General features: G+C 73.2%; 53 protein-coding genes (2 of these 53 only partly in view). 30 read left to right on the plus strand and 23 right to left on the minus strand.

What is annotated here, in order from left to right; genetic code table 11:
• On the minus strand, positions 1-395 hold the 5' portion of the coding sequence (locus tag ACIP64_RS29405) for an HAD-IC family P-type ATPase (RefSeq protein WP_401592483.1). 2,002 nt of this gene lie to the left of the window's left edge; only the first 395 of its 2,397 coding nucleotides appear in the window; it begins with the start codon at positions 393-395; its stop codon lies beyond the left edge, outside the window.
• A 94-nt stretch (positions 396-489) separates the two neighbouring features.
• Complete coding sequence (locus ACIP64_RS29410) at positions 490-756, minus strand: DUF2530 domain-containing protein (protein ID WP_401592589.1); 267 nt, start codon at positions 754-756, stop codon at positions 490-492.
• Positions 757-1,013: 257 nt separating this feature from the next.
• Here ACIP64_RS29410 and ACIP64_RS29415 point away from each other — a divergent pair, with 257 nt between their 5' ends.
• Positions 1,014-2,474, plus strand: a complete 1,461-nt coding sequence (locus ACIP64_RS29415; protein ID WP_401592485.1) for an NCS2 family permease — start codon at positions 1,014-1,016, stop codon at positions 2,472-2,474.
• On the opposite strand, the gene ACIP64_RS29420 is transcribed toward ACIP64_RS29415, so the two are convergent.
• Entirely contained in the window at positions 2,444-2,653 is a 210-nt protein-coding gene (locus ACIP64_RS29420; protein ID WP_360901066.1) for a ribbon-helix-helix protein, CopG family, read from the minus strand. The genes ACIP64_RS29415 and ACIP64_RS29420 overlap by 31 nt on opposite strands.
• 199 nt (positions 2,654-2,852) lie before the next feature.
• Between ACIP64_RS29420 and ACIP64_RS29425 the strand changes: the two genes are divergently transcribed.
• Together ACIP64_RS29425 and ACIP64_RS29430 are read left to right on the plus strand one after the other, a co-directional pair.
• Positions 2,853-3,245 carry a MarR family transcriptional regulator gene (locus ACIP64_RS29425; protein ID WP_360901651.1) on the plus strand — a complete coding sequence of 131 codons (393 nt, stop codon included), beginning with the start codon at positions 2,853-2,855 and terminating at the stop codon, positions 3,243-3,245.
• A 159-nt stretch (positions 3,246-3,404) separates the two neighbouring features.
• The gene (locus ACIP64_RS29430) at positions 3,405-4,757 is read left to right on the plus strand and encodes an MFS transporter (RefSeq protein ID WP_401592592.1); all 1,353 of its coding nucleotides are present in this window, start codon (positions 3,405-3,407) and stop codon (positions 4,755-4,757) included.
• A gap of 353 nt (positions 4,758-5,110) precedes the next feature.
• Here the strand turns inward: ACIP64_RS29430 and ACIP64_RS29435 are convergent, their stop codons facing one another.
• Positions 5,111-5,518: a helix-turn-helix domain-containing protein gene (locus ACIP64_RS29435; protein WP_360901072.1), complete on the minus strand. Its 408-nt coding sequence runs from the start codon at positions 5,516-5,518 to the stop codon at positions 5,111-5,113.
• Between the two features lie 132 nt (positions 5,519-5,650).
• Here ACIP64_RS29435 and ACIP64_RS29440 point away from each other — a divergent pair, with 132 nt between their 5' ends.
• Together ACIP64_RS29440 and ACIP64_RS29445 are read left to right on the plus strand one after the other, a co-directional pair.
• Positions 5,651-6,550: an NADP-dependent oxidoreductase gene (locus ACIP64_RS29440; RefSeq protein ID WP_401592488.1), complete on the plus strand. Its 900-nt coding sequence runs from the start codon at positions 5,651-5,653 to the stop codon at positions 6,548-6,550.
• 130 nt (positions 6,551-6,680) lie between these two features.
• On the plus strand, positions 6,681-7,253 hold the full coding sequence (locus tag ACIP64_RS29445; protein ID WP_401592490.1) for a Uma2 family endonuclease: 573 nt from the start codon (positions 6,681-6,683) through the stop codon (positions 7,251-7,253).
• Positions 7,254-7,268: 15 nt separating this feature from the next.
• Here the strand turns inward: ACIP64_RS29445 and ACIP64_RS29450 are convergent, their stop codons facing one another.
• A complete protein-coding gene (locus ACIP64_RS29450; RefSeq protein WP_401592492.1) occupies positions 7,269-10,058 on the minus strand; it encodes an FAD-binding and (Fe-S)-binding domain-containing protein in 2,790 nt (929 codons plus the stop codon).
• Between the two features lie 84 nt (positions 10,059-10,142).
• Here ACIP64_RS29450 and serC point away from each other — a divergent pair, with 84 nt between their 5' ends.
• Positions 10,143-11,261 (plus strand): phosphoserine transaminase, encoded by a 1,119-nt coding sequence (serC, locus tag ACIP64_RS29455; protein ID WP_360901084.1) that lies wholly within the window; start codon positions 10,143-10,145, stop codon positions 11,259-11,261.
• 52 nt (positions 11,262-11,313) lie between these two features.
• Here serC and ACIP64_RS29460 read toward each other — a convergent pair whose 3' ends face one another.
• A complete protein-coding gene (locus tag ACIP64_RS29460) occupies positions 11,314-12,375 on the minus strand; it encodes a hypothetical protein (RefSeq protein ID WP_401592594.1) in 1,062 nt (353 codons plus the stop codon).
• Between the two features lie 31 nt (positions 12,376-12,406).
• Entirely contained in the window at positions 12,407-13,012 is a 606-nt protein-coding gene (locus ACIP64_RS29465) for a DsbA family protein (protein ID WP_401592494.1), read from the minus strand.
• A gap of 147 nt (positions 13,013-13,159) precedes the next feature.
• On the opposite strand from ACIP64_RS29465, the gene ACIP64_RS29470 reads away from it, so the two are divergent.
• The 3 genes from ACIP64_RS29470 to ACIP64_RS29480 all read left to right on the plus strand — a co-directional run bounded on the left by ACIP64_RS29470 (position 13,160) and on the right by ACIP64_RS29480 (position 15,421).
• On the plus strand, positions 13,160-13,831 hold the full coding sequence (locus tag ACIP64_RS29470) for a GDSL-type esterase/lipase family protein (protein ID WP_401592596.1): 672 nt from the start codon (positions 13,160-13,162) through the stop codon (positions 13,829-13,831).
• 57 nt (positions 13,832-13,888) lie between these two features.
• Complete coding sequence (locus tag ACIP64_RS29475) at positions 13,889-14,884, plus strand: aldo/keto reductase (protein ID WP_401592496.1); 996 nt, start codon at positions 13,889-13,891, stop codon at positions 14,882-14,884.
• Positions 14,885-15,001: 117 nt separating this feature from the next.
• Positions 15,002-15,421, plus strand: a complete 420-nt coding sequence (locus ACIP64_RS29480; protein WP_360901092.1) for a CBS domain-containing protein — start codon at positions 15,002-15,004, stop codon at positions 15,419-15,421.
• A gap of 167 nt (positions 15,422-15,588) precedes the next feature.
• Here the strand turns inward: ACIP64_RS29480 and thpR are convergent, their stop codons facing one another.
• Positions 15,589-16,185, minus strand: a complete 597-nt coding sequence (thpR, locus tag ACIP64_RS29485; protein WP_401592499.1) for an RNA 2',3'-cyclic phosphodiesterase — start codon at positions 16,183-16,185, stop codon at positions 15,589-15,591.
• A 24-nt stretch (positions 16,186-16,209) separates the two neighbouring features.
• Entirely contained in the window at positions 16,210-17,310 is a 1,101-nt protein-coding gene (locus ACIP64_RS29490; RefSeq protein WP_401592501.1) for a citrate synthase 2, read from the minus strand.
• Between the two features lie 262 nt (positions 17,311-17,572).
• Here ACIP64_RS29490 and pdxH point away from each other — a divergent pair, with 262 nt between their 5' ends.
• Both pdxH and ACIP64_RS29500 read left to right on the plus strand, forming a co-directional pair.
• Positions 17,573-18,211, plus strand: coding sequence for a pyridoxamine 5'-phosphate oxidase (gene pdxH / locus ACIP64_RS29495; RefSeq protein ID WP_401592598.1), 639 nt, complete (start codon positions 17,573-17,575; stop codon positions 18,209-18,211).
• A 355-nt stretch (positions 18,212-18,566) separates the two neighbouring features.
• A complete protein-coding gene (locus tag ACIP64_RS29500; protein ID WP_401592503.1) occupies positions 18,567-19,889 on the plus strand; it encodes a PAS domain-containing protein in 1,323 nt (440 codons plus the stop codon).
• Between the two features lie 31 nt (positions 19,890-19,920).
• On the opposite strand, the gene ACIP64_RS29505 is transcribed toward ACIP64_RS29500, so the two are convergent.
• Positions 19,921-20,670 carry an SIS domain-containing protein gene (locus tag ACIP64_RS29505; RefSeq protein ID WP_401592505.1) on the minus strand — a complete coding sequence of 250 codons (750 nt, stop codon included), beginning with the start codon at positions 20,668-20,670 and terminating at the stop codon, positions 19,921-19,923.
• 112 nt (positions 20,671-20,782) lie between these two features.
• Here ACIP64_RS29505 and ACIP64_RS29510 point away from each other — a divergent pair, with 112 nt between their 5' ends.
• Both ACIP64_RS29510 and ACIP64_RS29515 read left to right on the plus strand, forming a co-directional pair.
• Positions 20,783-21,475, plus strand: coding sequence for a metal-dependent transcriptional regulator (locus ACIP64_RS29510; RefSeq protein WP_360901107.1), 693 nt, complete (start codon positions 20,783-20,785; stop codon positions 21,473-21,475).
• Between the two features lie 313 nt (positions 21,476-21,788).
• Positions 21,789-22,673: an alpha/beta fold hydrolase gene (locus ACIP64_RS29515; protein WP_401592507.1), complete on the plus strand. Its 885-nt coding sequence runs from the start codon at positions 21,789-21,791 to the stop codon at positions 22,671-22,673.
• Positions 22,674-22,704: 31 nt separating this feature from the next.
• Here the strand turns inward: ACIP64_RS29515 and purU are convergent, their stop codons facing one another.
• Positions 22,705-23,583, minus strand: coding sequence for a formyltetrahydrofolate deformylase (gene purU / locus ACIP64_RS29520; RefSeq protein WP_360901113.1), 879 nt, complete (start codon positions 23,581-23,583; stop codon positions 22,705-22,707).
• Positions 23,584-23,652: 69 nt separating this feature from the next.
• On the minus strand, positions 23,653-24,099 hold the full coding sequence (locus ACIP64_RS29525; protein ID WP_401592510.1) for a hypothetical protein: 447 nt from the start codon (positions 24,097-24,099) through the stop codon (positions 23,653-23,655).
• 161 nt (positions 24,100-24,260) lie between these two features.
• Between ACIP64_RS29525 and ACIP64_RS29530 the strand changes: the two genes are divergently transcribed.
• Entirely contained in the window at positions 24,261-25,538 is a 1,278-nt protein-coding gene (locus ACIP64_RS29530; RefSeq protein ID WP_401592512.1) for an ABC transporter substrate-binding protein, read from the plus strand.
• A 93-nt stretch (positions 25,539-25,631) separates the two neighbouring features.
• Here the strand turns inward: ACIP64_RS29530 and ACIP64_RS29535 are convergent, their stop codons facing one another.
• On the minus strand, positions 25,632-26,894 hold the full coding sequence (locus ACIP64_RS29535; RefSeq protein WP_401592514.1) for a hypothetical protein: 1,263 nt from the start codon (positions 26,892-26,894) through the stop codon (positions 25,632-25,634).
• A gap of 203 nt (positions 26,895-27,097) precedes the next feature.
• Positions 27,098-28,480 carry a transcriptional regulator gene (locus tag ACIP64_RS29540; RefSeq protein WP_401592516.1) on the minus strand — a complete coding sequence of 461 codons (1,383 nt, stop codon included), beginning with the start codon at positions 28,478-28,480 and terminating at the stop codon, positions 27,098-27,100.
• 256 nt (positions 28,481-28,736) lie between these two features.
• On the opposite strand from ACIP64_RS29540, the gene ACIP64_RS29545 reads away from it, so the two are divergent.
• Genes ACIP64_RS29545 through ACIP64_RS29555 form a run of 3 tightly spaced genes read left to right on the plus strand, consistent with a single transcriptional unit; the run spans position 28,737 to position 31,841 of the window.
• On the plus strand, positions 28,737-29,417 hold the full coding sequence (locus ACIP64_RS29545) for a bifunctional DNA primase/polymerase (RefSeq protein ID WP_401592600.1): 681 nt from the start codon (positions 28,737-28,739) through the stop codon (positions 29,415-29,417).
• Between the two features lie 37 nt (positions 29,418-29,454).
• Positions 29,455-30,276, plus strand: a complete 822-nt coding sequence (locus tag ACIP64_RS29550; RefSeq protein ID WP_401592518.1) for an ABC transporter ATP-binding protein — start codon at positions 29,455-29,457, stop codon at positions 30,274-30,276.
• On the plus strand, positions 30,273-31,841 hold the full coding sequence (locus ACIP64_RS29555) for a transporter (RefSeq protein WP_401592520.1): 1,569 nt from the start codon (positions 30,273-30,275) through the stop codon (positions 31,839-31,841). Before ACIP64_RS29550 ends, ACIP64_RS29555 begins: the two co-directional genes overlap by 4 nt.
• Positions 31,842-32,087: 246 nt before the next feature.
• On the opposite strand, the gene ACIP64_RS29560 is transcribed toward ACIP64_RS29555, so the two are convergent.
• Entirely contained in the window at positions 32,088-33,305 is a 1,218-nt protein-coding gene (locus ACIP64_RS29560) for a maleylpyruvate isomerase N-terminal domain-containing protein (protein WP_401592522.1), read from the minus strand.
• Positions 33,302-33,850: a sigma factor gene (locus ACIP64_RS29565; RefSeq protein WP_401592524.1), complete on the minus strand. Its 549-nt coding sequence runs from the start codon at positions 33,848-33,850 to the stop codon at positions 33,302-33,304. The genes ACIP64_RS29560 and ACIP64_RS29565 overlap by 4 nt, the downstream gene beginning before the upstream one ends.
• 228 nt (positions 33,851-34,078) lie before the next feature.
• Between ACIP64_RS29565 and ACIP64_RS29570 the strand changes: the two genes are divergently transcribed.
• On the plus strand, positions 34,079-34,456 hold the full coding sequence (locus tag ACIP64_RS29570; protein WP_401592526.1) for an STAS domain-containing protein: 378 nt from the start codon (positions 34,079-34,081) through the stop codon (positions 34,454-34,456).
• Between the two features lie 13 nt (positions 34,457-34,469).
• On the opposite strand, the gene ACIP64_RS29575 is transcribed toward ACIP64_RS29570, so the two are convergent.
• Positions 34,470-35,495: a tetratricopeptide repeat protein gene (locus tag ACIP64_RS29575; protein WP_401592602.1), complete on the minus strand. Its 1,026-nt coding sequence runs from the start codon at positions 35,493-35,495 to the stop codon at positions 34,470-34,472.
• A 696-nt stretch (positions 35,496-36,191) separates the two neighbouring features.
• On the opposite strand from ACIP64_RS29575, the gene ACIP64_RS29580 reads away from it, so the two are divergent.
• Positions 36,192-36,668: an ATP-binding protein gene (locus ACIP64_RS29580; protein WP_401592528.1), complete on the plus strand. Its 477-nt coding sequence runs from the start codon at positions 36,192-36,194 to the stop codon at positions 36,666-36,668.
• A gap of 26 nt (positions 36,669-36,694) precedes the next feature.
• Here ACIP64_RS29580 and ACIP64_RS29585 read toward each other — a convergent pair whose 3' ends face one another.
• Positions 36,695-37,726 carry a GlxA family transcriptional regulator gene (locus ACIP64_RS29585; protein WP_401592530.1) on the minus strand — a complete coding sequence of 344 codons (1,032 nt, stop codon included), beginning with the start codon at positions 37,724-37,726 and terminating at the stop codon, positions 36,695-36,697.
• A gap of 70 nt (positions 37,727-37,796) precedes the next feature.
• On the opposite strand from ACIP64_RS29585, the gene ACIP64_RS29590 reads away from it, so the two are divergent.
• A complete protein-coding gene (locus ACIP64_RS29590; RefSeq protein ID WP_401592532.1) occupies positions 37,797-39,128 on the plus strand; it encodes an MFS transporter in 1,332 nt (443 codons plus the stop codon).
• Between the two features lie 160 nt (positions 39,129-39,288).
• On the plus strand, positions 39,289-40,203 hold the full coding sequence (locus tag ACIP64_RS29595) for a hypothetical protein (protein ID WP_401592534.1): 915 nt from the start codon (positions 39,289-39,291) through the stop codon (positions 40,201-40,203).
• A 181-nt stretch (positions 40,204-40,384) separates the two neighbouring features.
• Here ACIP64_RS29595 and ACIP64_RS29600 read toward each other — a convergent pair whose 3' ends face one another.
• On the minus strand, positions 40,385-41,560 hold the full coding sequence (locus ACIP64_RS29600) for a flavin-containing monooxygenase (RefSeq protein ID WP_401592536.1): 1,176 nt from the start codon (positions 41,558-41,560) through the stop codon (positions 40,385-40,387).
• Between the two features lie 171 nt (positions 41,561-41,731).
• On the opposite strand from ACIP64_RS29600, the gene ACIP64_RS29605 reads away from it, so the two are divergent.
• Positions 41,732-42,307, plus strand: a complete 576-nt coding sequence (locus ACIP64_RS29605; protein ID WP_401592538.1) for a GNAT family N-acetyltransferase — start codon at positions 41,732-41,734, stop codon at positions 42,305-42,307.
• A 176-nt stretch (positions 42,308-42,483) separates the two neighbouring features.
• Here ACIP64_RS29605 and ACIP64_RS29610 read toward each other — a convergent pair whose 3' ends face one another.
• On the minus strand, positions 42,484-43,131 hold the full coding sequence (locus ACIP64_RS29610) for a TetR/AcrR family transcriptional regulator (protein ID WP_360901157.1): 648 nt from the start codon (positions 43,129-43,131) through the stop codon (positions 42,484-42,486).
• A gap of 175 nt (positions 43,132-43,306) precedes the next feature.
• Here ACIP64_RS29610 and ACIP64_RS29615 point away from each other — a divergent pair, with 175 nt between their 5' ends.
• The 3 genes from ACIP64_RS29615 to ACIP64_RS29625 all read left to right on the plus strand — a co-directional run bounded on the left by ACIP64_RS29615 (position 43,307) and on the right by ACIP64_RS29625 (position 47,113).
• Positions 43,307-44,173: a VOC family protein gene (locus ACIP64_RS29615; RefSeq protein WP_401592604.1), complete on the plus strand. Its 867-nt coding sequence runs from the start codon at positions 43,307-43,309 to the stop codon at positions 44,171-44,173.
• A 136-nt stretch (positions 44,174-44,309) separates the two neighbouring features.
• Positions 44,310-46,631 carry a PQQ-binding-like beta-propeller repeat protein gene (locus ACIP64_RS29620; protein ID WP_401592541.1) on the plus strand — a complete coding sequence of 774 codons (2,322 nt, stop codon included), beginning with the start codon at positions 44,310-44,312 and terminating at the stop codon, positions 46,629-46,631.
• Between the two features lie 299 nt (positions 46,632-46,930).
• A complete protein-coding gene (locus ACIP64_RS29625) occupies positions 46,931-47,113 on the plus strand; it encodes a hypothetical protein (protein WP_401592543.1) in 183 nt (60 codons plus the stop codon).
• Positions 47,114-47,218: 105 nt separating this feature from the next.
• Here ACIP64_RS29625 and ACIP64_RS29630 read toward each other — a convergent pair whose 3' ends face one another.
• The 3 genes from ACIP64_RS29630 to ACIP64_RS29640 all read right to left on the minus strand — a co-directional run bounded on the left by ACIP64_RS29630 (position 47,219) and on the right by ACIP64_RS29640 (position 51,022).
• Positions 47,219-47,422 carry a hypothetical protein gene (locus ACIP64_RS29630; RefSeq protein ID WP_401592545.1) on the minus strand — a complete coding sequence of 68 codons (204 nt, stop codon included), beginning with the start codon at positions 47,420-47,422 and terminating at the stop codon, positions 47,219-47,221.
• A 355-nt stretch (positions 47,423-47,777) separates the two neighbouring features.
• Positions 47,778-47,912, minus strand: a complete 135-nt coding sequence (locus ACIP64_RS29635) for a hypothetical protein (protein ID WP_401592547.1) — start codon at positions 47,910-47,912, stop codon at positions 47,778-47,780.
• Positions 47,913-48,085: 173 nt separating this feature from the next.
• The gene (locus ACIP64_RS29640) at positions 48,086-51,022 is read right to left on the minus strand and encodes a BTAD domain-containing putative transcriptional regulator (protein WP_401592549.1); all 2,937 of its coding nucleotides are present in this window, start codon (positions 51,020-51,022) and stop codon (positions 48,086-48,088) included.
• Between the two features lie 301 nt (positions 51,023-51,323).
• On the opposite strand from ACIP64_RS29640, the gene ACIP64_RS29645 reads away from it, so the two are divergent.
• The 5 genes from ACIP64_RS29645 to ACIP64_RS29665 all read left to right on the plus strand — a co-directional run.
• Positions 51,324-52,052: an AMP-binding protein gene (locus tag ACIP64_RS29645; RefSeq protein WP_401592551.1), complete on the plus strand. Its 729-nt coding sequence runs from the start codon at positions 51,324-51,326 to the stop codon at positions 52,050-52,052.
• Between the two features lie 95 nt (positions 52,053-52,147).
• Positions 52,148-52,624: a hypothetical protein gene (locus tag ACIP64_RS29650; protein WP_401592553.1), complete on the plus strand. Its 477-nt coding sequence runs from the start codon at positions 52,148-52,150 to the stop codon at positions 52,622-52,624.
• 139 nt (positions 52,625-52,763) lie between these two features.
• Entirely contained in the window at positions 52,764-54,860 is a 2,097-nt protein-coding gene (locus ACIP64_RS29655; RefSeq protein ID WP_401592555.1) for a nitrate- and nitrite sensing domain-containing protein, read from the plus strand.
• Positions 54,857-55,279: a roadblock/LC7 domain-containing protein gene (locus ACIP64_RS29660; RefSeq protein WP_401592557.1), complete on the plus strand. Its 423-nt coding sequence runs from the start codon at positions 54,857-54,859 to the stop codon at positions 55,277-55,279. The genes ACIP64_RS29655 and ACIP64_RS29660 overlap by 4 nt, the downstream gene beginning before the upstream one ends.
• 116 nt (positions 55,280-55,395) lie before the next feature.
• A protein-coding gene (locus ACIP64_RS29665) for a TIGR03619 family F420-dependent LLM class oxidoreductase (protein ID WP_401592559.1) crosses the window boundary here: on the plus strand, positions 55,396-55,443 show its beginning. Its footprint extends 783 nt past the window's final position; the window shows 48 of its 831 coding nt (coding positions 1-48); it begins with the start codon at positions 55,396-55,398; its stop codon lies off the right edge, out of view.

Below are 55,443 nucleotides of genomic sequence, written 5' to 3' on the forward strand. Positions count from 1 at the left end.
ACGATCCCCGAGGTGGGGACGCGTGTCGGGACGCCGTCCCGGCGGACCACCGGTTTGGCCTCGCCGATGACGGCGAGGCCGTCGAGGGTCTTCTTGGCGCGCCACTCCTGGAAGATCCCGATGCCGGTGTTGGCGATGATCACGAAGCCGAACAGCCCGTCCTGGATGGGGCCGACCACCAGGATGATCAGGAAGAGCACGCCGATGATGGCGTTGAAGCGGGTGAAGATGTTCGACCGCACGATTTCGGCCAGCGAGCGCGAGGACGTCACGGGGACGTCGTTGACCTCGCCCCGTGCCACCCGTTCCGCGACCTCGGCACCCGTCAGCCCCCGCAGTGCCCGCGGCAGGGCGTTCGCGGAGTCCCGTGCCTCTGTTCCCGTGCGGTCCGTCATGGGTTCGACGGTACGTGCGGATCGCCGGGGACGCGTCGCGGGGCGGTGCGTCCCCGGGAGGTCTCCGGGGCCGTCGTCCTCCCGGGGGAGGAGGTCAGGCGTGCTCGGCGTGCTCCGGCTCGCCGGTCTGTCCGGCGGCCCGGGCCCGGGCGATGGCGTCCCGGCGGGCGCGGACGTACCAGAGGCCGATCAGGCCGAGACCGCCGCCGGCCAGGCAGGTCCAGATGATCCAGGCGTGCCCGTGGTCGGCGTACCAGCCGTAGAAGGGCAGTTGCAGGAGGAACAGCGCGAACCAGACGACGGTGCCGACGGTGACGGTCGCCACGTCGTTGGCCTCCAGCGGCGCCGGTGCCTCGCGCAAGGGTGCCTTCGTGCCCGTGGCCGGCCGGTTGGTGCCGTCCGTGCCGTCTGTGCCCGCGGTGCGGTGGTGGGTGCCGGGCTCGCTGCTGCTCATACCGCACAGCCTACCCATGCCCGCCAGGGGGTCTACGCGCGGAGATAGCCTGGAAGCCGTTCATATGTTCATACTGAAACCATCCACGCATGACGTGAATCATTCGTAGGAACATCCAAGTAAGCCCGATCAATCCGGCCCGATCCCCCCACGCAAGGACCCGCATGTCGCCGTCGACCACCGCAAAGGTCGTGTCCAGCTCCCCGACCCCGCCCCCGGCGACCGCCCCCGGCGCGCTCGACCGGTTCTTCCGGATCTCCGAGCGGGGGTCCACGATCCCCCGCGAGATCCGCGGCGGACTGGCCACCTTCTTCGCGATGGCCTACATCATCGTCCTGAACCCGATCATCCTCAGCTCGGGCGTGGACAAGTACGGCCACCACCTCGACAACGGCCAGCTCGTCACGGCCACCGTCCTGACCGCCGCGTTCACCACCCTGCTGATGGGCGTCATCGGCAACGTGCCGATCGCGCTCGCGGCCGGCCTCGGTGTGAACACCATCGTCGCGCTCCAGCTCGCGCCCCGGATGAGCTGGCCGGACGCGATGGGCATGGTCGTCCTCGCGGGCCTGGCGATCATGGTGCTGGTCGCCACCGGCCTGCGCGAGCGGGTCATGAGCGCGGTCCCGCTGGGGCTGCGCAAGGCGATCGCCATCGGCATCGGCCTGTTCATCGTGCTGATCGGCCTGGTCGACTCCGGTTTCGTCTCCCGCATCCCGGACGCCGCGCACACCACCGTGCCCCTCCAGCTCGGCGGCAACGGGCATCTGCTCGGCTGGCCGGTGCTGATCTTCATCCTCGGCGTGCTGGTCACCCTGGCCCTGCTCGCCCGCAAGGTCCCCGGCGCGATCCTCATCAGCATCGTGGCGATGACCGTGCTCGCGCTGGTCGTGGACGCCGTCGCGCACATCACGCCGGGCGCGTGGGGCCTGACGGTGCCGCACTGGCCGGGCAACCCGGTCTCCACCCCCGACTTCGGGCTGCTGGGCAAGGTGAGCCTGTTCGGCGGCTTCGGCGAGGTCGGCGTCGTCACCGGTCTGCTCTTCGTCTTCACCGTGCTGCTGAGCTGCTTCTTCGACGCGATGGGCACCATCCTCGGCGTGAGCGACGAGGCGCACCTGCTGGACGAGAAGGGCGACCTGCCCGGGATGAGCAAGGTGCTGATGGTCGACGGCATCGCGACCGCGGCCGGCGGTCTGACGTCCTGCTCGGCCAACACCTGCTACGCGGAGTCCACCGCGGGTGCCGGCGAGGGCGCGCGCACCGGGCTCGCGTCGGTCGTCACCGGTCTGCTCTTCGTGGTGGCGCTGTTCCTCACCCCGCTGGCCACCATGGTCCCCGCCCAGGCGGCGACTCCCGCGCTGGTGGCGGTGGGCTTCCTGATCATGGCGGGCGCGGTCCGGGACATCGACTGGAGCGACTTCACGATCGCCGTCCCGGCGTTCCTGACCATGCTGCTGATGCCCTTCACCTACTCGATCACCAACGGCATCGGCATCGGGTTCATCACCTTCTGCCTGCTGCGGCTGGCGACGGGGCGCGGCCGCGAGGTGCCGGCGGCGCTGTACGTGGTGGCGGGTGTCTTCGTCTTCTACTACCTGATGCCGGCGCTGGGGCTGGCGTAGCCGTCGGCGTAGAACTGCTCGGTCTCGTCGACGGAGGCCTTGAGGCGTTCGTCGAAGTCGTCGCGAATGAGCGTCCGGACTATGTAGTCCTGGACGCTCATTCCGCGTTTCGCGGCGTGAGCCTGGAGACGGTCCAGCAAGTCCCCGTCTATGCGCATGCTGAGCACTCTCGAAGCCATGGGGCCAGGGTCCGCGCCGATCGGTCGTGCGTGCGTCGATTTCAGGGCGGAACTCACCCGGATGGGTGAGTTCGCTCACGAATGCGTTTGGCGCGGGAGGCCTGACTTTCTTTAGCATAAGTAATGAGCTAGGCTAAGTAACGTGAGTGAACTGTCCGAGGACGACCGCACAGCGGTGAACACGCTGCGCGGCGCCGTGATGCGGCTGTCCCGTCGTCTCCGCCACCAGAGAGTCGACGAGTCGCTGAGCCCCACGGAGATGGCGGTGCTGGCCACCCTGGCCCGCTGCGGCTCCGCCACACCCGGTGAGCTGGCCCGCAAGGAGCACGTCCAGCCGCCGTCGATGACCCGCATCGTCGCCATGCTCGAGTCCAAGGGCCTGGTCCACCGGGACCCCCACCCGGACGACCGCCGCCAGGTCGTCGTCCGGCAGACCGAGGCTGCCGAAGCGATGCTCGAGGAGAGCCGGGCCAAAAGGAACGCCTTCCTCGCGCAGCTCATCGAGGGGCTGGACGACGACGAGCGCGCCGCGCTCCGCGCCGCGGCGCCCGTCCTGGAGAAGCTCGCCCACTCCGACATCAGCCCTCGATGAGGAGGCGAAACCCGATTGAGTTCGGCAGCCGCATCTGACGCCGCACCCGAACCGACCACCCCCGGTCCCGCGCCCGACGAGGGCGGGTCCATCGATTCCGCCGGACCCCCCGGCCAGGCAGCTCACGATGCCGCTGCCGGCGCCGCCGACCCCGCCGACCTGGCGAACCCGGCGGGCGCCGACACCGCCGCGGGCGCCGCGGAGGCGTCCCGCGTCGCAGGGCCGCCCGCCCCCGCCCGCGGGGGCACCTTCAGCTCGCTGCGCAACCGCAACTACCGGCTCTTCGCCTCGGGCGCGCTGATCTCCAACACCGGGACATGGATGTCCCGCATCGCGCAGGACTGGCTCGTACTGAGCCTGACCGGCTCCTCCTTCGCGGTCGGCATCACCACCGCGCTGCAGTTCCTGCCGATGCTGCTCTTCGGGCTCTACGGCGGCGTGATCGCCGACCGCTACCCCAAGCGCCGGATCCTGCTGGGCACCCAGATCACCATGGGCGCGCTCGGCCTGCTGCTGGCGGCGCTCACGCTCTCCGGCACGGTGCAGGTGTGGCACGTCTACGCGATCGCGTTCGGCGTCGGCATGGTCACCGTGGTCGACAACCCGACGCGGCAGGCCTTCGTGGTGGAGATGGTCGGACCGGCCGACGTGCGCAACGCCGTCTCGCTGAACTCCGCGAACTTCCAGAGCGCCCGGCTCATCGGCCCCGCCGTCGCCGGTGTGCTGATCACGGCGGTCGGCAGCGGATGGGCCTTCCTCTTCAACGGCCTGTCCTTCCTGGCGCCGCTGGCCGGGCTGCTGCTGATGCGCGTCTCCGACCTGTACGCCGTCCCCACCGCCCCGCGCGGCAAGGGCCAGCTGCGCGAGGGCCTGCGCTACGTGGCCGGCCGGCCCGAACTGATCTGGCCCATCGTCCTGGTCGGCTTCATCGGCACCTTCGCCTACAACTTCCCGATCTGGCTGACCGCCTTCGCCGACCACGTCTTCCACGGCGACGCGGGGATGTACGGCCTGTTCAACTCCGTGCTCGCGGTCGGCTCCGTCATCGGCGCGCTGCTGGCCGCCCGGCGCGGCAGCACACGGCTGCGGCTGCTGGTGGGGGCCGCGTTCGGCTTCGGCGCGCTGGAGATGGTGGCCGCGCTGTCGCCCACGTACTGGGTGTTCCTGGTGCTCATGCTGCCGATCGGCATGTTCGGGCTGACGTTCAACACCACCGCGAACGCCAGCGTGCAGCTCGCGACGGACCCGGTCATGCGCGGTCGCGTCATGAGCCTGTTCATGATGGTCTTCGTCGGCGGCACCCCGCTCGGCGGCCCGCTCGTCGGATGGGTGACCGACGAGTTCGGCGCCAGGACCGGTTTCCTCGCGGGCGGCCTGGTCGCGGCGCTGGCGGCCGTCTCCGTGGGCGTGTTCCTCGCCCGGCTGGGCGGCCTCCGGCTCAGGATCGACCTGCACCGGGGCAAGGACCACAAGCTGATCGAGCTGGTACCGAGGGAGTCGGTGACCGCCTGAGCGCGGCGCGGGCCCGCCGCATCGGCTCGGCCCGCACCAGCGGTCGGCCCCGTGCCCGGGGCGGCGGCGCCCTCGGCGCGGCCGACCGGGTCGCGTCCGGCGCGCCGATGACGCCCTCCAGAGCGACAGGTGGTCGGCAGGCTTGCGACGCGGACCGTCGCCGGCCCTCCCGGTCCGGTGGGCGCCGCGGCGGCCGGCGCCAGGGCCGCGGTCGACGGACGCGGCTGTCCCGGCGTCGTGGCGATCGCGGGGCCAGGCTCGCGCCCAGCGGGGCGAGGGCGTGGTCGACCCGCACCGGGACCGGCGCAGGAGCCGGCCCCGTGCCCGGTCCGGTGGGTGCCGGGACGGCCCGCTCAGGACGCGGGCGTCCCGGCGTCGTAGCGGTCGCGGGCCTCGAAGACCTCCTCGATGTGCTCCTCCGCCCAGTTCTTCACGGCGGAGAACAGCAGGGCGAGGCTCGCGCCCAGCGGGGTGAGGGCGTAGTCGACCCGGACGGGGACGGACGGTGTGACGGTCCGCGAGACCAGGCCGTCGCGCTCCAGTGTGCGCAGGGTCTGCGTGAGCATCTTCTGGCTGACGCCTGGGATGCGGCGGCCGAGGTCGCTGTACCGCTGCGGGCCGGCCTCCAGCGCGGAGAGCAGCAGGCCGGCCCATTTGTCGCTGATCCGGGCGAGCAGCTCGTTCGTCGGGCAGCCCTTCATGAACGCGTTGTAGACCGCGCGGGCCTCCTCGCGCCGCTGGGCCGCGGTGGTCGTCGCCATGGGGCTCCCTCCGGACTTCCGGGTACGGTACGCACTTCCGGGTACGTACTTACCAGAAGAGAGTAGCTCTCCCTAGGTTTGCGGTGGGCGGGATCAGCCGCCGCACACCGTTGAGAACAGGGAGTTTCCGCCATGCGCGCTGTTGTGATCAGGGGATTCGGCGGGCCCGAGGTGCTGGAGGTCGTCGAGGCGCCGCTGCCCGAGCCGGGACCGGGCCAGGTCCGGATCCGGGTCGCCGCGGCCGGTCTCAATCCCGCCGATCTCGCCACCCGGGCCGGACTGTTCGGGCCCCGGGAACTGGGGCCCGGCGAGTTCCTCGGCCTGGGCTGGGACGTCGCCGGGACGGTCGACGCGCTCGGCGCCGGGGTCCCCGGCTTCGCGGAGGGCGCGGCCGTCGTGGGTCTGGTGAGCGGGTCGGGCCGGCTCAAGGCCCACGCCGAGTACGTCGTGCTCGACGCGGAGGCCGTCGCCGCGGCCCCCTCGTCCGTCGACCTCGTCCACGCCGCCACCGTCCCGGTCAACGCCCCCACCGCCGACCAGGCGCTCGGCCTGCTCGGCGCCCGGCCGGGCGACCGCCTGCTGGTCACCGGCGCCGCGGGCGCGGTCGGGGGCTTCGCCGTGCAGCTGGCCCACCACGCGGGGCTGCGCGTCGTCGCCCTGGCCCGCGGCGGCGACGCGCCGCTGCTGAGGGAGCTGGGGGCGGACGAGGCCGTGTCGTCCCTGGACGGCGTCCGGGTCGACGCGGCGCTCGACGCGGCGGCGCTCGGCGGTCCCGCCCTGGCCGCCGTCCGCGACGGCGGCGCCTACGTCACCACCCGGCCCGACGCGATCCCCGCCGCCGAACGCGGCGTCCGTGTCGCCGCCGTCCAGGTCCGCCCGGACGGCGCCCGCCTCGCGGAGCTGGCGGCGCTCGTGGACCGGGGCGTGCTCACCACCCGGGTGGCCGACACCTACCCCCTGGAGGAGGCGGCCAAGGCGCACGCGCGCCTCGCGGAGGGGGGCCTGCGGGGCAGGCTCGTGCTGGTGCCGTGACCGGGGGCCGGCGGCGACGGGCGCGGCTTCATCGTTTCGAGTGAATGTGCGATCGGGGCGCGACGGGAGGGCGGCGGCTGCGTGAGAATCGGAGCTGTCGTCAGTCGTACGTGCGGCCCCTGGAGGACCGATGAGCTCTCAGCCCCACTCGGGCCCCGCAGGGCACTCCTACGTCGCCGACGACCCGGAGACCGCACTGAAGTTCGCGATCCAGCACATGCGGGGGGACCGGGTGCAGCTGGTCGAGGGGGTGATCGATCAAGTGCCGCCGACCTGGGACCACGAAGACGTCGCGGACAGGGTCCGGGAGCAGATTCGGCCGGCCCTTCGCGTGCTCGGGTGCATCGCGGGTTCGGGCAATCTCGATCTTCCCGGGTCGAACAACTGGTACGTACCGGATCTGACCGTGGTGCCCCGTGAACTCGCCAAGGGAGCGCGGGCACTGCTGCCCGATCAGACCCTGCTGGTCGTGGAGGTCACCTCGGAGTCCAACGGCGACACCGACCGGATCGTCGAACGCCGCCGGTACGCCGAGTACGGCGCCCCGCTGTACCTCCTTGTCGACCGGCAGGAGCGCAGTTGCACCTTGTACGCGGAGCCGGGAGAGCTCGGCTACCAGGTGGTGGACGGTCCGCATCCCTTCGGCACACCGCTGCGTCTTCCCGAGCCCTTCGGTCTGGACCTGGACACCACGGAGTTCTGAGCTCGCGCCCCGCCGTCACAGCCCGTCGGCCAGCACCTCCGCGAGGTGCCGGGCGGGTACGCCCGCGAGCTGGGCGATCTGGGTGCGGCAGGAGTAGCCGTCGGCGAGGACGGCGGTGCCGGGGCGGGCGGCGCGCAGCGCGGGCAGCAGCTGCTCCTCGGCGCAGGCGACGGAGAGGTCGTAATGGCCGCGCTCGAAGCCGAAGTTGCCCGCGAGACCGCAGCAGCCGGCGGAGAGTTCCCCGGTGAGGCCGGCGCGGGCCCGCAGCCGGCGGTCGGGGCCGTCGCCGAGGACGGCGTGCTGGTGGCAGTGCGTCTGACCGGCGACGGGCGCTGCGAGCCGGGGCGGGGCCCAGCCGGGGGCGAACTCCTCCAGGGCCTCGGCGAAGGTGCGCACGGAGGAGGCCAGCGCGCGGGCGTCGTCCGTGCCGAGCAGTTCGGGCAGGTCGGTGCGGAGCGCGGCCGCGCAGCTGGGCTCCAGCACCACCACCGGCAGCCCGGCGCCGAGGACCGGCCGCAACCGGTCCACCGTGCGCCGCATGACGGCACGGGCCTGGTCGAGCTGGCCGGTGGAGACCCAGGTCAGGCCGCAGCAGACGGCCCGCGGGGGCAGGACCGGCCGGAGCCCCGCGGCTTCCAGGACGCGCACCGCGGCCCGGCCGGTCGCGGGGGACAGGCGGTCGGTGAAGGTGTCCGGCCACAGGAGAAGATCTCCCGCGGCCGGGGGGCCCGGTGGCCGGTGCGTCCGCCGCCACCAGCGGGTGAAGGACTCCTCGGCCAGCCGCGGCAGTGCCCGCTCCGGCGCGATGCCGGCCGCCCGCCGGGCCAGCGCCGCCAGCGGGCGTACCCCGGCCAGCGCGTTGAGCGTGCCCGCGAAGGGGCCGGCCGCGCGCAGCCACACCGGCAGGCGCCCCAGCGCGTAGTGGGCGGCGGGCCGCAGGCGCCGCCGGTAGTGGTGGTGCAGGAACTCGGCCTTGTACGTGGCCATGTCGACGCCCACCGGGCAGTCGCTGCGGCAGCCCTTGCAGGACCGGCACAGGTCCAGCGCGTCCAGGACCTCCGGTGAGCGCCAGCCGTCCGTGACGACCTCGCCCGCCAGCATCTCGTGCAGCAGGCGGGCCCGGCCCCGGGTGGAGTGCCGTTCCTCGCCCGTCGCGCGGAACGAGGGGCACATCACGCCCGCGCCCTGCGGCGGTTCGGCCTCTCGGCACTTGGCGACGCCGACGCAGCGGCGCACGGCCGTGGCGAAGTCCCCGCCGTCGTGCGGATATCCGAAGGCCACCTCGACGGGCTCCTTGGGCAGCACGGCGAACCGCAGGCCGGTGTCCAGCGGTTCCGGCCGCACCAGCATGCCGGGGTTGAGGCCGCCCGCCGGGTCGAGCAGGTCCTTGAACCGGCCGAACAGGCCGACCAGTTCGGGCCCGTACATGCGCGGCAGCAGCTCCGCGCGCGCCTTGCCGTCCCCGTGCTCGCCGGACAGCGAGCCGCCGTGCGCCACCACCAGGCCGGCCACGTCCTCCGAGAAACGGCGGAACCGCGCCACGCCCGCGTCGCGCACCAGGTCGAAGTCGATGCGCACGTGGATGCAGCCGTCGCCGAAGTGCCCGTACGGGGCGCCGCGCAGCCCGTGCGAGGCCAGCAGGGCGCGGAAGTCCCGCAGGTAGGCGCCCAGCCGGGCGGGTGGTACGGCGCAGTCCTCCCATCCGGGCCACGCCTCGGTGCTCTCGTCCGGCCCGGTCCTGATGCGCGTCGCCGTGCCGGCCGCGTCCTCCCGCAGCCGCCACAGGGCGCGTTGCGCGGCGGGATCGGTGATGACCGCGGAGGCCAGGGCGCCGTCGGCGCCCGCCAGCCGGCGCAGCGCGTTGGCCTCGCCGACGCCCGGCATCTCCACGAAGAGCCAGGCCGCGCCCTCGGGCAGCAGCTCGTTCCGGCCGCCCGTGGGGCCGCCGACCAGGTCGGCGGCCATTCCCTCGACGGTCAGCGGGCCGTACGGCAGCAGCGCCGGGGCCGCGTCGGCGGCGGCGCCCTCGTCCGGGTAGCCGAGGACGAGGAGCACCCGCACCGGCGGCGCCGGCACCAGCCGCACCTCCGCCTCGGTGACGACCGCGAGTGTGCCCTCGCTGCCGGTCAGGGCGCGGGCCAGGTCGCGGCCCCGCTCGGGCAGCAGCGCGTCCAGGGCGTAGCCGGAGATGCGGCGCGGCAGGTCCTGCGGGTACCCGGTGCGCAGCAGTGCCAGATGCGCGTCGGCGAAGGCCCGCACGTCCGCCCGGACCGGGTCGCGGGTGCGCAGCGGGTCGCCTCCGTAGGTGAGCGCCTCCAGTCCGCGCACGTTGTCCGCGGTGGTGCCCCAGGCGACCGAGTGCGTGCCGCAGGCGTTGTTGCCGATCATGCCGCCGAGGGTGCAGCGGGCGTGCGTGGACGGGTCGGGGCCGAAGGTCAGTCCGTGGTCGGCGGCGGCGCGCCGCAGGTCGTCCAGGACGACACCGGGCTGCACGCGGGCCGTCAACGCGTGCGGGTCCAGTGACACGATCCGGTGCATGTGCCGGGTGAAGTCGAGGACGACCCCCGTCCCCGTCGCCTGTCCCGCGATCGACGTGCCGCCGCCGCGCGGGACCACCGGCACCCCGTGCTCCCGGCACACCGCGAGCGCCGCCGCCACGTCCTCCGCGTCCCGCGGCGCCACCACGGCCAGCGGGACACGCCGGTAGTTGGACGCGTCCATCGTGACCAGCGCCCGGCTCTGCGGGTCGCAGGCGACCTCGCCCCGTACGGCCCGCTCCAGCGCCCGGCGCAGATCCTCCGTCATGCCCCCAGCCTGCCCCACCGCCGCGCATGTCTCACCGCGTGGACTACTCCCCGAAACCACGCCGTAACGCACTACGCTGCGAACGTGGCCGAGATCCAGATCCCCGCTGACATCAAGCCCGCCGACGGACGTTTCGGTTCGGGCCCCTCCAAGGTGCGGCCGGAGGCGCTCGACGCGCTGGCCGCGACCGGCACCTCGCTGCTGGGCACCTCTCACCGGCAGGCTCCGGTGAAGAACCTGGTCGGCCAGGTGCGCGACGGCATCAGGCAGCTGTTCTCCCTCCCCGAGGGCTACGAGGTGGTGCTCGGCAACGGCGGTTCCACCGCGTTCTGGGACATCGCCACGCACGGACTGATCGAGCGGAAGTCCCAGCACCTCAGCTTCGGCGAGTTCTCCTCGAAGTTCGCCAAGGCCGCCAAGCTCGCGCCCTGGCTGGACGAGCCGACCGTGATCGCCGCCGACCCGGGCTCCCACCCGGACGCGGCCGCCGAGGCCGGTGTCGACGTCTACGCCCTCACCCACAACGAGACCTCCACCGGTGTCGCGATGCCGCTGCGGCGCGTCGCGGGCGCCGACGAGGGCGCGCTGGTCCTGGTGGACGCCACCTCCGGCGCGGGCGGCCTGCCCGTGGACGTCACCGAGACCGACGTCTACTACTTCGCCCCGCAGAAGTCCTTCGCCGCCGACGGCGGCCTGTGGCTCGCGCTGTTCTCGCCGGCCGCGCTGGAGCGCGTCGAGCGGATCGCCGCCTCCGGCCGCCACATCCCGGCGTTCTTCGACCTGCCGACCGCGATCGACAACTCGAAGAAGAACCAGACGTACAACACCCCCGCGCTGGCCACCCTCTTCCTGCTGAACGAGCAGCTGGAGTGGATCAACGGCCAGGGCGGCCTGGAGTGGGCCGTCTCCCGCACGGCCGACTCCTCCTCGCGCCTGTACACCTGGGCCGAGAAGTCCGAGCACGCCACGCCGTTCGTCTCCGACCCGGCCAAGCGCTCCCAGGTCGTCGGCACCGTCGACTTCGCCGACGGCATCGACGCCGCCGCCATCGCCAAGGTGCTGCGCGCCAACGGCATCGTCGACACCGAGCCGTACCGCAAGCTCGGCCGCAACCAGCTGCGCGTCGCGATGTTCCCGGCCGTCGACCCGGCCGACGTGGAGGCGCTGACCGCCTGCGTCGACTACGTCGCCGAGCGGCTCTGACCCCAGCGGTACGCGAAGCCGGTGGGCGCCGCGCCCACCGGCTTCCGCGCGTTCAGGACGGGCGGCGGCCCCGGCGCAGCAGCCGGCGGCCCGCCACGACGACCGCGGCCAGTGCGGCGATGGTCAGGGCGCCGACCGCGAACTGCCCCATCGAGCGCGGCCCGACGCCGTCCGAGCCGTCGCCCGCCGCCTGCGCCCCGTTGCCGGAGCCGGACGACGAGCCGGACGGGGAGGCGCCGGCCTTGCTGACGTCGTCCGGGCGGTCGTCCCCCGTCAACGGGACGCGGTAGACCTCGCTGTCCTCGCCCTCGCTGCCGTACATCAGGTCGCGCCCGTCGGTGGTGAAGGTCACCGACTCGCCCTGCCGCTGCAGCGGCACGTGCATCTGGTCGATGCGGTGCGGGGTGCCGTCGGACCAGCGGTACATGAGGGCGCCGAAGTAGCCGCGCAGCACCAGGCGGCTGCCGTCGGGGGAGAAGGCGCCGTCGGTGATCCACAGCGGGATGTCGGCGGTCCGCCGGAAGACGTTCGTGCCGGAGGAGCTCAGCCGGGCCGGACCCTCGTAGAGCGCGCCGCCGTCCTCGTTCTTGCTCGCGATCCAGACCCGGCCGGTGCGCGGGTCGACCATCATCGCCTCGGCGTTGCGCGGCCCGGCGTCGTACTTCACGACGTACTGGGTGGCCTTCACCGTCTGGTCGGCCAGGCGCTTCGGCTCCGGGAAGCGGTAGATCCACACGTACGGCCAGCTGCCGCCGAGGTTGTCCCCGATGTCGCCGACGTAGATGTCGCCGTCCGGTCCGATGGAGATCGCCTCGACGTCGCGCGGACGGCCGACCCCGCGCATGGTGACGGTCGCGACGGTCTTCCCGGTCGCGGAGTCCACGGCGTAGACGTACGGGCCGTCGGAGCTGTCGTTGTGCGTCCAGTAGACCCCTTTGTGCAGCCGGCTGGCGGCCAGGCCGCTCGACTCGGTGATCCGCGGGTCCGTCATCGTGAAGGCCAGGGACTCGCCGTCGCTGTCGGCCGCCGCCGCGCTGCCGGCGAGGCCGGGAAGGCCGAGGAGCGGGACCGTGACGAGTGCGGAGGCCGCGGCGGCGGCGAACAGAGGACGCATGCGCATGCGCCCAGCCTGCCAGGTGAGCGGCTCAGCCGAAGTCCGGTGCAGCGGTACGGCTGCGCTTCAGTTCGAAGAACGCGGGGTACCCGGCCAGCAGCCGCACCCCCTCGAAGACCCGCAGGGCCTCCTCGCCGCGCGGCACGGAGGTCAGCACGGGCCCGAAGAACGCGACCCCGTCGATGTGGATCGTGGGGGTGCCCACCTCCTCGCCGACCGGGTCCATGCCCTCGTGGTGGCTCTTGCGCAGTTCCTCGTCGTACGCGGTGCTCCCCGCCGCCTCCGCGAGCGCCTCCGGCAGTCCCGCCTCGGCCAGCGCCTCGCGCAGCAGCGCGTCGGAGACGGGCCGGTCCTGGACGTGCAGCCGGGTGCCGAGCGCCGTGTACAGGTCGCGCAGCACCTCCTGTCCGTGGTGGTGCGCGGCGGCGACGCAGACCCGCACGGGGCCCCAGCCGGTGCGCAGCAGGCGCTCGTAGCGCTCCGGCAGGCCCTCGCGGCCCTCGTTGAGCACGGACAGGCTCATCACACGGAAGCGCAGGTCCAGGTCGCGCTGCCGCTCGACCTCCAGGATCCAGCGGGAGGTGATCCAGGCGAAGGGACAGACCGGGTCGAACCAGAAATCCACGGAATGCGTCACGGCCACGACACTAGGAGCGCAACGGCCCAGTGGACAGGGCCACTTCGGCTGCGGTGCGATGGGCCAATCCCGGGCCGGGCCGGAGTGCCTATCATCTCGTCTATGTCACGGCTGTCCCGAGCGTCCCGCCCGCCCCGCACCTCCTGGATGTTCGTCGGCGACTCCATGACCATCGGCAGCGCCGGCGACCTCACGTGGCGCTACCGCATGTGGCGGCATCTGAGCTCGCTCGGCGAGCCGTTCGCGGTGGTCGGCCCGCGCACCGCGCTGTACGACGCGGCGGCCGACGCCGCGGTCTCCCACGCCTACGGCGACCCGGCCTTCCCGGAGGAGGCGCGCCGCCACCTGGCGGGCTGGGGCGAGGGCTGGCTGCACATGGCGCCGCTGATCGAGGACGCGGTGCGCGAGCACGGCGCGGACGTGCTGCTGGTCTCCCTCGGGCTGATAGACCTCGGCTTCTACACCGACCCCGCGCAGACCGAGGAGAACCTGCGGCTGTTCGTCGAACGGGCGCGGGCCGCCAACCCCCGTGTCGCGGCGGTGCTGTTGCCGGTGATCCCCAACACCCGCTGCGTTCAGGACCCCGGATTCGCCGCGCAGTGCGAGGAGTTCAACACCCGGGCCGCCAAGGCCGTCGCGGACCTGGGCACCCCGGCGTCGCCCCTGCTGATGGCGTCCCGCCCGGCCGGCTGGGACCTGGACCGGCACACCTGGGACGGCACCCATCCCAGCGCCGCCGGGGAGCATTTGCTCGCCGCCGCCTTCGCCGACGCGATGCACCAGGCGTGGGGAACCGGGGCGCCGTACCGGGGCGTCTGACGGGCCCTCGGAACGGCCCTTGATTCGAGCGCACTCGAAGAGCTTGGGTGGTGCCCCATGGAGTACACACAGCTCGGACGCACCGGACTCAAGGTCAGCCGGCTCGTACTGGGAACGATGAACTTCGGCCCGCAGACGGACGAGGCCGACAGCCACGCGATCATGGACGCCGCGCTCGACGCGGGCGTCAACTTCTTCGACACCGCCAACGTCTACGGCTGGGGCGAGAACAAGGGCCGTACCGAGGAGATCATCGGTACCTGGTTCGCCCAGGGCGGCGGCCGCCGTGAGAAGACGGTCCTCGCGACCAAGGTGTACGGCAACATGGGCGCCGACGGCACCCCCTGGCCCAACGAGGACAAGCTCTCCGCGCTCAACATCCGCCGCGCGTGCGAGGCGAGCCTGAAGCGCCTGGGCACCGACCACATCGACCTCTACCAGTTCCACCACGTCGACCGCGCGACGCCGTGGGAGGAGATCTGGCAGGCCGTCGACGTCCTGGTGCAGCAGGGCAAGGTGCTCTACGCCGGGTCGTCGAACTTCGCCGGCTGGCACATCACCCGCGCCAACGAGGCCGCCGCGCGCCGCGGTTCGCTCGGCCTGGTCAGCGAGCAGTGCCTGTACAACCTGGCCGAGCGGCGCGCCGAGATGGAGGTCGTCCCGGCGGCCGAGGCCTACGGGCTGGGCGTCATCCCCTGGTCCCCGTTGCACGGCGGCCTGCTCGGCGGTGCCCTGCGCAAGGAGCGCGAGGGCGGCGGTGCCCGCTCGACCTCCGGCCGCAGCGCCGACACGCTGAAGGACCCCGCCGTGCGCGCCCAGGTGCAGAGTTACGAGGACCTGGTCGACAAGGCGGGCCTGCAGCCCGGCGACGTCGCCCTGGCCTGGCTGCTGACCCGGCCCGGCGTCACCGGCCCGATCGTCGGCCCGCGCACCCGCGAGCAGCTCGACTCCGCCCTGCGCGCGGTCGAACTGGAGCTGACGGAGGACCTGTTGGCCGACCTGGAGAACATCTTCCCGGGCACCGGACCCTCCCCGGAGGCCTTCGCCTGGTGACCTGCCCCGCGGCGCGGGCGGCCCCGGCACGGACACCGTCCGTGCCGGGGCCGCCCCGTCCGGCGCAAGCGCCCTGGTCCGGTCGCAGATTCACCCGGCCGGGCGCACGATGAGGATATGACGACAGCCAAGCAGATCATGCATCCAGGCGCCCGTGCGATCCCGGCGACCGAGAGCCTCGACCGGGCCGCGCAGCTCATGCGCGAACTCCACGTCGGAGCGCTTCCCGTCCACGGACCGGACGACCGGATGATGGGCATCATCACGGACCGCGACATCGTCGTGAAGTGCGTGGCGGCCGGCCGTGATCCGTCGAAGGTCACCTGCGGGGACCTCTGCGAGGGCACCCCGCGGTGGATCGACGCGGGAGCGGACGTCAACGACGTGCTGAGCGAGATGGAGACCCACCGCATCAAGCGGCTTCCGGTCGTCGAGAACAAGAAGCTCATCGGGATGATCACCGAGGCCGACCTGGCCCGGCACCTCACCGACGAGCAGATCGCCGAGTTCGTCGCGAACGTCTACGCCGAGACCTGAGCCGGGCTCCGGCCCGTCCCGCCGCCCCGGCCGGCTGCCGGGCCCGCCGACCCGTCGTCAGCGGATCAGCGCGCCCACGATCACCACGATCACCAGCAGGGCGAGGGCGGCGGTCATCACTCGGGTTCGGGTCTTCGGATCCACACAACGAGGTTAACCCCAGCGGTTCAGTGCCCCAGCGGGCAGGTCCGCAGTCGCTCGTAGCGGGGCTGTGCGCCCGGCACCCCAGGTGCGGGCGGACGGCTCCGCACGAGGGCGACGGAGTCGGCCTCCCACGGGGTGCCCCGGAAGGCGGCGAGCGCGTCCGTGAAGGGCCGCAGGCCCACCCGGCCGCGGTGACCGCGCTGCCGGGCCAGGGTCAGATGGGCATGGAAGCGGCTGTGCTCGTCCTCGTAGTGGACGCCGGCCCTGCGGGCCGCAGCCTGGGCGGCCTCCGCGACACGGGCCATCTCCAGGCCGTCCCCGGCTCCCGGGCCGTCCTGCCCGTCCAGTCCCGCCCACAAGGTGCGGTCGCCGAAGCGTCCGCCCCCGGCCAGGCCGGTGCGGTACGGCTGATGGCGCCTGGCCGCCCGGTCCAGGCGCTCGGCGAGCGCGGGCAGCAGGTCCTCGCCGACCTCCCCGAGGAACGCCAGCGTGATGTGCCACCCCGCAGGGTCCGTCCATCTCAGCCCGTCGGCGTCCGGCAGGGCGCGCAGCGCGGCCACCGCCTCGCCGAGTTCCGCCAGCGCCGCCCTGGGGGGCATGACCGCCACGAACAGCCTCATGCCCCCAGGGTCCCGCTGTCCGCGTCAGTCCGCGATGTCGCCGTAGCCCTCGACCTCGCGCGGGTCGCGGGGGCCGGGGCCCACGTAGCGGGCAGACGGGCGCACCAGGCGGCCGGTGCGCTTCTGCTCCAGGATGTGCGCCGACCAGCCGGCGGTGCGGGCGCAGCTGAACATCGACGTGAACATGTGCGCCGGGACCTCGGCGAAGTCCAGCATGATCGCCGCCCAGAACTCCACGTTCGTCGCCAGCACGCGGTCGGGGCGCCGCGCGTGCAGCTCCTCCAGCGCGGCCTTCTCCAGCGCCTCGGCGATCTCGTAGCGGGGCGCGCCCAGCTCACGGGCGGTGCGCCGCAGCACCCGCGCGCGGGGGTCCTCGGCGCGGTAGACGCGGTGGCCGAAGCCCATCAGGCGCTCGCCCTTGTCGAGGGCCTGCTTCACGTACGCCGTCGCGTCGCCGGTGCGCTCGATCTCCTCGATCATGCCCAGCACCCGCGAGGGCGCGCCGCCGTGCAGCGGTCCGGACATCGCGCCCACCGCGCCCGACAGGGCGGCGGCCACGTCGGCGCCGGTCGAGGCGATGACCCGGGCGGTGAAGGTGGAGGCGTTCATGCCGTGCTCGGCGGCGGACGTCCAGTAGGCGTCCACGGCCTTGACGTGCTTGGGGTCGGGCTCGCCGCGCCAGCGGATCATGAAGCGCTCGACGACGGTCTCCGCCTTGTCGATCTCGCTCTGCGGCACCATCGGCAGCCCCTGGCCGCGGGCGGACTGCGCCACGTAGGACAGCGCCATCACCGCGGCCCGCGCCAGGTCCTCGCGTGCCTGCTCGGCGTCGATGTCCAGCAGCGGCTTCAGGCCCCACACGGGGGCCAGCATCGCGAGCGCCGACTGCACGTCGACACGGATGTCGCCGGAGTGCACGGGGATCGGGAAGGGCTCGGCCGGCGGCAGGCCGGGGTTGAAGGCGCCGTCGACCAGCAGGCCCCACACGTTGCCGAAGGAGACATGGCCCACGAGGTCCTCGATGTCCACGCCGCGGTAGCGGAGGGCGCCGCCTTCCTTGTCGGGTTCGGCGATCTCCGTTTCGAAGGCGACGACTCCCTCGAGTCCGGGTACGAAGTCGGACATCAGGCGGCTCCTCTTGATGCGGTCGACGATCGGCGTGGGCGGTGCTTGTGGCACAGGGGTGTGGCACGGAGTGCCCGAACGATATCCCCGGGCGGCCGTCGGCGCTGTGTGCCGACGGATACCCGGCCTGTAAGTCTGTCCCCTCCCACGGATGGCGTGAAGCGTGAGGTGGGGCACATAATTCGCGGCACACCGTGCCGCGGGACGGCCGCCGTACTGCAAGATGTGGCGGGTGCAGCACCTCCATCACGATCCCGCCGCCATGCGCAAGCAGTACCGCACCCGCGGACTGGCCGAGGACGAGCTGGCCGCCGACCCGTACACGCAGTTCGCGCGCTGGTTCGCCGACGCCGTGAACGGCGGTATCGACGAGCCCAACGCCATGGTCGTGTCCACCGCGGACGCCGAGGGGCGGCCGGGTTCCCGGACCGTCCTGCTCAAGAGCTACGACCACCGCGGCTTCGTCTTCTTCACCAACTATCGGTCCAGGAAGGGCCGCGAGCTCGGCGAGCGGCCGTACGCCTCGCTCCTCTTCCCGTGGCACCCGATCGCCCGGCAGGTCATCGTCGGCGGCCGGGTGGAGCGCGTGACGCGGGAGGAGACCGAGGCGTACTTCCGCAGCAGGCCGCACGGCTCCCGCATCGGGGCCTGGGCGAGCGAGCAGTCCAGCACGATCGCCTCGCGGGAGGAGCTGGAGCGCCGGTACGCGGAGCTGGCCGAGCGCTGGCCGGAGGACGCGGACGTACCGGTGCCCCCGCACTGGGGCGGCTTCCGGGTGGTCGCGCGGACCGTGGAGTTCTGGCAGGGCCGGGAGAACCGGCTGCACGACCGCCTGCTGTACGAGGCGGACGGCGGGACTCCGGCGGAGGGCGGCTGGACGGTGCGGCGCCTGGCGCCGTAGCCGCCACGGGCCCGCAGACGCAGGCGACCCGCGGGCTGCTCCCTGGACGGAGGCCGTCCAGGCATCGGCCGGACGTATCCGACGAGCCCGCGGGTCGGGTGACTGCGATGGATTGGCCCGCGTCGCGCATCGCGCGCAGGCGAGGAGCGCGGTGCTAGCCCGCAGCCACCTCACGCGTCCGATGGGAACTCATTCTCCGGACCACCTCCCTTCGTGTGTGCTCGCCACTCTAGGAACGGGTCCGCCCCGCCACAACCCATTTATTGCGTCCCCCTTTAATGCACCCGCCGCCGGTGCGCACCGATTTCGGCGAACCGGCTGTGTCCTGGGTCACATCCGGGTTGAATGTTCCGACGTGCAGTCATTCGATGCGACGCCGCAGCTGCTCGCCGCGCTCCTCGACGGCATGGAGGCCGGACTCTGTGCCTTCGACCGCGACGGAGTGATCACGCACTGGAACTCCGAGGCCGTGCGCATCCTGGGCTGGACGCCCGAGGAGGCCGTCGGCCGCAAGGGCTTCGCCGGCTGGGCGGCCCGCACGGCCGACGCCGAGGAGGTCCGCACCCGGCTGCTCGCCGTGATGGACGCCGCCGGGCGGCAGGTGCACGAGTTCGCCCTGCTGACCAAGGACGGCCGCCGGGTGCTGGTACGCACCCAGTCCGCCGCCGTCCAGGGTGCCGACGGGCGGCCGGCCGGGGTCTACTGCGCGTTCTCCGAGGTGCACGCGCAGATCGACCTGGAGCGCTCGATCGCGCTCAGCGAGGCGCTGTTCGACGACGCCTCCTCCGGTGTCGTCCTGGTCGACGCGGACCTGCGCCCGGTCGTCGTCAACGCCTACGCCGCCCGCGTGCTGCACACGAGCCGGGACGCCCTGCTGGGGCGGCCGCTGGGCGACTTCCTCGACCAGGGCGTGGAGGAACTGGAGTCCGCGATGCAGCACGTGCTCGCGGAGGGCGCCCCTCCGGCGCCGTCCGAACTGTGGGTCGGCCTGCGCGAGGAGGGCGGCACCCGCTGCTGCTGGCGCAGCAGCTTCGTGCGGCTCGGCTCGCCGCTGGGGGAGGAGCCGGTGCCGCTCGGGGTGGGATGGCTCTTCCACGACATCACCGACGCCAAGCTCGCCGAGCAGGAGGCGGCGGTGCTGCGCTTCCGCGCCAACCAGCTGCAGCGGGCGGCCCGGGCGGTCGCCGAGTGCCGGGAGCCGATGGAGGCAGCCACCTGCTACGTGGACTTCGCGCTCGCGGGCTTCGCGGAGAACGCGCTGCTCGACGTGCTCACCGGGGACGGCACCCGGCTGGTGCGCGCCGCCGCCACGCCCCCCGGCGGCGCGGGCCCCTGCCTGCCCGTCGCCGGCGGCATCCCCGTGCGCTACGGGGAGGGCCATCCCGCGCTCCAGGCGGTGGCCCGCACCGGTGCCGTCCGCGCCTCCTTCGGCGCCCTCGCGGGCTCCGAGCCCGCCTCCCGGGCCCAGATCGACGCCTGGTCCGCCGCCCGCCGCTGGCCCGACGGCACCGTGCACGGGCTGTGCGCCGTGCTGCGCAGCCGCGGCCGCACCCTGGGCACGCTCACCTTCCTGCGGGGCATGGGGCGGCGCCCCTTCGACCGCGTGGACGCGGCCTTCGCGGAGGACGTGGCGCTGCGGGTGGCCGCGGCCCTGGACATGGCACCGCGGGGGCGGTAGCGCCTGCCGGGGGAGCCGCGGGGCCCTGCGGTCAGTGGCGGTAGAAGATCCGGTCCCGGTACTCGTCGAAGACCGCGGCGTTCCACTCGTGGCCGCCGTCCACGTTGCCCGAGCGCAGCATCGGAGGTGTGATCCCGCGCTCCGCGAGCCGCTGTGCCGCCGTCGCCACGACCGCCTGCATCAGGGCGCTGGTGACCACGGTGGAGGCGGGCCCGAAGGGCGCCGGGATGCCCTCGACGGTCAGCTCCGCGTCGCCGAGCGCGATCTTGCTGTCGATGACGATGTCGCAGTGGTCCTTCAGGAACGTGCCGCTGGAGTGCCGCGAGCGGGTCTCCTTCGTGTACGCGACCGAGGTCACGCCGACGACCGTGACGCCCATGGAGCGCGCGTCCCGCGCCATTTCCACGGGCAGGGGGTTGCGGCCGGACAGGGAGACGATCACCAGGACGTCCCCGGCGCGCAGCGGCGAGGTCCCGAGGACGACCCCGGCCAGGCCGTCGACCTGTTCCAGGGCGCTGCCGAGCGTCGCGGGGACGACGTCCACCCCGACCGCTCCGGGCACCGCGAGCAGGTTGACCAGCGCGAGACCGCCGGAGCGGTAGACGACGTCCTGGGCGGGGAGCGAGGAGTGCCCGGCCCCGTAGGCGAAGACCCGCCCCCCGGCGGCGACCGCGTCCGCGACGGCGCCGGCGGCCGCCTGGATCCCCTCGGACTCCTCGTCCCTCACGCGCCGCAGGAGTGCGATGGCGGCGTCGAAATATGTGGTGGCCAGATCGGTCATGCGGAGAACCGTGGTGGGCGCGGCGTCCGCCTGTCAACCGCGGGGGGCCGGTTGTCGGTCCGATGCGTCAGAATTGAGGCCAGGGCCACGCACGAGCCATCGAGGGGCACGCATGTCCGGACTCATCGACACGACGGAGATGTATCTCCGCACCATCCTGGAGCTGGAGGAGGAAGGCGTGGTCCCCATGCGCGCCCGAATCGCCGAGCGACTCGACCAGAGCGGTCCGACGGTGAGCCAGACCGTCGCGCGCATGGAGCGCGACGGCCTGGTGCACGTCGCCGGCGACCGGCATCTGGAGCTGACCTCCGAGGGGCGCCGTATCGCCACCCGCGTGATGCGCAAGCACCGGCTCGCCGAGTGCCTGCTGGTCGACGTGATCGGCCTGGAGTGGGAGCACGTGCACGCGGAGGCCTGCCGCTGGGAGCACGTGATGAGCGAGGCCGTCGAGCGCCGTGTCCTGGAGCTGCTGCGGCACCCGACGGAGTCGCCGTACGGGAACCCGATCCCGGGCCTGGAGGAGCTGGGCGACAAGGACGGCGCGGACCCGTTCCTGGACGAGGGCATGGTCAGCCTGAGCGAACTGGAGAGCGGGCTCTCCGGCGCGAGCGTGGTGGTGCGGCGGATCGGCGAGCCCATCCAGAACGACGCGCAGCTGATGTACACGCTGCGGCGGGCCGGTGTGCAGCCCGGCGCGGTGGTGTCGGTGACCCCTTCGGCGGGCGGCGTGCTCGTCGGCAGCGGCGGCGAGGCCGCGGAGCTGAGCAGCGACACCGCCTCGCACGTCTTCGTCGCCAAGCGGTAGGCGTCCGGCCCGCGCGGGAGCCGCCGTGGTGGGAGGGACCCCGGCGCCTCCCCTTGCGCCGGAATCCCCTCCTCCCCCTCCCCGTCCCCCCGGTCCCCGTGGAGGCCACCCGGATCCCCGAGCTGTCCGGGTGGCTCCCCGCTGCCCGTCTTCCCCGCCGGGCCGCGTCCCGCTGAAGTCCTCCCCTCGGCGCGCGCCGACAATCCTTGAGCGCTGTCACTCGAAAGAGCGGTGTTGCGTGTGTGAAGACCTCTCTCGAACAGAAATTCGATAGCCTGGGGTCCTGAGAACGTCACGCACCAGGGGGCGCCACATGGCCAGGCGTAGGGAAATCACCGGAGCGGACGGCCTCCCGCTCACCGCGTGGGAGCACAGCGGTGGGCCGGGAGCGGCCTCCGGCCCCGCCGTCCTGCTGCTCCACGGGCTGATGGGGCGTGCCTCCCAGTGGGCCGGCACCGCCCGGCGGCTCGTCGGGCGCCACCGCGTCGTCGCGCTGGACCAGCGCGGGCACGGGCACAGCCCCAAGCCCGAGGGGCCGTACTCGCGGGAGGCGTACGTCGGCGACGCCGCCGCCGCGATCGAACAGCTGGGGCTCGGCCCGGCCGTCGTCGTCGGGCACGCGATGGGCGCCCTGACCGCCTGGCAGCTCGCCGCCCGCCGGCCGTCCCTGGTCGGCGCCGTGGTGCTGTGCGACATGCGCGCGGCGGCCGTCGGCGAGGCCGACCAGCGGTCCTGGGAGGAGTGGTTCCGGGCCTGGCCGGTGCCCTTCCCCAGCCTGGACGCGGTGCGCCGGTGGTTCGCCGAGGAGGACCCCCGGGTGGAGGGCCGCCGTCCGGCCCGCGGGGAGTTCTTCGCCGAGGTGATGGAGGAGGGCGGCGACGGATGGCGCCCGGTGTTCGACCGGCGCCACATGCTGCGCTCCCGCGAGCCCTGGGTGCACGACGCCCACTGGGAGGAACTGGCCCAGGTCCCCTGCCCCGCCCTGGTGGTGCGCGGGCCGGACGGCGACCTCGGCCGCGCCGAGGCCCAGGAGATGGTCCGCGTCCTGCCCCGGGGCGCGTACGCGGAGGTCCCCGACGCCGGGCACCTGGTCCCCTGGGACCAGCCCGAGGCCTGGTGCACGGCGATCGAGAGCTTCCTCGCGGATGTCGCGCACGCCCCGGACGCCGCCGCAGCCCCGGTGTGCCGCGTGGGCTAGGCGGGGGCTCCCGGGGCGTTCTGGCGGGGCGTCAGGCGAAGACGACCGTGCGGTGGCCGTTGAGCAGCACGCGGTGCTCGCTGTGCCACTTCACGGCACGCGCCAGCGCCTGGCACTCCACATCGCGCCCGACGGCGACCAGTTGATCGGGGGTCAGGTCGTGCCCGACCCGCTCGACCTCCTGCTCGATGATCGGTCCCTCGTCGAGGTCCGCGGTCACGTAGTGCGCGGTGGCGCCGATGAGCTTCACACCGCGGGCGTGGGCCTGGTGGTAGGGGCGGGCGCCCTTGAAGCTCGGCAGGAAGGAGTGGTGGATGTTGATGATCCGCCCGGAGAGCTCCTTGCACAGATGGTCCGAGAGGACCTGCATGTAGCGGGCGAGGACGACCAGCTCCACCCCCTCCTTCTCCACCAGCGCCAGGAGCTGCGCCTCGGCCTCGGCCTTGGTCTCCTTGGTCACCGGGATGTGGTGGAAGGGGACGCCGTAGGAGCCGGCCAGCTCCTTGAAGTCGGTGTGGTTGGACACGACGGCGGCGATCTCCACGGGCAGCGCGCCGATGCTGGTGCGGAAGAGCAGGTCGTTGAGGCAGTGCCCGTACTTGCTGACCAGCAGCACGATCCGCATCCGCTCGCCGGACGGCGTGATCTGCCAGTCCATCCCGTAGGCGTCCGCCACGGCGGCGAAGCTGGCCCGCAGCTTCTCCGCGCCGACCGGGTGGTCGGAGGTGAAGTGCACCCGCATGAAGAACAGTCCCGTGTCCCGGTCACCGAACTGCTGGCTGTCCTCGATGTTGCACCCGGTCATGAAGAGATAGCTCGACACGGCGTGCACGATGCCCGGCTTGTCGGGGCAGGACAGCGTGAGGATGTACTGCTCGGCGGGCTGGGGCGACTCGTCGACGGCGTTCACAGGCCCAGCCTGGCACACACGGCGCCCGCTGATCCAAGACGTCCACGGGCCGGTCGTGTGCCGCGTCGCTCAGGCGGTCCTCATGTAGATCTTGAGGACATCCAGTGAACGCGGCGGCGCGTCCGGGTCCTCGCCGTCGGCCGTCGCCAGGCGTACATGCGCCTCGCGGGCCGCGCGGACCGCCTCGGTCCAGGCGTGGTGCTCCAGGTAGGCCGAGATCGGCGCGTCGGCGCCCACCTGGTGCAGGATCTTCAGGACGCGCAGCACGGCGACGTCGACGAGCGCGGCCTCCTGCGAGTCGCGGAAGACCGTTCCGACGTACTTCTCGGCGGACCAGTTGTCGAGCCATGTGTCCTCGACCAGGCGGTAGACGGCGTCCGTCACGTCCCCGTAGCCGGGCCGGCCGGCCAGCCAGGTCTCCTGGTGGAAGACCGGGTCGCTGATCATGTGCAGCGCGGAGCGCACATTGGCGCGCCAGCGCCACCACGGCATGTCATTGAGCGGCATGTCCCCCATCGTGGAGGAGCGGACACGCCGGCGGGAAGACTTCTCGGCACTCTGCACAGTGCACGATCGTACGTGCTCCAGATAGGAGCACATTATTTTCACCCGGCCGTTGTCCTGTGTTCCCTTGCGTTCACCCTGGAGTTGTGGATCGAGCGGAATCGTCCCGTTCCATGAGTGATTGGCGTTCGCGAACGGCCGTTCCCCTTGTCAGCGCGGCGGCCGGCGTCGCTCTGCTGGTCGGCTGCGGCGTGCTCCCGGGGGGGACTGGGGGTTCGACCGGACCGGTCGTAGTGATGACATGGGCTCCAGTAGAGACCAGCGCGACCAATATGCCGGGAATGCCGGCGATGGCACAGACCTTCGCCAAGTACGTCAACGCCAAGGGCGGCATCGGCGGACGTGAGCTGAAGGTCATCAGCTGCAACGAGCACAACACCTCCCTGGGCGCGCAGGATTGCGCCCAGCGTGCCGCCGACGAGGGTGCCGTCGCCGTCATCGGCTCGTACAGCCAGTACGGCGCCGCCTTCACCTCCACGCTGGAGGCGGAGGGCATCCCCTACATCGGTGGTTACGGCGTCACGCAGGACGAGTTCGAGAGTCCGTTGTCGTACCCGATCAACGGCGGTCTGACCGTGCTCATGGCCGGCAACGGCCGCCAGCTCGCCGGCAAGTGCGACAAGGTGAGCCTGGTCCGTCCCGACACGGCGGCCGGCGATCTGTTCGCCCGTTTCCTCGACACGGGCCTGCAGGACGCCGGGCGGACGAAGGCGAAGGACTTGCGCGCCAAGGAGGACTCCACCGACTACAACCAGATCGCCCTCCAGGCGGTCGGTGAGAACAAGGCCGACGAGTGCGTCAGTGCGGCCCTCGGTGACAAGACCGCCACCTTCTTCGACGCGTTCCGCCGCACCACCACCCACAACCCGGTGACCGGCAAGGACGAGAAGCCCAAGGCCCTCATCGCGTCCGTGCTCGGCAGTGTGCAGCAGTCCACGCTCGACAGCACCGGCGGCCCGAACAGCCCGCTGGAGGGCGCGTACGTCACCGGCTGGTACCCCCCGGCCTCCGACGCGCGCTGGGCGACGATGCGCCAGGCCATCAGCAAGTACGCGTTCGGCAACAACGACATCGACCCCGACGACCCGGGCGTGCAGACGACATGGATCGCCTACACGGCCTTCGCCGAGGTCGTCGGTGAGATGGGCAACGACGCGCCGATCACCGCCGCCACCGTGAAGGCGGCCCTCGACAAGGCGCACGGCATCTCCACCGGCGGGCTCACGCCGCCCCTGGGCTGGCGCGAGCAGGACGCCGCCTCGATCATCGACCAGCCGCGCATGGTCAACGGCAAGGTGACCTACCAGAAGGTCGTGAACGGCAAGCTGGTCGCCGTGAGCAACGGCTTCGTCGACATGACCAAGACGCTGGAGAGCGCCCCGCGCGAATGAGCCGGGAACCGGCCCGGGACCAGGGCCGGCCGTACGTGCGAAAGCCCCGGAGCGGTGTACTCCGGGGCTTTTCCGCGCGCGGGCCGCGCCCGGTCAGATCTGGGTGTACTGGTGCTCGGTGAGGTCGTACTTCTTGGCGATGGTGTTCCACAGGCCGACGGCCGTCTTCTTGGCCTGCGTGGCGTTGCCGCTCTCGTTGTTGCCGGCGGCGGTCTGCCCGGTGGTGCGGGCCTTTCCGTGCTTGCACATCCGCTTGCCGTCGCGCACCTGGTCGGCCCAGGCCGCGTAGTGGTTGTCGGCGGCGGCCGAGGCGGACCACGCCTTGTTCAGGGCCTCCACCAGCCGCTGGTGATCGGGCAACTGGTCCACGGAGAGGGTCTTCAGGCGGGCTATCAGCTCGCCGCGCTGCTTGGCCGCCGCCCGCAGATCGGTGGCCGCCTGGTCGAGGTTGTCGCACTGGTTGATGTTCGCGACCGCGTTGATGACGGCGGTGCGGCTGCCGCCGCTCTCCTTCAGCAGCGAGTCCAGCTCTCCCGCCTGCTTCTCCGCCGCGCTCGCGTCGTTCCCGCCGCCGGAGCCGTCCGGGGCCCCGGAGGGGGAGGCGGACTGGCCGGCGGACGCCGTCGGGCCGGTGTCGTCCCCGCCGCTCATGAGGGCTCCCGCGGCGAGGCCGGCTATCGCGCAGCCGCCCACGACGATGCCTATGAGGGCCGCGGGGGAGAGCTTGCGGCTGCGGCGCGGGCGCTCCTCGTAGGAGGCGTCGTACGTGTCGTACGTCTCGTACGAGGGGGCCTGCGGCTGCTGCTGCTGGTAGACCTGCGGCTGGTAGGCCGACTGCTGCTGCGGCAGGTTCTGCGACGGCGACGGGCCGTCCTGGCGGTACAGGTGGCCGAAGTCGTCCTGCGGCTCCTGCTGCGGCTGCTGCGGGTAGCCGTACGCCGGCGCCGGGGACGGCGAGAGGTCCTCGTAGCGCGGCAGGTGCTGCGTCGCCTCCGCCGGGCCCGGGGCGCCGGGGTGGAGGTCGAAGGGCGCCGACTGGGACGCCGGGAACGGGGGCAGCATCTGGGTGGCGTCGGCCTGGCCCGGGAACTGCGGCAGGGGCTGCCCGACGTCGTGGACGGCCGGGGGCTGCGCCTGCGGGTAGGGCGGGAAGAGCTGCGTCGCGTCGCTGTCCGGCAGGGGCGCCTGGGGCGCGTAGTACGGGTCCTGCTGCGCCGGCTGGCCCCAGGGCCGGCCGCCGGCCGGACTGCCGCCCCACGCCGGGGGCAGCTCGGGCTCGGGTGCGCGCCCCTGTGCGGGCAGCACCACTCCCTCGTGCACCTCCGGATACGCCTCGTCACCGCGTCCGCCGTGCATCACCGCTACCTCTGCCTTCTCCGTCGACACGGAATCGTCGGCTCACGCTACCGGGTCGGCTTCACAAGGCAACACGCCGCGGGGGGTCCGGGAAGTCCCCGCCGGGTGCCCCGGCGCAGAACAAGGTGCCCGCGGTGGTGGGTTGATGTCGTTCGCATAACGATTCGGTTCCGCCCCCCGGCAGGCCGGGGGGCGAACCCCCGTCAGGCCGCGGCCTCCTGCTCCTCCAGACGGGCGTCGAACTCCCGGACCGCCGACTCCGCCGCGTACGGCTGGAGCCGCGTCCGCAGGTCCTCCAGATACTCAGCGCCGCGGTTGGAACGCAGCGTGGACAGCAGCTCCACGGCCTGCGCCCCGGTGTGGCAGGCCTGTTCGACCTCGCGCTGCTGCACCTGCGCCTGGGCCAGCACCAGCAGCCCGATCGCGCGCCGCCGCGCCTTCTCCGGGCCCAGCGCGGACAGCGCCTCCTCGGCACGGCGCGCGGCCTGCGGCGCCTGGTTCAGATCGCGGTGGCAGTGCGCCAGTTCGTCGGCGAGATAGGCCTGGTTGAAGTGGGCGATCCAGTCGGGGTCGTCCTCCGGGACCGAGCGCTCCAGCGCCTCCACGGCCTGCCCGGCGACCGCGCCGCAGGCCCGCGCGTCGCCCATCTGCGCGTGGCCGCGCGCCTCGGCGGCGTAGAACATGGCCTGCGCGGTCGCGGTGACCTGGCCGCGGGCGCCCTCCTGCGCCGCACGGGCGAGTTGGGCGATCTCGCGGGGGTTGCCGAGCTGCGCGGCGAGATGGCTCATCCCGGCCGCCAGGACGTAACCCCCGTACGCGCGGTCGCCGGCCGCCTGGGCCAGCCGCAGCGCCTGGATGTAGTAGCGCTGCGCGAGCCCGGGCTGCCCGGTGTCGACGGCCATGTAGCCGGCGAGTTCCGTCAACCGGGCCACCGCGGAGAAGAGCTGACGGCCCGTCGCCTCGCGGTAGGAGCCCGCGAGGAGGCCGGAGACCACGCTGTTGAGGTAGTGCACCACCACCGGGCGCACATGGCCGCTGCCGAACCGGTGGTCGAGTTCGTTCAGCGCCCGGGTCGTGGCCCGCACCGCTTCCACGTCGGACATGCCGACCCGCGGCCCGCCGGTGCGCGCCACCTGCGAGTCGGCGCGGGTGATCAGCCAGTCGCGGCTCGGCTCGACCAGCGCGGAGGCGGCCACGGACGACCCGGTCAGGAAGTCCCGGCGGCCGACGTCGCTGCGCCACAGCTCGCAGACCTGCTCGATCGCGCCCAGGACGGTGGGCGAGAAGTGCAGGCCGACACCGGTCGCCAGGTTCTTGCCGTTGGCCATGCCGATCTCGTCGATCGTCACGGTGCGGCCCAGCTTGCGGCCGATGGCCTCGGCGATGATCGCCGGCGCCCGGCCCCTGGGCTGCTGGCCCCGCAGCCAGCGGGCCACCGAGGTCTTGTCGTAGCGCAGGTCGAGGCCGTGCTCCGCCCCGCACATATTGACCCGGCGGGCCAATCCGGCGTTGGAGCAGCCGGCTTCCTGGATCAGTGCCTGCAGCCTTTCGTTGGGCTGACGTGCGACGAGCGGTCGTGCGGCCATGGGCTCCCCCTCATAGCTGCCGCTTGTGCGGGACCTCAAGATCCCTTGCCTGAAGATCCCTTCCCGGTACGCGCCTCTCGGATTCGCCGCAAACGCCATAATTTGCGGCGGGATGCATGCCTACACACCCAAGAGTGATTACCCGGATCATGTACGACCTCCACCGCGCGCCCCCGTACGTGCATCCGTGCGCCCGTCATGACCCGCGAGGTGGACTCGTCACCGCCCGTAACCCGTGCTCAGCGCCGCAGTTGTGATGGTCGTGGAAAACACCGTGGACGACACCCTCGCAGCCCCCCGGCAGACCGCCGGCCAACTCCTCGACGCCGCGGTCGGTTACGCGGAGGAGCGGCACTGGGATGTGCTCCCCGGAGCCTGGCTCACCGAAGGGACCGGACCGGTGGCGGGCCCCGGCGGCCGGCGCGCCGCGTTCTGCTCGTGCGGCGAGCCCCGGTGCCCGCGGCCCGGCGCGCACCCCCTGAGCGCCGACTGGATCGGGCAGGCGAGCGGGAGCGCCGCCGCCGTGCGCCGGATGTGGCTGGCCCAGCCGGACGCCTCCGTCCTGCTGCCGACCGGCCGCGCCTTCGACGCCATCGACGTCCCCGAGGCCGCCGGCTGCCTCGCGCTCGCCCGGATGGAGCGCAGGGACCTGCCGCTGGGCCCGGTGATCGGCACCCCCGACCGGCGGCTGATCTTCTTCGTGCTGCCCGGCGCCGGGGCCAAGGTGCCCGGGCTGCTGCGGCGGCTCGGCTGGTCGCCGTCCACGCTCGACCTGGTCGTACGCGGCGAGGGCGACTGGATCCCGGCCCCGCCGACCCGCCTGGCGGGCGGCCAGACCGTCCAGTGGGCCCGCAAGCCCACCGCGGTCAACCGCTGGCTGCCCGACACCGAGGAACTGCTCGGCCCCCTCGCCTACGCGTGCGGAGGGACCAGGTAGCCACCGGACTGTGGGCGGGGCGGCATAGGCTGGGCGGATGCCGAACGAACCCGTCACGCCGCCCGCCGTGCGCGTCCAGGGACTCTGGAAGCGCTTCGGGCAGCAGACCGCTGTCGCCGGGATCGACCTGACGCTGCCCGCCGGTCACTTCGTCGGGCTCGTCGGTCCCAACGGCGCGGGCAAGACCACGACACTGTCCATGGTCACCGGACTGCTCCGGCCGGACGACGGCACGGTCGAGATCGCCGGGGCCGACGTCTGGCGCGACCCGGTCGCCGTGAAGTCCCGGATCGGCGTGCTGCCCGAGGGACTGCGCCTGTTCGAGCGGCTCACCGGGCGCGAACTGCTCGCCTACACCGGGCGCCTGCGCGGCATCCCGGGAGCCGAGACCGACCGCAGGGCGGCCCAGCTGCTGGACGTCCTGGACCTGGCCGGGTCCGCGAACAAACTGGTCGTCGACTACTCGACCGGCATGCGCAAGAAGATCGGGCTCGCCGCGGCGCTGCTGCACAACCCCGAAGTGCTCTTCCTGGACGAGCCGTTCGAGGGCGTCGACCCGGTGTCCGCCCAGGTGATCCGGGGCGTCCTGGAGCGCTACACGGCCTCGGGGGCCACCGTCGTCTTCTCCTCCCACGTCATGGAACTGGTGGAGAGCCTGTGCGACTGGGTCGCCGTGATGGCGGCCGGCCGGATCGTCGCGCAGGGGCCGCTCGCGGAGGTCCGCGGGCAGGCGGCGACCCTCCAGGACGCCTTCCTCACGCTCGTGGGGGCGCACGACCGGGCGGCAGGCCGCGAGCTGGACTGGCTCGGCGGCGGCGGGACCGGCGGCGCCGGCGGCCGGGGAGCGGGACGGCCGTGACCGGGACCTTCGTACGGCTCAAGCTGTCCGTCATCCGCAACGGACTGCGGCAGTCGACCGGCCGCACGGTCGGCTGGATCGTCGGCACGCTCGTCGCCCTGATGTACGCGTTCGGCGTCACCGTGGGCCTGGTCGTGCTGCACGGCCACGACTACGCGCCCGTCGCGGCCGTCGCCGCCGGGACCGTCCTCGCCGTCGCCTGGACGGCGATGCCGCTGTTCGTCTTCGGCGGCGACGAGACCCTCGACCCCACCCGGCTGGCGATGCTGCCGCTGCGCCCCCGCCCGCTGATCCGCGCGCTGCTGGTCTCCTCCCTGGTCGGCGTCGGACCACTGCTGACCCTGCTGGTGACGGCCGGGGCGGCGGTGGCCGTGGCCCACGGGGCGGCGTCGGTGGCGGCCGCGGTCGTCGCCGTGCCCCTCGTGGTGGTGCTGTGCGTGGCCCTGTCGCGGGCCGTCGCGGCCGCCAACACCCGGCTCCTCACCAGCCGCAGGGGGCGCGACCTGGCGCTGCTGAGCGGTGTGCTCGTCGCCGTCGGCGCCCAGTTGGCCAACCTCGGCGCCAACGCCCTGGCCTCCGGCAACGGCCTGGAACGGCTGGAGGGCGTCACCTCGGTACTGCGCCGGCTGCCGCCCGCGTCCGCGCTCGACGCGGTGCGGGCCGCCGGCGCGGGCGCGTACGGGCTCGCCGCCGCCGAACTCCTCTGGACGGGCGCGGCGCTGGCCGGCGTCCTCGTCTGGTGGCACCGCAGCCTGGACCGGCTCATGACCCGCCCCGACTCCTCCACGCTCCAGGCAACGCGCCCTACGCGGGCCCGCAGCACGCGCTCCCTGTTCCCCGAGGGCCGCGCGGGCACCGTCATGGAGCGCCAGTTCCGCTACGCCTGGCGCGACCCGCGCACCAAGGCCGCGTGGGCCACCGCGCTCGCCGTGGGACTGCTGCTGCCCGTGGTCTCGGCCGTGCAGCACGGCAGCGTGTACTCCGCGTGCTGGGCCGCCGGACTGCTCGGCCTCCAGATGTACAACCAGTTCGGCATGGACGGCTCCGCCTTCTGGACCGTCGCGGCGACGATCTCCTCGCGCGAGGACGCCCTCGCCGAACTGCGCGCCCGCGCGCTGGCGATCGCCATCGTGGCCGTCCCCTACGTCGCCGTGGTCACGGTCGGGACGGCGCTGCTCCTCGGCCGCCTCGACGCGGCACCGGAGACGCTCGGGCTCTCCTTCGCCCTGCTCGGCGCGCTGATCGCCACGGGCGCGTGGGCCAGCGTCCGCTTCCCGTACTCCATGCCCCGGGAGAACCGCTTCGGCAGCTCCGCCGCCCCGGGGCAGGGCAGCCTGGTCTGGCTGAGCCTTGTGGGCGGCGCGGGCACGGGGACCGTGCTCACCCTGCCGGTGCTCGCCCTGCTGATCTGGCTGCACGTGGCGGACCGCCAGGGCGCGTTGTGGCTCGTTCTGCCGGTCGGCTGCGTCTACGGGGCGCTGCTGGCGGTCGTGGGCGTGCGGGCGGCTGCGCCGGGCTTGCGGGGGCGGCTGCCGGAGATTCTCGCGGCGGTCAGCAAGGGGTAGCGCTTCGCTTGTGCGGGGTCTCTTCGGTGCGGGCCCGTTGGGGCTGGGCGCGCAGTTCCCCGCGCCCCTTTGGGGGTGTCCTGGTTGGGCGTTGGCCTCGTGCGCGGGGGTGGGGCTGGGTTCTTTGCGTGATGGTTCGTTGGGGCTGGTCGCGCAGTTCCCCGCGCCCCCTTGGGGCGCGTTTTCTTGGGTGTTCGCTTGTTCGGCCGGGTTGGGGCTGGGCGCGCGGTTCGTCGTGGCTCGGGGTCAGAGGCGGGAGAGGGATGCCGTGGCGAGGAGGATGTCGCGGATGGCGTCCGGGTCGCCGCCGCGGCCCGCGGCGATGCGGGTGGGCGGCAGATGGCCCGCGGCGAGCTGGCAGAAGTCGATCTGGTCGACCGCCAGTTGGGCGACGACGTTGTCGGGAGAGCCGACGGCGCCCGGGGAGTCGAGGCAGATGTACCAGTGGCCGCCGCCCTCGCCCTCGACGTGCAGGTCGAGGGTGCGGCCGGGGGCGCCCGCGCGCACCAGCCGCGCCGGGGAGTCCGCGAGCCCGGCCTGCCGCAGGCCCGCCAGCGCCAGCGGGAGCATGCGCGCGGCGAGGTCGATCATGCTGTTGAGGTGCGCCGGCGCGGGCGGCCCGTACTCGGGGTAGTCCAGTGCCTGGGCGATGTCCTCGGCGTGGATCCAGCACTCGAAGGCACGGTCGATCAGGGCGTCCCGCATGGGCACCACGACGTCCGCGAAGTCGACGGGCAGGCCGCCGGTGCCGGTGCCGGCGAAGGACAGGGTGCGCACGATGTCCCGGGTCTGGGTGCGCCACTTGTTGCGCACGAAGCCGCGGGTGTGCTGCCGGCAGCGTTCTCCCGCCAGTTCGGTGCGCTCCAGGCGGGTGCGGGGCGCACCGGGGCCGAGCGGGTCGTCGAGGCCGAGCGCGGTGGCGACGACGCCGTCCACGGAACCGAGGTGGGCCAGGACCCCGCAGAGCGTGAGTTCGCGTTCGCCGCCCGCCCAGACGAGCTGGACCGGCAGTTCCCACTCGTTCTCGCCGAGGTCGGACAGGAGCGCGTCGAGCCGGGCGGTCTCCGCGTCGTAGGGTGCGGCCCACTGGGGGACGGGGATGCGGGCGGGGCGGCGTCCGAGGCAGCCCTCCAGGACGCGGGCGCGCAGCAGGGGGTCGAGGTCGAGGGACTCCTCCTGGTGGAGGAGTTCGACGGCCCGGCGCAGCCGCAGTGCCTCGTCCGCGCACGGCGCGCACGCCGTCAGGTGCTCGTCGACGGCGAGCGACTCGTCGCGCGAACAGGCCGACAGCGCCCAGGCACCCAGGAGGGAGCGGAGCACGCGGTGGTCGTACCGGGGCTGTTCGGGCTGCATGGTCACGCTTTCCGGGAGCGGGCCGTCCTCGGCGGCGCCGCGGGGCATCGGCACACGGGGCGGGGTGGCCCCGTGCGGGGAGGTGTCGCCGTCTCCGGCGGGTCCGGTCACAGGGCACGCCCCTCGGGGGCGGGGTCCTGCATGGCGGTGGAGAGCAGTTGCAGTCCGAGCCGGAGCCGGCGGCGGGCCTCGTCGTCGGTGACGCCGAGGTCGACGGCGGCGGCGCGGTAGTCCATGCGGCGCCGGTAGGCGAGGTCGAGCGCCTGGCGCAGCGGTTCGGGCATGGAGGTCACGATGTAGTCGGCGCGGGCGGCGGTGTTGGCCTCCCGGACCCGGGTCTCGACCTCCTCGGGGGTGCCCTCGCCGTGGCTCTCGGCGAGCCGCAGCCGGTGGACGGCCTGCTTCTGCGTGAGCCCGGCGATCCAGGAGCGCAGCGAGCCCTGCTTGGGGTCGTAGGCGTCCGGGTTCTCCCAGATGTAGCCGAAGACCTCACGGGTGATCTGGGCGGCGGCCTCCTCGTCGTCCATGACGCGGTGGGCGAGGGTGTGCACGAGGGAGGCGAAGCGGTCGTACAGCTCGCCGAGGGCTGCCTCCTCGCCGCGGGCGAGGCGCTGCTGCATCTTGCGGTCCCAGCGGGGTGGTGCCGATGCCGCCATGCGTCGTCCCCCCTCTTCACCTTTGTCGCCGTCGCCCGACTCCGGTCGTCCTGCCTCGCATCGAATGTATCCGCCCGGTGCTGCCGTGTACGCCGCCTTGGGGCAAGCTTCTGCCGAAACTGATCAATTCTGGTAATGCGTTATCTGTGTGTGACCGAAAGATTGCGAGGAAGCAGCCTGGGAAGGGCATAGGTTCAACAGAATCGGTGCCAGGAGAAGGGCCAGACAGTGGCGTTGAAGGTGACGCACGACGAGCGGGACGGCTGGACGGTCCTGACCGTCTCCGGCGCGTTGGACCTCGTGACCGCCCCCACCGTGCGCGGGCACGTGCACGAGGCCGTCGCCGACGGGCGCCGCGACCTGGTGCTGGACCTGGCCGGGGTGGACTTCTGCGACTCCAGCGGGGTCGGCGTGCTCATCTCCGCGCGGCGCCTGATGCGTTCCTGCGCCGGGCGGCTGCGCCTGATCCTGCCCTCCGACGTGCGGGGGACCAACGCCGCGCACGTCAACAAGGTGCTGGCCGCACTGGGGGTGCGGCGGCTGTTCGAGGTGTTCCCCGACATCGCGGCCGCGACCGACGACGAGGCGGGACCGCTGTCGGCCTGAGGCGCGCGAGGTCCTACGAGTCCGCGGGGGCCGGCCCGAGTGTGGTGGTGCCGATCGCGGCGCGGTGGCCGAGCCCGGTGCGGTAGGCGTCCAGCGCGGCTTCGACCCGGCCGGCCCGCCGCAGCAGGTCGCCCAGCAGCCGGCAGATGTCCGCCAGGTCCCCGGCCGCGCCCGCGCGTTCCAGCAGGGCCAGCGCGGAGACGTAGTGCTCCTCCGCGGCCTCCGGGTCGCCGCGCTCCTCGGCGAGCAGCCCCAGCAGCCGGTGCGCGCCGCCCGCGTGGACGGCGCCGCGCCACGGGCCGAGCTGGTCCAGCAGCCGGGTCAGCAGCTCCTCGGCCTCGGCGGACTTGCCGCGCCGGCGCAGCACGTCGGCGAGTTCGACCTCGACCTGCACGGTGAAAAGCACCGAGCGCCCGGCCACCAGCATGTCGCGGGCGGTGCGCAGTTCGCGCTCGGCCTGCTCCAGGTCGCCGTCCTGGGAGTGGACGTAGCCGCGCATCCAGTGGCAGTGCGCCAGTTCCGTGTGCAGTTCGAGGCGCTGGAAGATCTCCTGGGCCTTGGCGAGGGAGGCCTCGGCCTCGCCGGTGCGCCCCGCGACGATCAGCGTGCGGGCGATGCTGCGGTGCATCAGCGCGACGAGGGCCGGGTCGGCCGCGTCGGGTGCGAGGTTGAGCGCCTGCTCCGCGGCGTGCGCGGCGCGGGCGTAGGCGCCCAGGTCGGTGTACGGGCCGATCGCCGCGACGTGCAGCATCAGCAGGGCGTCGGGGTCGGGGCTGCCGCCGGACGCCGCCTCCGCCTGGAGCCGTGCGATGCCCTCTTCCAGCAGGTGCGCGGCGTACCGCACCTCACCGGCCAGCAGGTGCGTGACCGCCCGGCCGCGCAGCGCGGTGGCCCGGTGCGCCGGGGCCGCCTCGGGGTCCGCGTCGAAGAGGCGTCCCGCGTTCTCGAAGTGGGCCCGGGCCTCCATGAGTTCGCCCGCGTCGAGCGCGGCCTCGCCGAGGCGCAGCCGCACCTGAGGATCGTTCAAATCCTCGTCCAGGACGTCTTGCGTTCGGTCCTGGTCGTCCTGTGCGCCCACCGTGCCCCATTCCCTCCGGATCTCTTGCGGAGGAGGTTACGCGGCTTTGCACCGGCCATGCCTCACGCTTTCGTAAAGCGGTTCCCCGGTCGAGGTGCGCGCAGGTCGCGCGGTGTCCCGGCGGCTGGAGGCACGGCCGCCGTTTCCCACCCGGATCCGGGTGGGAGGTGCATCCGCACGGGAAACGGGCATGGGTCCTGGGGTGCGGGGCGGCCGGTCGCGGACGGTGGGGACCGCATGCGCGGAACGCCCGGGCAATGGCGCCCTTTGCGGCATTTATTGAGGCATGTCGGAATCGTCGGATATAAGGGGTGAGCGGTGTCGATATCGGGTTGTGTCCGAGGTGTGACTCGTCACGCCATGGAGTCGGGCGTCACCTCGGGTACGCTCCATCGGGTGCGTGTGGTGCAGGAGCGCGACGTGAGCAGTCGGAGCACGGCCCGGGGGCCGGGCAGGCGACCGCCGTCGCGCTGTGCGTATTCGCCCCGTATTGAGCCCCGCACAGTATGCAGCACCCCTCCCCCTTCGCGCTGGAATATGCCCGAAGCGCTTGTTGGGGTGACTGTCGGTCAATCATGCTGTGTCGCGAAGGGGTCACGCTTGGTGACCTTGCCGAGGCGCGAGGCGATGTGTCCGCCGGTTCGGATGGTGTGAGCAGTGCAGATGCTCCAGGTTCAGCTAGAGGTAGGCCCCGACCCGGCCGAGGTGGGCCGGGCCCGCAGCTGGGCGCGTTCGCGTCTGGCCGGTTCCGGCATAGGGGCGGACGAGCCCGTCGCCGAGACATTGATCCTGCTGATCTCCGAACTGGTCACCAACGCGGTCGTGCATACCGGCTGCCCCGCGGTGCTGCGGATGCTCTTCCGGTCCTCCGGCGCCTCGCAGGGCCAGGAACGCGACACCGTACGGGTCGAAGTGGCCGACACCAGTGACGCGCCGCCGCGGCCGCGCCACGCGGACAAGGACGAGACGGGCGGGCGCGGCCTGGAGCTGGTGGACGGCCTGGCGGACCGCTGGGGCTGGCAGCGCGAGGGTGCGGGCAAGCAGATCTGGTGCGAGATCGACCGCTGCGCGCGAGGTCAGGCGATCGTGCCGCCGCAGGCCACCGGCGGGCTGATCGGCCGCCCGGCGTTCTGAACCCCGCCGGCGGGCGCGCCGAGGGCTCAGCGGATCGCCGTGTCCCGGAAGGTGCGGCGGTAGGCGGTCGGTGAGACGCCGAGCGCCGCCTGGAGGTGCTGCCGCATCGAGGCCGCGGTGCCGAACCCGGCGTCACGCGCGACCTGGTCGACCGACAGGTCGCTGGACTCCAGCAACTGCCGGGCCCGTTCGACGCGCTGCTGCACCAGCCACTGACCGGGGCTCGTGCCGACCTCCTCGCGGAACCGCCGGGTGAAGGTGCGCACGCTCATCGACTCCTTCCCGGCCAGCTCCCGCAGTGACAGCGGTCGGTCCAGCCGGCTCAGCGCCCAGGCCCGCGCGGTCGCCGTCGTGGCCAACTGGGGTTCCGGAAGCGGCCGCTGGACGTACTGGGCCTGGCCGCCCTCGCGGTGCGGGGGCACGACCGTGCGCCGGGCGCTGGCGTTGGCGACGGCCGCGCCGTGGTCGCGGCGCAGCAGGTGCAGGCACAGGTCGATGCCGGAGGCGACGCCCGCCGAGGTCAGGATGGTGCCGTTGTCGACGTACAGGACGTCCGGCTCCACCCGCACCCGGGGATACAGGCGCTGGAAGTGCTCGGTGCTGGACCAGTGCGTCGTCGCGCGCAGTCCGTCGAGGTAGCCCGCCGCGGCGAGGAAGTACGAGCCGGTGCAGATGGAGACCAGCCGGGTGCCCGGGCGGATGCGGGCGAAGGCCGCCGCGAGACCGGGGGTGAGCCGGCCCTCGGAGTGGGCGCTGTCGCGTTCGTGCGCCGCCGGGACGATGACGGTGTCGGCCTCCTCCAGGATCTCGGGGCCGTGGGGCACGGCGATCTCGAAGTCGGCCTCGGCGCGCACGGGACCGGGACCGCCCGGGGTGCAGGTGCGCACCTCGTACAGGTCCGTTCCGCCGGGGGTCCGCGCGCCGCCGAAGATGCGGTGCGGGATGCCGAGTTCGAACGGGATCACCCCGTGCTGCACCAGGACGGCGACACGGTGCGGCCGCACCGGGCCGGCGGGTTCTGCGGCGGCGTTCTCGGCGGACTCCAGCGGCGTGGCCATGGCCCGATCCTTGCACATCATGGCCATCCGGCCACTCGTTGTGCGGGAATCGTTGCCCGATGCTCATCTGGTGACGCAGACTCCGGAGCTTCCCGCCCAGCCCCTGAGGGACCTCGCCCTCCCCGACGCCCGTCCGCCGCGCGGCCCGCGGGTGCACCGCGCCTGGTACGTCGCCGCCGCCGGCTTTGTCACGCTCGTCGGCGCGGCGGGCTTCGCCTCCCTGCCAGGACTGCTGATCGAGCCGCTGCACAGCGAGTTCGGCTGGTCGCGCGGCATGATCGGGTTCGCGGTGTCGGTGAACCTGGCACTGTACGGGGTCACCGCGCCGTTCGCCGCCGCGCTGATGGACCGCTTCGGCATGCGCCGGGTCGTCGTCGCCGCGCTCCTGACGATCGCCACCGGCGCGGGCCTGACCGTCTTCATGCGGCAGAGCTGGCAGTTGGTGCTGCTGTGGGGCGTGCTCGTCGGGCTCGGCAGCGGCTCCATGGCACTGGCCTTCGCCACCACCGTCACCAACCGCTGGTTCGACAAACGCCGCGGCCTGGTCACCGGCATCCTCACGGCGGCGGGCGCGGCCGGCCAACTGGTCTTCCTGCCGGGGCTGTCCGTGATCGTCGAGGATGCCGGCTGGCGCTCCGCCACGCTCACCGTCGCCGGTGCCGCGCTGCTGGTCGCGCCCTTCGTGTGGCTGCTGCTGCGCGACCACCCGGCCGATGTCGGGCTCGCCCCCTACGGCGCCGCGCAGTTCGTGCCCAAGCCCCCGCCGGTGACCGGTGCGGCCGTCCGCGCGCTCAGGGCGCTGGCCGGCGCCGCGAAGGGCGGGCCGTTCTGGCTGCTCGCGGGCACCTTCGCGATCTGCGGCGCGTCGACCAACGGACTGGTCAAGACCCACTTCGTCCCCGCCGCCCACGACCACGGCATGCCGGTGACGGCCGCCGCGTCGCTGCTCGCCGTCATCGGCGTCTTCGACATCGCGGGCACGATCGCCTCCGGCTGGTTCACCGACCGCTTCAGCCCGCGGCGCCTGCTGGCCACGTACTACGGGCTGCGCGGGCTGTCGCTGATGTTCCTGCCCGTGCTCATGGCCGGCAGCGTGCAGCCGCCCATGGTGCTGTTCATCGTCTTCTACGGCCTCGACTGGGTCGCCACGGTCCCGCCGACCATCGCCCTGTGCCGCGAGTTCTACGGTGCCGACAGCGCCATCGTCTTCGGCTGGGTCCTCGCCTCCCACCAGCTCGGTGCCGCCCTGGTGGCCTTCCTCGGCGGCGCGGCACGCGACGCCTTCGGCTCCTACGACCTCGTCTGGTACGCCTCCGGGGCGCTGTGCGCGATCGCCGCGCTCCTGGCACTGGTGATCCGCCGGGGCAACGGCACGACTCTGGCGGCCCCGCTGGCCGCCTGAGGCGCTGCGGCCGGTGGCCCGTCACCCCGCCCACGGCGGCCGCGGCGGGTCTGCTTCTTCTGCCGGCTCACCGCTCGGGCCCCGGGGAGGGACGGCCAACTGGTCGTCCCCTCCGGGGCGTAGCGTGATCGTCATGGGGTGGGGGAGATCATCCGGGGGAGTGTCCGGCAGTCCGTGGGACGACGCGGGGAGGGCGGCCGCCGTCACGGCCTACTGCGCGGTGGCCGTGGTGGCGCTGACGGTCCAGACCGTCGTCGCCCCGGCACTGGAGTCGTCCTACGGGCCGGCCGGCGGCGGGCTCGTGTTGTGCCTGTTCCCGTTCCTCCTCGTGGCTCTCTGGGCCGGTGGTGTGGCCGCCTCCCTGCTGCACGCCCTGCCCGCCGCAGCTCTCGGCCACGCACTGTCGCGCCGCATCGACGTGCCTCGCACGCTGTGCTGCCTCGCGGCCGAGGTGGTGCTCGCCGCCGTACTGGCTGCGCCGGCCCCGGCGTTGGGCCTGCCCTACCTGACGGTGTGGTGCTGCATCGCCGGGGCCGGCGTCGCCCCGGTGCTGGCCGCCTCGTTGTACGCCGTTCGCCCGAACCCGGGCGGGAAGACCGGATGGCCGCGCCAGAAGCAGGTGGCCGGCCAGATCTCCGTCGTCGGTGTCGTGCTGGTCGGAGTCGTCTTCGCGGGCGGCCTGGTGGCGTACGGGACGGGCCTGGTGAAGGAGTACGAGCCGCCGGTCCTGGAGTCGGGAGCCGACTACGCGGGTACCTGGCGCGACAAGTTCGACGGGGTCATGCGGTTCTCGGCGGACGGCACTTTCATCGCGCAGGGCGTCCGCGAGTACGACGCCGACGCGTCGGGCCTGTACAGCCACTACGTCAGCCACTCCGGCCCCGGGACGTGGCGGTACGTCAAGGAGAGTGAGGGCGGGGTGCCCGGAGGGCTCACGCTCACCTTCGGCGACGACGGCGCCGAGATGGGCCATTGGTCGTCACGGGGTACCGAGGCCCGGCCGGTGCTCTACCAGGAGCTGGGCGATCCGGATCTCGCGATCTGGTACCTGTTCAGGAAGGACGCCGCCCCGTGATCCGGGGTGGAAGGCGGGCCGGCCGGCCGAGGGGGAGAGGCCGGCCGGTCCGCCGGACCGGGGGTGGTGCCGGGCCCGCGCCGGTGCGGCGCGGAGGGTGTGCGTGGGGGTGCGCGCGCCGTCCGGGAGGCGCCGGAGCGCGCACGCCCACACCGTGTCGATACCCGGCGTGGCGCCTCGGCTACCGCCTGGCAACGGACTTGGCGATCCTGCGTGCGTCGATGGCCATTTCCCGCAGGTTGCCGCTGATGGGGTTGGTGAAGCCGGTGAAGTACAGGCCGGGCGCGCTCTTGTGGCTGCGGCCGCCGTGCACCGAGGGCCGGCCGCGGCCGTCGAGCACACCGAGGTGGCCGACCAGCGGTTCCAGGCCCCGCCGGTAGCCGGTCGCCGCGATCACGGCCTCGGGGGTGAGCCGGGTGCCGTCGGCGAGCAGGACCTCGCGGCCGTCGAAGCCCTCGACGGCGGCGACGGGTTCGACCTTGCCCGTCTGTACGGCGGCGATCAGGCCGACGTCCTGGACCGGGATGGCGCCCTCGCGCACCCGCGAGTAGAGGCCGGTCCGCGGTCGCGGCATCCCGTGGGCCGACAGATCGGGCACGGAGATCCGCTCCACATATGGCGCGATCGCGTCCACCAGCGGTGCCGGCAGGCGGCGGACCAGGATGCCCGTGCGCTGCGCGGGCCACCCGGCCGTGGAGCGGCGCAGGATGTGCGGCGGGGTGCGCACCGCCAGGCGCACCCGGGCCGCCCCCGCCTCGACCAGGTCGACCGCGATCTCGGCGCCGGTGTTGCCGACGCCGACGACGAGGACGTCGCGGCCCGCGTACGGCGTGCCGTTGCGGTAGCCGGACGCGTGCAGCAACTCGCCGTCGAAGGTGTCCAGGCCGGGCCAGTCCGGCAGGTGCGGGGTGTGGTTGAAGCCGGTGGCGACCACGACGCTGCGGGCGCTCAGCATGCGGCCGCCGGTCGCGGGGAGGGCCCAGCCGGCCGCGGGGTCCCGCGCGGGCTCGATGCGGGACACCTCGATCCCGGTGGCGACGTCCAGGTCGTGGAAGCGCGTGTACTGCTCCAGGTAGCGCACCACGTCGTCGCGGCCCACCCAGCGGCCGTAGGACCGCGGGATGGCGAGGCCGGGCAGCGCGGACAGCCGTCTGGTGGTGTGCAGATGCAGCCGTTCGTAGTGGCCGCGCCAGGACGCGCCCACGGCGCCGGAGCGCTCGACGACCAGGGTGCGTACCCCGCGGTGCCGCAGTGAGGCCGCCACGGCCAGCCCCCCCGGCCCGGCACCGATGACGATGGCGTCCGGGGCGGCCGCGCCCGGTATCGGGGCGACGGCGGAGGCGGAGGTGTCGGTCATGTCGTACTCCCGTGGCTGACTGATGGCGAGGTCACTCCGGAAGGTAGCGCGCTTCACCGCCCGCACCTCGCCGAGGAGGGACCGCATCCGGTCAACCGGCGCGCCGCCGGGGCGCACTCGCGCGGCCGGACCCCCTGGTCGGCGCTCCGCGGCGGTTGGTTGAATGTGGCCGTGCAGGAACCCGTGCTGGTCCCCGTGGAGTTGCAGGCGTTCGACCTGCTGCTCAGGCCCTGGGAGGACACTCCGGGAGATTTCGCCGCCGCTCTGCGCGGGCTCGGCGACCCGGACTTCCGGCGGTGGAACTCGGCGGTCGTGCCCCGGCCGGACGAGAACGGCGTACGCGACTTCCTGCGCCGCCGGCGCGACGGGTGGGGCGCGGGCGACCTCGCCTCCTTCGCGGTGACCGAGGGCGGCGCCGTGCTCGGGCAGGTCGCCGTCGGCCTGATCGACCGGCCGATGCGCACCGCCCGGGTCAGCTACTGGCTGCTCCCCGAGGCGCGCGGCCGCGGGGTCGCCTCACGGGCGCTGGAGGCGGTCACCCGGTGGGCGTTCCGCGACCTCGGCCTGCACCGCCTGGAACTCGGCCACGCGGTCGGCAACGAGCCGTCCTGCGCCGTCGCCGGACGCTGCGGCTACCCCCTGGAGGGCGTCCTGCGCGGGGCGATGGTCGATGTCTCCGGCCGGCTCAGGGACGTCCATCTGCACAGCCGTCTCGCGACGGACCCGCGGCCGGCCGGCCGGGCCTGAGGCGTCCGTCCGCGCCCCGCGCTCGACCGAACGGGTGCCCGTGCTCTGCTTGCGGAATCGGAAAGGAAAACGCGGGCGCCGTTCCGGCAACCTCCCCCGAGGACCGGTCGGCGCCCGCGTCTTTGCAGGCAGGACTACGACGGCAAGGACTTTAAAAAGGCCGCGAGCGGCGGGAATCAGCGCGTGGGCTTCTTGCCCGTCACTCCCAGATGGACGAGCAGTGCCAGATTCGGCTTCAACTCGGCCTGTTTGACGCCCCAGCTCTGAAAGCCCTTTTGGTGTGCGGCGACCGCCGCGAGCATGGCCACAAGGGACCCGGCGACGGCCGCCGGAGTGATGTCCTTGTCGACCCTGCCCTTGCTCTGGAGCTCCTTGACGGAATCCGAAAGGGAGTTGGTGAGGGGGTTGAGGATCTTCATGCGGAGTTTGTAGAACCGCTTGTCCCCTTCCGCCGCGCCCAGATCCACGACACGCAGGATGGCGTCGTGCTTGCGCCAGAAGGAGAGGAAGCCCTCGACGAGTTCCTCCGCCGCCGTGGCACCGGCCTTGCCGGCCCAGGAACGACCGGCCACGAGGTCCGTCAACGCGGCGCCCTCCTTGGCCATCTCCTCGGCCAGCTCGAGCACGGCGCCCTCAACGTCGGGGAAGTACTGGTAGAACGTTGCGGGGGAGGTACCCGCCATCCGGGCGACGTCGATGACCTTGACGTCCCGGTACGGCGACGTGCTGAGCATTTCGCTGAGGCAGTCGAGCAGCTTCTGCCGCGTCGCCTGACCCCGACGTCCTGCCACACGGCCGTCGACGGTGCGAACTTGTCCTGTCATGCCGTCAGTTTACGGGCTGGTGATCAGCGCGCGATTCGGTGCCTGCAAATGGGGAAGGCCATGTGTTCGAATTTTCCTCGGGCGGGCTTGAGGATCGGCCGATAACGTGTCAAGTCAGACACTCCGTCGATCCATGCGAATCACCGCGCGAATCACGACACGAATCGAGGACCAGATGGCCGGATACGCCGACGGCGTGCCCTGCTGGGCGGACGCCATGCTCAATGACCTGGAGGCGGGAAAACGCTTCTACGGCGAGCTGCTCGGCTGGACCTTCGGGGCCACCGATCCGGAGTCGTCCTCGTACACCCAGGCCTACGGTCCCGGGGGGAAGAACGTCGCCGCGCTGTCGCCCAAGCCCGACGGCCGCATGCCGACCGTGTGGAACCTCTATCTCGCCTCGTCCGACATCCAGGACACCGCACGCAGGATCCGCGACGCCGGCGGCCAACTCATCATGGAGCCCATGGCCGTTGGGCCCTTCGGCTCCATGCTGACCGCGGCCGACCCCACCGGTGCGGTCTTCGGGGCGTGGCAGGCCGGGACCCATCAGGGCTTCGAGACGACCCGCCAACCCGGCTCCTACGTCTGGGCCGAGATCTTCACCCGCGACGCGGCGAAGGCCGACGCCTTCTACGAGGGCGTCTTCGGGTACCGCGGCAAGGAGATCCTCGAAGGGCCCCCCGTCGCCGATTCCGCGGCCGGCACCGGGACCGCCGGGGAGGCCGCCGGCGACGGGAACCACGAGACCGACTTCAGGATCTTCGTGCCCGCGGGCAAGGAGGTCACCGTCGCCGACGCCGTGCTCGGCCGCTTCCGGATGAGCGGGCGGTACCCCGAGGAGATGCCCCCGCACATCCTCGTCTGCTTCGCCGTCGAGGACGCCGACCGCGCGGCGGAGACGGCCGTGCGGCTCGGCGGACGCGTCGCACGCGGCCCGCTGGACTCCCCGTTCGGAAGGTTTCTGCTGGTGAGCGACGACCAGGGAGCACAATTCGGGCTCATCGACCCGGCCACGACGGTCGGCCGGAAGCCGTCCTGACATACGCCCGATCCGCAAGCGAATCTCAGGTAATCGCGTGTCGACACCGCCCCGGGTTCGCAACTGATACTCATCCCATGAAGAATCAGGGGACGGACCCCGGGATGGGGGGAACCCACGGGGAGGTGGCAGGGCAGTGGTGCAGCAGCTGACGCAGCACGATCCGAGACGGATCGGCCCGTTCGAGGTGCTGGGCCGGCTGGGCGCGGGTGGCATGGGCCTGGTCTATCTGGCGCGCTCGGCGTCGGGCCGGCGTGTGGCGATCAAGACCGTACGCGCCGAGCTCGCCGAGGACCAGCTGTTCCGCGTGCGCTTCGCCCGCGAGGTCGAGGCCGCCCGCGCGGTCAGCGGTTTCTACACGGCCGCGGTGGTGGACGCCGACCCCAGGGCCGCGGTGCCCTGGCTGGCGACGGCCTTCGTCCCCGCGCCCTCGCTGGAGGAGATCGTCAACGAGTCCGGGCCGCTGCCGGTCCAGGCCGTGCGGTGGCTGGCGGCCGGTATCGCGGAGGCGCTCCAGTCGATCCACGGGGCGGGCCTGGTCCACCGGGACATGAAGCCGTCCAACGTGCTGGTGGTCGAGGACGGCCCGCGCGTGATCGACTTCGGCATCGCCAGCGGGGTGTCCAACACGCGGCTGACGATGACGAACGTGGCCGTGGGCACGCCCGCGTACATGTCGCCGGAGCAGGCGAAGGACTCGCGCAGCGTGACCGGCTCCAGCGACGTCTTCTCGCTCGGCTCCACGCTGGTCTTCGCGGCCACCGGGCACGCGCCCTTCCACGGCGCCAACCCGGTCGAGACGGTCTTCATGCTGCTCCGGGAGGGCCCGGACCTGGCGGGGCTCCCGGCGGACCTGCGGCCGCTGATCGAGTCCTGCATGCGGATGGAGGCCGAGCGCCGGCCCAGCCCGGCGGACCTTCAGGCGCAGCTGGCGCCGCACCTGTTCTCCTCCGCCGGGGACGACACCGGCACCGCCTCCGCCTGGCTGCCGCCCGCGGCGGTCGGCCTCATAGAGGAACGGCGCAGCGGCGGCCGGGCAGGCGGCCCTGCGGGCCCCGGCGCCCCCGCCGCGCCCCCGATGCCGCCCAAGCCGCCCGCGGCCCCCGTACAGCCCCCCAGGGCCCCTGCCGAGGCCCCCGGCGGCCCCGTGCAGCTCGCCGGCTCCGCACCGATAGGGCCCGGCATGCGGGTCGCGGAGCGCAAGAACCAGACCGCCGCGGCGCCCGCCGGCGACGGAGTCGGCTGGTCCGGCCGCGGCGGTGCCGCCGGCGCCGCCCCGGTGGCCGTGCCCGGTCAGGGACAGGGCGGCGGCGCCCAGCCGCCCGCCGGCCCGGCCGGGGAGTGGCGTCCGTGGCGGTTCCGGATGTCCAACGACGTGTGGGGCACCCCCGTCGTCTCCGCGGGCCGGCTCTACGTCACCTCCTTCGAGGTGCACGCGCTCGACGTCGCCACCGGGCGGCGGCAGTTCAAGACCCGTGACGTGGCGTGGACGATGGCCGTCTCCGACGGCCGCATCCACGGCTCCGACGGGCCGAGCCTGTACGCCCTGGACGCCGCCGACGGCACCGAGCGGTGGCGCACGGGGGTGGACGGCTGGATCTACTCGCTGCGGGCCGAGGCCGGCAGCGTCGTCACCGGTACGCGCGGCGGCGGCGTCCAGGTCTGGGACGCGGCGAGCGGGCGGCTGCGCTGGGAGCGCGGCGGCGCGCAGACGGAGTTCGAGACCCCCGAGTCGGGGCCGAGCATCACCGGCGGTGTCGTCTACTTCCACGGCGGCGGCCGGCTGCACGCGCTGGACGCCGCGACCGGCGCCGAGCGGTGGTCGTTCCCGACCGGCGACGGCGGCGCCATGCCGACCCGCCCGGTCGTCGAGGACGGCTCGGTGTTCGCGACCGCGGGCAGCCGCGTGCTCGCGCTGGACGCCCGCACCGGCACCGAGCGGTGGCGCTTCGACGCCCCCGCGGTGATGTTCGGACCGCCCGCGTACGTCCCGGGCCCCGGCATCTCCGGCGGCGGTGTCTACGTCGCCGACTACCTCGGCACCGTCTACGCCCTCGACCCCGCCGACGGGCGGGACCGCTGGCGGGTCGCCACCGAGCAGCGGCAGAGCGTCGAGCCGGTCCTCGTGGCCGGGGGCTCGGTCATGCTCGGCGCGGGCAGCGCGCTCTACACCCTCGACGCGGTCTCGGGCACCCCGAAGTGGCGCTTCGCCGCCCAGGGCGAGATCGTCGGCTCACCCGTCGTCGCCGACGGGCGCGTCCACTTCGGCTCCAAGGACCACTGCCTGTACACCGTGGACGCCGGCGGCGGCCAGCTGCGCTGGAAGCTGGAGACGGGCGGCGAGATCACCGGCTCCCCGGTCGTCGCCGAGGGCGTCGTCTACGCCAGCAGCAAGGACCGCTGCGTCTACGCGCTCAACGCGGTCAAGGGCACGGAGGCGGCCACGCGCCGCGCCTGAGCCCCCGCGCGCCGCGCGGTTCGCGGAGCGATGGGCGGCCGTCGCTGCCTCACACGGAAGGGGCGGGCGACGGCCGCCGCTACGCAACCTACGCCCCACACGCCACAGGCGCCACGCGGGGGGCGGCCTGCGGCGCGGTAGGCCGGTCGCCCGCGCCCCGCGTACGCCCGCCGAATGTCCGATCCGCCCGTTACGCACGGCCGGTGAGGGACGTTGCTCCTTTCGGCTCCATCCGGACGCGCCCGCTCTGCCCCTCGGCACGCGGACGCGTCCCGCACCGGCGAAAGGGACGCAACATCATGGCGACACCGCGGCAGTTCGAGCACGACCAGGCGCCGGCCGGCCCGGGTCAGCAGACCCCCGTCGTGCTCCCGCGGCGGCGGACCGCCCCCGTCGACCCGGCCCCCGTGATCGACGCCGGCCGCCTCGCCCGGCTCCCCCGCGGGCTCGGCGACCAGTTGCGCCGCACGCACAACATCTGAGGGACGGGCGGCGCTTCGGCTGCCGTCGGCGGGGTGCGGAAACGCGGATGGCCCTCCCACGGTGAACGGGAGGGCCATGCGGTCACGCGGTGCGCGGGGGTGCGATCACGGGGTGCGGAGGCTGTCCGGGCTGATGACCGTCTGGTGCCAGTTGTCGGGGCTGACGATCGTCTGGTGCCAGTTGTCGGGGCTGACAATTGTCTGGTGCCAGTTGTCCGGGCTGTCCGCGGCGGCGGCCGGGAGTGCCGTGACGAGGAGTCCGGCCGCGAGGGCGGCGAGGACGACTGCGGCCTTGCGTACGAGCTTCATGACGCCTCCACGAGAAGCCGGGCGCTGGGCCCGGTAGTCACATTCGTACAAGGGCGTTACGGCGAGCCGGCCCCTTAACGGGCGATGGATTCGGCTCAACTTGCCTACGGAAGCTATCAGTTCACGACTGGCGCCACATGAGGATCACGCGTTGCGGCGATCGTGCTGATTCCCCGGACATGACAAAGACCGACTACGACGCCCCCTCCGCGCCGCAGTCGGTCCCTGTTCCCTTCGTACTCCCCCCCTGTGACGCCCCCCCGGTGCGTCCTCGGGTCCTGTTCCCCCGTGTTCCCCCGTGCCCCCCTGCTCCCCCTGGTGGTGCTTCCCCCGTGTCCCCCCTGTGCGGCTTGGCTCAGGAGGAGTGCCAGTTGTCGGGCTTGACGGTGCCGTCGTCCTTGGCGGGAGGCTCCTCGATCGTCTCGTCGTCCGCGACGGGGACCTGCTGCTCCTCGTCCACCGTGCCGGTCTCGGGCGTCGTCTCGCTCATGTTGTCTCCTTCGTCTTCGCGGAAACCGGATGCTGCGAGCCCGCCTGGCGACGACCCCCGTGCGTCACCAGGCGGGCGTTTCTTGCACTGATGGAAGCGTGGCAGGGGGCGATAATCAACTGATAAACGGAATTGTTGACGTCCTGTGCCTGCGGTGTTGCGCGGTCGGGACGTCAGACCGCGACAGCGGACTCCGGCGGGCTGCCCAGGAGTTGCCGCACCTCGTCCGTCTCGGGAGACCCCAGTGCGGTGAAGTCCTTCAACGCGTCGTACCAGCAGGCCCGGGCCCGGTCGGTCTGCCCGATGCCGTCGAGTGCCTTGCCGAGCACCACGAGGGCGGTCGCCTGCCGCAGCGTGCCGCCCACCACCCGCAGCAGGATCAGCGACTGCTCGGCGACGGAGGCGGACTGCCTGTGGGCGTTCGCGGCCAGATGGACCTCTGCCATGCGGAAGAGCGTCATGCCCTCCCAGAACTGCTGCCGGGCGTCGCGGAAGAGCGCCAGGGCCTCGCCGAGGCGGGCGAGTGCCTCTTCCAGGCGTCCGGCGGCGGTCAGTGCGATGGCCAGTGCGTACAGGCCGTTGCCGAGCCGGAATCCCGCCCCCAGGTCGCGGTAGATGGCCAACGCCCTTTCCGCGGAGTCGATGGCCGAGGGCGTGTCCCCCAATTCGATCTGCGCACGCGAGAGATTGCTGAGCGCGGCGGCGCCCCCCTGCCTGTTGCCGTCGGACACGAAGGCGGCGATCGCTGTCACGTGGTAGTCCGCGCATTCCTGGAAGCGGCGCGTCACCAGCGCGATCATGCCGCGCAGGTTCGGCGCGTAGCTCGCGGTGAGCGGGTCCCCGGTGGCGACTCCCAGGGCATGCGCCCTCTCCGCCTCGCGGTCGGCCTCCTCGAAACGGCCCGTCAGCCAGTTCAGCTGGCCGAGCAGCACGCGGGCCCGGCCCTCCACCAGTGGTTCGCCGCACGCGTGCGCCGTGGTGACGAGGGCGCGGGTGGCCTGCTCGAATTGGCGCGCGTAGATGCCGGACTCCATCAGGTCCTGGGCGGTGAAGAGCAGGTCCACGGCCCGTCGCATCGGGCCCTCGCAGCCGTCGCCCGCGGCCTGCTGGACGGCGGCGAGCAGGCTGGGCGCCTCGTTGAAGAGCCAGTCGAGGCCCTCCTGCCGGGAGGCGAAGACCAGACCGGGGCGGCCGACCGGGCTGAGGTGGTCCAGGACGCGGTCGCCGGGGTTCTCCAGCTCGTACGTGCGGGCGGCCGAGGCGAGGTAGAAGTCGAGCAGCCGGGACAGGGCCGCGCAGCGGGCCTCCTCGCCCTCGTGGCGTTCGGCGCAGTCGCGCGCGTACAGCCGCAGGAGGTCGTGGAAGCGGTAACGGGCGGGCCCGGCGGACTCGATGAGGCTGATGTCGACCAGGGCCTCCAGCAGTTCCTCGGCGTCGTGGACGTCCATGTCGAGGACGGCCGCGCCCGCCTCCAGCGAGATGTCCGGGCCGTCCGCGAGGGCCAGCAGACGGAAGACGCGGGCCTGTTGCGGGGTGAGCTGGCCGTAGCCGAGTTCGAAGGTGGCCTTGACGGCGAGGTCGCCGGCCTTGAGCTCGTCCAGGCGGCGGCGCTCGTCGCTGAGCTTGCGGGCGAGGAAGGAGACCGTCCAGGTGCGCCGGGTCGCCAGGCGCGAGGCGGCGATGCGGAGGGCGAGCGGCAGGAAGCCGCAGGCGGCGACGACGTCGAGGGCGGCCTGGCGCTCGCCCGCCACGCGCTCCTCGCCCACGATGCGGGTGAAGAGCTGCAGCGCCTCCTCGGGGCTCATCACGTCGAGGTCGACCAGGTGCGCCCCCGCCAGGTCGACCATCCGGGTACGGCTGGTGATCAGGGCGGCGCAGCCCGGCGTCCCGGGCAGCAGGTGGCGGATCTGGGCGGCGTCGTGGGCGTTGTCGAGCAGGGCCAGGACCCGCCGCCCGGCCAGCGTGGTGCGGTACAGCGCGGCGCGGTCGGCCGGCGAGTCGGGGATGGCGCTGTCGGTGACGCCGAGGGAGCGCAGGAAGGAGGCGAGCACCGTCTCGGGCTCGGTGGGACGGGGGCCGGTGCCCTGGAGGTCCACGTAGAGCTGCCCGTCGGGGAAGGCTCCCGCGACGGCGTGCGCCACATGGACGGCGAGCGTGGTCTTGCCGACGCCGCCGATGCCGGCGACGGCCGAGACCGCCATGACGCCGCCCTCGGCGGAGGCGCCCGCCAGGCGGTCGCCGAGTTCGCGGACGAAGGCGGCGCGCCCGGTGAAGTCGGCGACGGTGGCGGGGAGCTGGGCCGGGCGCACCGGTTCCGCGGCCGTTTCGGCCTGCGGTACGGGCGGCGGCAGCAGCGCCGGGTCGGCCTCCAGGATGCGCTGGTGGAGTTCGGTGAGCTCGGTGCCGGGGTCGACGCCCAGCTCGTCGTCGAGCAGTCTTCGGGTGTCGGCGAAGACGCCCAGCGCCTCGGCCTGCCGTCCGCCGCGGTACAGCGCCAGCATCAGCAGGGCGCGCGGCCGTTCGCGCAGCGGGTGCTCCGCGGAGAGCACGGTCAGCTCGGACACGGCCTCGGCGTGGCAGCCCGCCTGGAGGTCCAGGTCCAGGCAGGTCTCGGTGATCTGCAGCCGCCATTCCAGCAGCCGGGTGCGCTGGGTCTCCGCGTACGGGCCGGGCAGTCCCGCCAGCGGTTCGCCGTCGAACAGGGCCAGCGCGCAGCGCAGTTCGTCCCGGGCCGTGGCCAGGTCGGCGGCGGCGCGGGCCTTCTCGGCGGCGGCGCAGTGCCGTTCGGCGCGGAAGAGGTCGAAGTCGTCGCCGGGGCTGAGGAGATAGCCGCCGTCGACGGTGGCCAGGGCCTCGGGCCCGAGGGCCTTGCGGAGCCGGAAGGCGTAACTGCGCAGCGCGGCCAGGGCGGTGGGCGGGGGCTCCTCGCCCCACAGGGCGTCGACGAGTTCCTGCGCGGTCGCGGTGCGGCCGCCGCGCAGCAGCAGCGCGCCCAGGAGCGCCCGTTGCTGGGGTGGGCCGGCGGGTACGGGCTGTCCGCCGCGCCAGGCCCGCACCGGGCCGAGGACCGCGAAGCGCAGCGCTCCGCCGGGGTCCGTACCGCTCTGCATGCCTGCCCCCAGGTGCCGACTGCCGTCCGCGAACAGCTCGTATATCGATCGTTCATCGCGAACCGGAACAGTGTCCGCAGACGACAGTTCCGGTCTTTCGGATCTGCCGACTGTGCCAGTTTGCCGTGCCGACCTGTTCGCGGTCACCTATGGGTGACTTTCGGAGGGCACGCTCTGAGGGGTTGCGGGGAATGTTCGCCGTCTTTTCGCATGATCTGTGCTCATATGCCGTTGGCGTAGCCGCCGTTCCTCACGAGGGGGTGAAGGGCCGCCGGTGTGCTCGCGCCGCGGACGGGAGCCGGTGAGTGGCGTCCGGGCCGGGATCGGCGGCTCCGTGGTGAGCGTGTACCGCCTGCCGGGCCCCGCGCTGCGCCGCCGCGCGCTGCGGCAGCCCGACGGCCGCCCCTATGTGCCGTACGACTGCGACTTCGCCGGTCTCGACCGGCGTGCCCGCGCGGTCGCCGCGGGCCTGGGACGCCTGCTGCCGCCCGGCAGCCGCGTCCTGCTGGACTACCCCCAGGGCGTGGACCTGGCCGGCGCCTTCTACGGCTGCCTGTACGCGGGCATGGCCGCGGTGCCGCTGGTCGCGGGCGGCCCGGACGGGCCGGGTGCCGTCGCCGAGGCCGTCGAGCGGTGCCGTCCCGCGGCGGTCCTCACGGGGGCCGACGCGTGGACCGCGCTGGCGGTCGACCGCACCCGTACCGAGGTCCTGGAGGCCGACGGCCGCCGTGTGGGCGGGGAGCCGGTGCCGCGCCTGGCGCGGGAGTGGCGGCCGGTGGGGGTGCTGCGCACCGCGCCCGCCTACGAGCGGTACGTCGCCGACGGACTCGGCGGGGGCCGCATGGAGCCCGCGCTGCGGCACGGCGACCTCGCCGACGTGGTCGGTGAACTGACCACCGCCGCCGGAACGGGCACCTCGGAGGACAGCCTCGGCTGGATCGCCTCCGTCCACGGCCTGGAGGAGGCGGTCTGGCGCATGCTGCTGCCCGTCCACGCGCTCCGCCGCCCGAGGCCGCTCGGCCCCGCCTGACGGGAGGGGAGTTCGCCCGCTGTTCGCCCGCAGGTCGAGACGGGCCGAGCGGGCGCCTGATGGGCTGGTCGCGCACAGCGGGAGGAGCGCGGCCGATGGGTCTGATCACCGAGTTGTGGCTGGCCGGCGAGGTCCCGGCCCGCGACGGGCTGTACCGGGCGGACGGCACCGCGTTCGGTGTGGACCTCGACGGTCCGCGGTTGTCGGCGTTCCGCGTCGGCGACCCCGTCGACCTGCCGGCCCTGCTCGCCGCTGACCCGGGGCTCGTCACGGCCGCCGATCCGCACCCGTACGGCACCGCCGAACTCCCCGACGGCACGGGGTACCTGTGCTGCGGCGACGGCTCGCGTGAGGCGGAGGGCTTCTTCGCCCGGCTGGACTCCGACGGCAACCTGATCTGGGTCGTCGCCCTCGGGCGGTCCCGCCCCTTCGTCCGCGCCGAGGCCGGGACCGGGAACGGGACGGGTGACGGGACCGGCAGCGCCGCCGGGGGATCGTACGCCACCTTCACCAACGACCTGGGCCACGCCCTCACCGTGGACCTCGCGGCCCCGGCGTTCGCCCCGCGGTGACCCCGGGGTGGGTGCCATGTCCCGGATGAGACGTCCGCACCGTTTTCGCGACACTGCGGGATTCCGGCCACCCAAAGGCCAACATCAGCTAACGGGTCGGAAATCGACGGTTCCATTCCGGCCGCTACCATGCTGGCGCATGACGGTGCGGAAGGCGCGGCGGCGACCTCGATCGATCTTCAGAGCCCTCCCCCGTCCCCTGCCGGGATGGCGGACCATCCGGGGCCGGGTGGCGGTCGTCCTCGCCGTTCCCACCTGCCTGCTGCTCGCCTTCGTCGGACTCGCCGTGGACCTGCGCGCCGAGGACTACAACGACGCCAGCACCACCCGCTCCGAGATCGAACTGTCGCTGCGGCTGCGGTCGCTCGTCCACCAGCTCCAGCTGGAACGCGGACTGACCAACGGCCTGCTGGGCGGTGAGACCCGGTACGGCAAGCAGCTCGTCGCCACCCGCAGGCTCGTCGACGTCCAACTGCACGACCTGCGCGACCAGACGGCCGTCGAGGACGTCATCCAGACGCGGCTCGGCCGGCTCGCCGGGACGCGCGCCGACGTCGACTCCGACATCGCCGGCCGCGATGCGACGAACACCTTCTACACCTACGCGATCCAGGGCCTGAACGCCGTCGACCCGGCGGCCGGTACCGCCACCCGCGGCGACCGGGAGCTGCGCGACGGTGTCGCCGCGCTCGAGGCGCTCGCCCAGGCCAAGGAGGCGCTCGCCAACGAGCGCAGCTCGCTCAACGGCGTCTTCGCCTACGGCGCCTTCCGCCGCGCCGAGTACCTGGAGTTCATCCAGGAGCGCGCCGAGCGGCTGGCCGCGATCGGCCGCTACCGGCAGGTCGCCACGCCGGAGCAGCGCCTCCTGCTGGACCAGGCCTTCGGCACCACCGCCGCCAACAACACCTTCACCTACGAGCAGCTGGCCGAGCGCGGCGTCGACGGCTCGCGCCTGAACGTCGACTCCCGGGCCTGGTGGAACGGCACCGGCGCCCTCAACGACGAGCTGTACGAGGTGCAGCGCTCGGTCGGCGCCGACGTGACGGCCCGCACCAGGACGCTCAGCGACCAGGCCGCCGGCTCGCTCGCCCTCTACATCACCGTGGGCGTGCTCATCCTGGGGATCGTCAGCGCCGCCGCGGCGCTCGCCTCCCGTTCCATCACCCGCCCGCTGGCCGCCCTCGCCGGCGGCGCGGACGACATCGCCCGCCGGCGGCTCCCCGAGGCCGTCCAGCGCATCCAGCAGGCCCGTACCGCGGGCGCGGCCCCGCCGGAATCCGCCGAGCCCGCAGGCGTCCTGGTGCGGCACGGCGCCGCCGAGATCGCCGAGGTCGCCGCCGCCCTGCGCAACGTCGAGCGCACCGCCCTCGACCTGGCGGCCGAACAGGCCCGGCTGCGCGGCAACACCACCGAGTCGCTGGCCAACCTGGGCCGCCGCAACCAGGGCCTCATCCGCCGCCAGCTGGGCCTGATCACCCGGCTGGAGAGCCGGGAGCTCGACCCGGACGAACTCGCCGAGCTCTTCGAGCTGGACCACCTGGCCACCCGCATGCGCCGCAACGCCGAGAGCCTGCTGGTCCTCACCGGCCAGCACACCGCCCGCCCCAACGCCCGCCCGGCGACCGCGCTGGAGGCCGTCCGCTCCGCGGTCGCCCAGGTCGAGCAGTACCGCCGGGTGATGGTCGCCCAGGTCGAACGGGGCAGCCTGCGCGGCCACGTGGTCACCGACGTCGCCCACCTGCTGGCCGAACTCATCGAGAACGGGCTGACCTTCTCCCCGCCCGAGGAGTCCGTCGACGTGCACGGCTGGCGCGACGAGCAGATGGGGGAGTACTGCTTCGCCGTCGTCGACCACGGTGTCGGCATGAGCCCAGCCGACCTCCAGCGGGCCAACGCGCTGCTCACGGACAGCGGGGACGAGATCTTCCTGTCCGCCCCGACGCGCTTCCTCGGGCACCATGTCGTCGGCCGGCTCGCCCGCCGCCAGGACATCGAGGTACGCCTCTTCGACACCCCTGAAGGGGGTGTCTCCGCGCTGGTGATCCTGCCTCCCCGGCTGCTCGCCCCCGACGAGGAGGAGCCGCCGCCCCCGGCGCCCAAGCCCGGGATCTCGACGCTGCTCAACGCCTTCCGGGCCGGGGTCGCCCGCGCCGAGAACGGTTCCCCCTCCGTACCCGCCCGCGGGGCCGTCCCCCAAGCGGTCCCGTACAGAACCAAAGAAGGAACGCCATCGTGACCACCGCCGTCCAGAGCTTCGGCTGGCTCATCTCCGACTTCGTACGGACCACGGACGGCGTCACCGACGCCGTCGCGGTCTCCTCCGACGGCCTGCTGATGGCGGCCTCCGAGCGGCTGACCCGCGACCGCGCGGACCACCTGGCCGCGGTCGTGTCGGGCATCACCTCGCTCGCCCAGAACGCGGCCACCGCGCACGGGTTCCACGGCATGAAGCTGGTCATGATCGAGATGCTGGGCGGCTTCATGATGGTCGGCCGCATCCGCGACGGCAGCTGCCTCGGTGTCCTCGCCTCCGAGGGCTGCGACGTCGGCCTCGTCGGCTACGAGATGTCCGTGCTCGCGGACCGCGCCGGCGAACTGCTCACCCCGGCCCTCGTCACCGAACTCCGCAACGCCCCGGTCGGCACCGCGGGCTGACCCGCCTCCCGCGGACCGCCGTCGTCGCCCGCCCGGTGCGCGAGCCGTGCGGCGTCCTTCCCGCGCCTCGCGCGGGGCCTTAAGGTCGCCCCGTACACGGGAGGTGCGACGACGCCATGCGGATCGCCACGACGATCTTCCTGACCGACCAGTCCGTCCCGGCC

The organism is Streptomyces sp. NPDC088733, from assembly GCF_044751185.1.
Lineage (GTDB): Bacteria > Actinomycetota > Actinomycetes > Streptomycetales > Streptomycetaceae > Actinacidiphila.

Coding starts and splice junctions, on each gene's coding strand:
- ACIP64_RS29415 (WP_401592485.1), top strand. CDS start 1,014: ATGTCGCCGTCGACCACCGCAAAGGTCGTGTCCAGCTCCCCGACCCCG.
- ACIP64_RS29420 (WP_360901066.1), bottom strand. CDS start 2,653: ATGGCTTCGAGAGTGCTCAGCATGCGCATAGACGGGGACTTGCTGGAC.
- ACIP64_RS29425 (WP_360901651.1), top strand. CDS start 2,853: ATGCGGCTGTCCCGTCGTCTCCGCCACCAGAGAGTCGACGAGTCGCTG.
- ACIP64_RS29435 (WP_360901072.1), bottom strand. CDS start 5,518: ATGGCGACGACCACCGCGGCCCAGCGGCGCGAGGAGGCCCGCGCGGTC.
- ACIP64_RS29440 (WP_401592488.1), top strand. CDS start 5,651: ATGCGCGCTGTTGTGATCAGGGGATTCGGCGGGCCCGAGGTGCTGGAG.
- ACIP64_RS29445 (WP_401592490.1), top strand. CDS start 6,681: ATGAGCTCTCAGCCCCACTCGGGCCCCGCAGGGCACTCCTACGTCGCC.
- ACIP64_RS29450 (WP_401592492.1), bottom strand. CDS start 10,058: ATGACGGAGGATCTGCGCCGGGCGCTGGAGCGGGCCGTACGGGGCGAG.
- ACIP64_RS29460 (WP_401592594.1), bottom strand. CDS start 12,375: ATGCGTCCTCTGTTCGCCGCCGCCGCGGCCTCCGCACTCGTCACGGTC.
- ACIP64_RS29470 (WP_401592596.1), top strand. CDS start 13,160: ATGTTCGTCGGCGACTCCATGACCATCGGCAGCGCCGGCGACCTCACG.
- ACIP64_RS29475 (WP_401592496.1), top strand. CDS start 13,889: ATGGAGTACACACAGCTCGGACGCACCGGACTCAAGGTCAGCCGGCTC.
- ACIP64_RS29480 (WP_360901092.1), top strand. CDS start 15,002: ATGACGACAGCCAAGCAGATCATGCATCCAGGCGCCCGTGCGATCCCG.
- thpR (WP_401592499.1), bottom strand. CDS start 16,185: ATGAGGCTGTTCGTGGCGGTCATGCCCCCCAGGGCGGCGCTGGCGGAA.
- ACIP64_RS29490 (WP_401592501.1), bottom strand. CDS start 17,310: ATGTCCGACTTCGTACCCGGACTCGAGGGAGTCGTCGCCTTCGAAACG.
- pdxH (WP_401592598.1), top strand. CDS start 17,573: ATGCGCAAGCAGTACCGCACCCGCGGACTGGCCGAGGACGAGCTGGCC.
- ACIP64_RS29505 (WP_401592505.1), bottom strand. CDS start 20,670: ATGACCGATCTGGCCACCACATATTTCGACGCCGCCATCGCACTCCTG.
- ACIP64_RS29510 (WP_360901107.1), top strand. CDS start 20,783: ATGTCCGGACTCATCGACACGACGGAGATGTATCTCCGCACCATCCTG.
- ACIP64_RS29515 (WP_401592507.1), top strand. CDS start 21,789: ATGGCCAGGCGTAGGGAAATCACCGGAGCGGACGGCCTCCCGCTCACC.
- ACIP64_RS29525 (WP_401592510.1), bottom strand. CDS start 24,099: ATGGGGGACATGCCGCTCAATGACATGCCGTGGTGGCGCTGGCGCGCC.
- ACIP64_RS29530 (WP_401592512.1), top strand. CDS start 24,261: ATGAGTGATTGGCGTTCGCGAACGGCCGTTCCCCTTGTCAGCGCGGCG.
- ACIP64_RS29535 (WP_401592514.1), bottom strand. CDS start 26,894: ATGCACGGCGGACGCGGTGACGAGGCGTATCCGGAGGTGCACGAGGGA.
- ACIP64_RS29540 (WP_401592516.1), bottom strand. CDS start 28,480: ATGGCCGCACGACCGCTCGTCGCACGTCAGCCCAACGAAAGGCTGCAG.
- ACIP64_RS29545 (WP_401592600.1), top strand. CDS start 28,737: ATGGTCGTGGAAAACACCGTGGACGACACCCTCGCAGCCCCCCGGCAG.
- ACIP64_RS29550 (WP_401592518.1), top strand. CDS start 29,455: ATGCCGAACGAACCCGTCACGCCGCCCGCCGTGCGCGTCCAGGGACTC.
- ACIP64_RS29565 (WP_401592524.1), bottom strand. CDS start 33,850: ATGGCGGCATCGGCACCACCCCGCTGGGACCGCAAGATGCAGCAGCGC.
- ACIP64_RS29585 (WP_401592530.1), bottom strand. CDS start 37,726: ATGGCCACGCCGCTGGAGTCCGCCGAGAACGCCGCCGCAGAACCCGCC.
- ACIP64_RS29600 (WP_401592536.1), bottom strand. CDS start 41,560: ATGACCGACACCTCCGCCTCCGCCGTCGCCCCGATACCGGGCGCGGCC.
- ACIP64_RS29610 (WP_360901157.1), bottom strand. CDS start 43,131: ATGACAGGACAAGTTCGCACCGTCGACGGCCGTGTGGCAGGACGTCGG.
- ACIP64_RS29615 (WP_401592604.1), top strand. CDS start 43,307: ATGGCCGGATACGCCGACGGCGTGCCCTGCTGGGCGGACGCCATGCTC.
- ACIP64_RS29625 (WP_401592543.1), top strand. CDS start 46,931: ATGGCGACACCGCGGCAGTTCGAGCACGACCAGGCGCCGGCCGGCCCG.
- ACIP64_RS29630 (WP_401592545.1), bottom strand. CDS start 47,422: ATGAAGCTCGTACGCAAGGCCGCAGTCGTCCTCGCCGCCCTCGCGGCC.
- ACIP64_RS29635 (WP_401592547.1), bottom strand. CDS start 47,912: ATGAGCGAGACGACGCCCGAGACCGGCACGGTGGACGAGGAGCAGCAG.
- ACIP64_RS29640 (WP_401592549.1), bottom strand. CDS start 51,022: ATGCAGAGCGGTACGGACCCCGGCGGAGCGCTGCGCTTCGCGGTCCTC.
- ACIP64_RS29650 (WP_401592553.1), top strand. CDS start 52,148: ATGGGTCTGATCACCGAGTTGTGGCTGGCCGGCGAGGTCCCGGCCCGC.
- ACIP64_RS29655 (WP_401592555.1), top strand. CDS start 52,764: ATGACGGTGCGGAAGGCGCGGCGGCGACCTCGATCGATCTTCAGAGCC.